Genomic DNA, 46,662 nt, shown 5'->3' on the forward strand with positions numbered 1-46,662 from the left:
GCGTTACCACCGAATAACACAACCCCGCGCAGGCCGCAGCCGCACGCCGGCGGGTGGAATCCGGTTGTGGCGCAGCCCCCGCGATCGAATGCAGCCGCACCCCGAGCGCGAAGATCGCCGGCAGTCCCGCCCCGAAGAGCAAGGCGGCGGCGGTGACTCGCCACAGTTCGGTCAGATCGTCGATCAGGGTCTGCATCAGAAATTCCTTGCGGCGCGATGGGAGGCGCGGGAGTCGTCGGTCCGTCCGGGCTTTCCGGGCTCGGGCGGTGCCGAGGTCGTGGCGGCGTCCTCGGGGTCGGCGGGTGCCGAACCGGCGGTCCGGGTTTCGACGGCCGGTCCGGTGCCGTCGGCGCCCGGCAGACTCGTCCACTGCTCGTTGACGTTCGCGGCGTGCACCGGGGTCCGGCGCGAGCGCAGATAGATCAGGCCGGCCATCGCGACGAGGATGGCGAAGACCACCAGCACGCCGGCCAGGCCGCCGATCAGATGCGCCAGCGCCCAGCAGATCGCGCCCGCCAGCCCGGCCAGCGGGAGGGTGAAGACCCAGGCCACCACCATGCGCCCGAGCACCGACCAGCGCACCTCGGCGCCCGGACGGCCCATACCCGTGCCCAGGATGGCGCCCGTCACCGTCTGCGTGGTCGACAGCGGCAAGCCGAAATGCGCCGAGGTGAGAATGATCGCGGCGCTGGTGGATTCGGCCGCCAGCCCCTGCGGCGGGGTGATGTCGACCAGACCCTTGCCGAGGGTCCGGATGATGCGCCAGCCGCCCAGCGAGGTGCCCGCGGCGATGGCCACCGCACAGGCCACGATCACCCACAGCGGCAACGGGTCGCTGGGTTGTTTCGATCCGTAGGCGATGAGCGCCAGGAAGATGATGCCCATGGTCTTCTGCGCGTCGTTGGTGCCGTGGGCCAGCGACACCAGCGAGGCCGAACCGATCTGGCCCCATCGGAAACTCCGGTTCACCACTCGCTGATCGCTGCTGCGGGTGATCCGGTACACCAGCCAGGTGCCGATCGAGGCGACCAGTGCGGCGACCACGGGCGCCAGCACCGCGGGCACGATGATCTTGGTGAGCACGCCCTTCTGCCCGGCCGACCAGATCACCCCGCTCCAGCCGAGCGCGGCGATGGTGGCCCCGATGAGCCCGCCGAACAGGGCGTGGGAGGAACTCGACGGCAGCCCGAACAGCCAGGTGAGCAGATTCCACAGGATGCCGCCGACCAGTCCGGCGAAGACGATGGCGAGCAGATCGGCGCCGCCCACCTCGTCCAGGCGCACGATGCCTTCGGCGACGGTGGCGGCCACCTCGACACTGAGGAAGGCGCCGATCAGATTCAGCCCGCCCGACAGCAGCACCGCGGCGCGCGGGCGCAGGGCGCCGGTGGCGATCGAGGTCGCCATGGCGTTGGCGGTGTCGTGGAAGCCGTTGGTGAAGTCGAAAACGAGAGCCGTGACGACGACGATGAGCAGAACGAACAGTTCGGCGGTCACGCCTCCAGTGTGCGTTATCGATCCGTTAACGCGTTGGCCAGGTTCCCGACATGTCGGACGAACCGGGATGGTAAGGCGGGGTCATTCCGGGGGCTTGCGGGTGTCGCGCCGGATCGGATGGTCGGCGGGCACCTCCACCAGCACGATCGGAACGCCGTCCGGATCGCGCAGCCACATCTCGATCAGACCCCAGGGTTCCTGCACGGGCGGACGATCGAGCGCGACTCCCCGGGTCGCCAATTCCGTGGCCGCGATATTCGCGTTGCGCACCTGCAACCAGACGGCGCCCGCGAAACCGGCCGGCGCCGTCTCGTCGCGTCCGTGCGCGGCCACCTCGATCAGCGATTGCCCGGCGAAGAACACCGTGCCACCCGGGTACTCCCGTGCGATCGCCAACTCGAGCCCGTCCCGGTAGAACGCCAGCGTGCGTTCGTAATCGCTCGGCCGCAGGATGATTCGACTGCTGAGGATGTCCACGAATCGAGCCTAGAGGGACGACCTCGGGCCGAGTGGCCGCTTCGCGAGGTCCGGCGGGAAGCCCGGCTCAGAAGTGGTACGGGTAGGGACTCCAGTCCGGCTCGCGCTTCTCCAGGAACGCGTCGCGGCCCTCGACCGCCTCGTCGGTCATGTAGGCGAGGCGGGTCGCCTCACCGGCGAAGAGCTGCTGGCCCACCAGGCCGTCGTCGGTCAGGTTGAACGCGTATTTGAGCATGCGCTGGGCCTGCGGCGACTTCGCGAGGATGTCGGCGGTCCACTCCAGCGCCTCGTCCTCGAGCCGGTCGTGGTCGACGACCGCGTTCACCGCACCCATGTGGTGCATCTGCTCGGCGGTGTAGGGGCGGCCCAGGAAGAAGATCTCCCGGGCGAACTTCTGCCCGACCATCTTCGCCAGGTAGGCGCTGCCGTAGCCGCCGTCGAAGCTGCCCACATCGGCGTCGGTCTGCTTGAACCGGGCGTGCTCACGGCTGGCCAGAGTGAGGTCGCAGACCACGTGCAGGCTGTGCCCGCCACCGGCCGCCCAGCCGTTGACCAGCGCGATGACCACCTTCGGCATGAACCGGATCAGCCGCTGCACCTCGAGGATGTGCAGGCGTCCGGCGCGGGCCTTGTCCACGGTGTCGGCGGTCTCACCGTCGGCGTACTGATATCCGCTGCGCCCGCGGATGCGCTGATCGCCGCCGGAGCAGAACGCCCATCCGTCGTCCTTGGGACTGGGGCCGTTCCCGGTGAGCAGGACCGCACCCACATCCGGCGTCATCCGCGCGTGGTCGAGCGCGCGGTACAGCTCGTCGACGGTGTGCGGCCGGAAGGCATTGCGCACCTCCGGGCGATCGAAGGCCACGCGGACGGTGCCCTGCTCGATGTGCCGGTGATAGGTGATGTCGGTCAGGTCCTCGAAACCCGCGACGGGCTCCCAGAGTTTCGGATTGAACGTCACCTGAGCCATCATGCACCCCACCCGTCACCGGCTGTTCGCCCGCGCCGGGGCCGGCCGCCGCAAATGTGATGTTCGTCCGGTACGTCGCAGAACCGGCGAGCTACCGACGGGTTGGGTTGGACGGTGTAAGAACTGGCGTTACCGTGCAGGTATGAGTGAGCGCGCGGAACCGGCGATCGACACCAGTGCGGTCGATGCCGATCGGTACGAGAAGCACGGCGGATTTCCCAAGGTGGAGGAGGCCGAACTCGGTGCGAACTACGCGCCGTTCCTGGAGGCGATGCGCACGCTCCAGGACCTCACCGTCTCCGTCGACTGTCCCGACGAGGTGTTCGGGCAGGCTCTAGCGCAGGCGAACGCCTTGGCCGAACTGCTCGAGCCCTATCGCGCACCGGAACTTCAGGGCCCGTCGGGACGGGTGCCGGCGCTGCCGGGGCGCGGCAGTCTGCTGCTGCCGCCGTGGGTGATGACCGAGGCCGGTCCCACGGGTGTCCGGATGCGCGGCGAATTCCGCCGGTATCACCTCGGCGGCAACAACGCCGTGCACGGCGGCGTGCTGCCGCTGCTGTTCGACGATCTGTTCGGCTCGCTGGTGCACTACGCCGGTCGGCCGATCAGCCGCACCGCGTTTCTGCACGTCAACTACCGCAAGGTGACGCCGCTGGAGACGCCGCTGACGGTCGAGGGAACCGTCGATCGGGTGGACGGGCGCAAGACTTTCGTCTCCGCGCGACTGCGCGACGAATCCGAAACGTTGCTCGCCGATTGTGAAGGGCTCATGGTGCAGTTGCTGCCCTGGCAGCCGTAGTCGGCCGGAGGACGGTGTGTCCGGTGCGTCCGATGCGTATAGTTACCCGCGCTCGCTCATCGAAAAACTATCCGGAGGAACCTGAAAGTGGTTGCAGCACTGTCTGAATCCCTGCTCGATGACGCCAAACGCCCGGCCTTCCTGGCCGACGCCCAGGAGGTTCTGGATGCGGAGGTGTCGGATAAGGGGGGTGCATCGGGCCTGGCCGTGAAGGGCGGCTACGCCGCGGTGAAGAAGGTCAGCCCGACCATCGTCTCGGACGCGCTGGAGTCGTTCGCACCCAAGTTCGTCGAGCGGCTGGAACCGTACTGGGCCCAGTACCAGGCGTCGGGTAGCGGCTCGTTTGCCGATCTGCTGGTCGCCAACTCCGACGAGGTTGCCGAGTCGCTGCTCGCGGTGACCGACGCGCGTGCCGAGGCCTCGTCGCGGCCGGCGCTGAAGAAGGCGTACTCGTCGCTGCGTTCGTCGGCGAAAAAGCATGTGGTCGAGGCGCTCCCGCGCGTCGGCGACCTGGTCCAGCGGCACGCCGGCTGAGTTGCGGTTTTGCGACCTCGTCGTTCGGCATCCGGACGGAGTGTGATCCCCGGATGCCGGACGGCGGGGGGCCGCGGCGGCACGAGGTGAGCGCCGCGGGTCCCGTCGGAATCCACCCGCGCCGCGCGGTGCCGATCAGCCCGGCGCCGACTTCCCGAACCGCCAGTAGCCGGTGAAAGTGATGTCCGCCTTGGCGATTCCGCGCTCGTTCGCGAGATGTCGCCGCAGGCCGGAGGCCAGTTTCTGTTCTCCCGCCACGAAGGCGTAGACCCCGCTCGCCGCGATGTCTCCCGCTCGCGCGGCTGCCAATGCGAGACTGCCGATCTCGGCGTCCGGATCGCCGCGGACCAGCCAATTCACCACGACCCCTTCGGGTTCGCCCAGATCCTGCGCATCGTCGGGGTGGGTGATCTCCAGATACGCCGCACCTCGCAGATCCCGCGGCGCCGACCGCAGAATTCCGGCGATCGCCGGCAGGGCGCTCTCGTCGCCCGCCAGCAGCGACCACGAACAGTGGTGCGGCGGTTGGTACATGATGCCCTCGTCGAGCAGTCCTACCGCGGTGCCCGGGGTGGTGTTCGCCGCCCACCCGCAGGCGGGGGTGTGCTCGCCGTGCATGGCGAAATCGATGTCCAGCTCGGCTGTTTCGCCGAATTCTCCCCGGCCGGCCGGCCGGAACTCGCGCACGGTGTAGTTGCGCACCACCGGGCGGTGCTCCTTGCTCATCATCAGCCACTGCGCGTACCAGAGATTGCTCGCCGCCGAGGGCAGCCGCAGTTCACCGTCGCGCGGCAGGAAGAGCCGGAACCACTGGTCGAATCCCATCGGGGTGAACTCGGCGAGACCGGCGCCGCCGAGCGTCACCCGCACGAAATTCGGACTGATCCGCTTGTTCGCCAGCACCTCGGCGGTGAGGATCCGCCGCTCCTCGGGCTTGACGTACTTGGTCCGCTTGGCCATGAATATTAGGTTAGCAAAACCTAACTCGATGAACACGGTGTGAGCGGGTCGACGTCCCCTACGGCCGGAAGGTCTGACAGTCTGGGGAGGTGAATCCATCGACAGCACAGGCCCAGGTCGTGGTGGACGAGCTGGTGCGCGGGGGTGTGCGCGATGTCGTGCTGTGCCCGGGCTCACGCAACGCGCCGCTGGCCTTCGCGCTGCAGGCGGCCGATGCGGCGGGGCGGCTGCGACTGCATATGCGCATCGACGAGCGGACCGCCGGATTTCTCGCGGTCGGCATGGCGGTGTCCACCGGGGCGCCGGTGCCGGTGGTGATGACCTCGGGAACCGCCGTGGCCAACCTCGGGCCCGCGGTGCTGGAGGCCAACTACGCCCGGCAGCCGCTGATCGTGCTCAGCGCCAACCGGCCCTACGAGATGCTGGGCAGCGGCGCCAACCAGACCGTCGAGCAGTTCGGCCTGTTCGGCAGTCAGGTGCGGGCCGCGATCAGCCTGGGCCTGGCCGAAGCGGAACCGGATTACCGCAGTCAGAACAGTGTGTGGCGGGCCGCGGTCTGCCGCGTCCTGGCCGCCGCGCGCGGTACCCGGTCCGGCAACGCCGGGCCCGTGCACTTCGACATTCCGCTGCGCGAGCCGCTGGTCCCCGATGCCGTTGCCGGCGAGCCGATTCCGGCTGGACGCGCCGGTGACGCGCCGTGGACCGAAACCCAGTACGCGACCCTGGACGTACCGCTCGAGATCGACCTGACGCTCGATACCGTCGTCATCTCCGGCCACGGCGCGGGCTATCGCGCCGAGCTGGCGCAGCTGCCCACGGTCGCCGAACCCACCGCCGCGATGCCCGGCCCCGCCCTGCATCCGCTGGCGCTGCCCCTGTTGAAGCCGCGCCAGGCCGTCATCACCGGCCGGCCGACGCTGCATCGGCAGGTGTCGAAGGTGCTGGCCGATCCGGATGTCACCGTCTTCGCGCTGACCACCGGGCCGCGCTGGCCCGATGTGTCCGGCAATGTCGTCGGCACCGGCACCCGCGCGGTCACCTCGGGGGCACCGCGCCCGGAGTGGCTCGAGCAGTGCCGCGAACTCGACGCGATGGCGTGCCGCGCGATCCGCACCGAACTCGCCCGCCATCCCAAACCGACCGGCCTGCATGTGGCCTCGGTGGTGATGGACGCCCTGCGCGAGGGCGACCAGCTACTGCTCGGCGCCTCGAATCCGGTGCGCGACGCGGCGCTGGTGTCGCATCCGCGTCCCGGTGTGAAGGTGCTGTCCAACCGCGGTGTGGCCGGTATCGACGGCACGGTGTCCACCGCGGTCGGCGCGGCCCTGAGCCATCCCGGCCGGACCTTCGCGCTGATCGGCGACCTGACCTTCCTGCACGACGCCTCCGGCTTGCTGATCGGCCCGGGGGAGCCGCGCCCGGCGGATCTGACCATCGTGGTCGCCAACGACGACGGCGGCGGCATCTTCGAACTGCTCGAACAGGGTGATCCGCAGTACGCCGGCGTCTTCGAGCGCATCTTCGGCACCCCGCACGGGATGGATCTGGCCGCGCTGTGCGCCGCCTACCGGATTCCGCATCGGCAGGTCGACCCCGCCGAACTGGCGGTGGAAATGACCGGGCACGCCCACGGCATTCGCGTGCTGGAGGTTGCGACCGAGCGATCCAGCCTGCGCGAGTTGCATGCCGCGGTGCGTGCCGGCATCGAATGATCGGTACCGAATAGACCGGCGACCGGTCAGCTCAGTAACCGGCCTCGGGTTCGTCGTATTCGTCGTCGAGCGGCACGGGAATCGACTGCTCGATGAGGTCGGCCTCGGCGGCTTCGCGGTCGACGGCCGGTGTGTCGAACTCGGGTTCGTCCGGCGCCACCTCGAGATTCTGGTCCAGCTGGTCGGCCTCCGGAACCATATCGACGGAGGTGGTGTCGATGGTGGGATCGGTCATCGGTTGCTCCCTTCCGCTCGGGGGTCCGATTCGCCGGATACCGCGATCCGGCACTGTCGAGGATGCCCTCACCGCGTGCGGCTGGCAACCGTTCGTTCGCGGCCGCCGATGAATTCGGGTGGTCCGCCTCGTCCTCTCTATGAGTGCCTGTGCCGGTACAGGCCGTATTCGGAGGAGGACCACATGGCGACACCCCACTTCGATCTGGAGAGCGCCACCGATGCGATGACAGAGATCATCAGCGGCATCGGCGCGGACGATCTGTGCGCCGCGACCCCGAGCCCGGGGGTCAGCGTGCGGGATCTGCTGTTCCACACCCTCGGATTCACCGAGGGATTCCGCCAGGGTGCCACCAAGGAAGGCGTCGGCCGCTCCGCGCCGCCGGAGCAGGCGCCGGATGCGGATCTGCCCGAGGGGTGGGGCGAGCTGATCACGACCCAGTTGAAGGCGCTCACCGAGGCGTGGCGCGATCCGGCCGCCTGGGAGGGCGATACCGAGGTGGGCGGTGTCACCGCCCCCGCGCCCGCGATGGCCGGGTTCGCCCTGAACGAGGTGGTGATGCACAGCTGGGACCTGGCGTGTGCCACGGGTCGCCGCTTCGAGCCGGCCGACAAGGATGTGGCGGTGCTGCTCGAGCAGTTCCGGGAGACGCCGCGCGAAGGCGTTCCGGGGCTGTTCGGCCCGGTGGTGGAGGTACCCGCCGACGCGTCGGATTGGGAGCGCCTGCTCGGTCTGACGGGCCGCGACCCGTACCGGCAGGTGTGAGCGTTCCGTTCGCTCACCGGGTGAACAGGCCTGCGGTGGCGGCTGTCGTCGCGGCTTCCGCGGCGGTCACCGCGACCGCATCGTCGATCGGGTCGCCGGAGATCAGGAAGCGGTAGTACAGCGGGGCCGAGACGGCGGAAACCACGGCGCGGGCATCGGTTCCGGGGGCGAGTTCGCCGCGTTCGACCGCGGCCGTGACGCACGGCTCCCATTCGGTGATCCGCACGTCGTAGAACCGGTGCAGGGCAGCGGTGGTTTCCGCATCGCAGACGGCCGCGGCGACAAGGGCTTTGAACAGCGGACCCTGGCGGGGATCGGTCAGGGTGCGCGCGACGAGGCGGGCGTTGGCGGTGAGGTCGCCGCGCAGCGATCCGGTATCGGCGTGCGGCAGTGAGGTTTCCGCCATATCGGTGAGCATGTCCGCCATCAGCCCGGCCGGGGTGCGCCAGCGGCGGTAGACGGTCGTCTTGCCGACCTCCGCGCGGGCCGCGACCTCGGCGAGGTCGAGTTCGGCGAAGCCGCGTTCGGCCAGTAGATCCCCGGCCGCACGCAGGACGGATTCGCGGACGCGTGCCGTGCGACCGCCCGGGCGTACCGAACCGGGTGCGGCGGTGTCCGAGCCCATAACGGTCCTCCAGTTTCATTAGCGTCGAATCGAGTGTATCGTCTCTCGTGTTAATGAAACTTCAGTTCCGTTAGGGGTTGGTCATGGACTATCGTCGATTGGGTGCCTCGGGCCTGCTCGTCCCCGCTCTCAGCTTCGGAGCGGGCACCTTCGGGGGCCGGGGCGAACTGTTCGGCGCGTGGGGCGATACCGACGCCCAGCAGGCGCGCCGGATGGTCGATGTGGCGCTCGAGGCCGGCGTCACGATGTTCGACACCGCGGACGTCTACTCCGACGGCGCCTCGGAAGAGATTCTGGGCCGCGCGATTCGCGGCCGCCGGGACCGAGTTCTGTTGTCCACCAAGGCGGGCCTGCCCACCGGGCCAGGAGCCGCCGAGGCCGGATCGGGCCGTTCCCGGCTGATCGCGGCCGTCGATGCCGCGCTGCGCCGGCTCGACACCGACTACATCGATCTGTTCCAGCTGCACGCCTTCGACGCCGCGACCCCGGTCGAGGAGGTGCTGGACACCCTCGCGGATCTGGTGCGCGCCGGGAAGATCCGCTATCTGGGCGCCTCCAACTTCGCGGGCTGGCAGCTCATGAAATCTCTCGCTGCCGCCGACCGCGGCGGTCATCCGCGGTATGTCGCCCATCAGGTCTACTACTCGCTGGTAGGCCGCGACTACGAATGGGAACTGATGCCGCTCGGCCGCGACCAAGGCGTCGGCGCGATGGTCTGGAGCCCGCTGGGCTGGGGCCGGTTGACCGGCAAGATCCGGCGCGGACAACCACTTCCGGCGGGCAGCCGCCTGCATCGCACCGCCGAGGCCGGCCCGCCGGTCGACGATGAACTGCTCTACGACGTCGTGGACGTGCTCGACGAACTCGCGGCCGAAACCGGGAAGTCCGTACCGCAGATCGCGCTGAACTGGCTGCTCTCGCGCCCGACCGTCGCGACGGTCATCGTCGGCGCCCGCAACGAGGAACAGCTGCGTCAGAACCTCGGTGCGGTCGGCTGGCAGCTCGAGCCCGAGCAACTGGCCCGGCTGAACAAGGTCAGCGCCGTGACTCCGCCGTATCCGTACTACCCCTACTACCGGCTGCCGGACTTCGCGCGGGTCAACCCGCCCATCGGGATCGCATAGCGGGCGGCTCAGTACACATCGCGCACATACCGTTTCTCCGCGGTCAGCTGCTTCTTGAACGCCAGCGCCGCATTCTCGTCGAGGTTGCCGTGGATGCGGGCGATCTTCAGCAGGGCGTCGTCGACGTCGCGGGCCATGCGCGCGGCGTCACCGCAGACGTACAGGTGAGCGCCGTCGCGCAGCCACGACCACAACTCGGCGCCGTGTTCGATCATGCGGTGCTGCACGTAGATCCGCTCGCGCTGATCCCGCGAGAAGGCGAGGTCGAGCCGGGTGAGAAACCCGGAGCGGAACATGTCCTCGAGTTCGGTGCGGTAGTAGAAGTGGTCCTGAGCGTGCTGATCGCCGAAGAACAACCAGTTGCGCCCTCGGCATCCCAGCGCGCGGCGTTCGTGCAGGAAGCCGCGGAACGGCGCGATGCCGGTGCCCGGGCCGACCATGATCATCGGCGCGGTCGGATCCAGCGGCGGCCGGAAATGCGGTGCGCGCTGCAGGAATACGGGCACGCCACCGGTCTCGTCCCGGTCGGCGAGGAAGGTGGAACACACCCCGCCGCGTGGGTCGTCGGCGGCGCCGTAGCGCACCACACCGACGGTGAGCTGCACCTCGCGCGGACTCACCAGCGGGCTCGACGAAATCGAATACTGCCGCGGTTGCAGCTTTTTCAGCACCGCGAGCCACTCCACCAGATCGGCCCGCACGGGAAAGTCGCGCAGAACGTCGACGGCATGGCGATCCCACAGATAGCGGTCCAGTTCGTTGCGGTTGTCGCGGCGCAGCAGCTTCGCCAACTGCTGACTGGGATTGTGGGCGGCGACGAAGGACAGCAGATCACCACTGATCTTGGTGATGTCGAAATGCGCGCGCAGTGCCGATTCCAGTGGCACGTCGCGGCCGTCGATCTCGACCTGCCGGGCACCGTCGAGTCCGGTCGCCGCCAGCCAATTCCGCACGGCGGCAGTGCTGTTCGCGGGCCACACGCCCAGGCTGTCGCCGACCTCGTAGCCGGCCTCCAGACCGCTCAGGTCGAATCCGAACTGCCGCACCTCCTTACCGGATCCGGGCCGTGACAGCAGGTCGTTGCGGATCAGGGGTGCCAGCACCGGGGCGTTGCGGGTGAACGGCGCGGGAACCGATCGGGTGGTGCGCGCGGGCGCGGCGGTGCGGGCCTCGACGCGATCGAGTACTCGGACGCCGAGCCCCGCGGGCGCGCCGGCACGACCGGCGTCGGTGGTCGTACCGACACCCTCGCCACCGCTCAGCGCGGCGGCCACATCGCTACCGCTGGGCGCGCCGGTGCCCTTGTCGCCGACGGCCGCATTCCCGTGACCGTCGCCCAGGGCGGCGAGGACCGCGGTGATCCACTTCTGCGACGCATCCTCGTGATCCGGTTCGCTGTCGACGCGATCCAGCAGCCGGACACCACCGCGTTCGGACAGCAGCCGATCCACCTTGCGGCCGTAGCCACAGAAATCGTCGTAGGAGGAGTCGCCGAGGGCGAAGATTCCATATCGGAGCCCTGGGAAGCGAGTGCCGCTGTCCTGCAATCGATCCCAGAAGTCGGCGGCGTTGTCCGGTGGGCCGCCGTCACCGAAGGTGCTGGTGACGAACAGGACGTCGCCGGTCAGTTCCGGCAGTTCACACGCGTTCATCTCGACCAGCCGGGGCGCGTGCCCGTGTTCGGCGAGGGCCGCCGCGACCGTCGCCGCCAATTCTTCGGCGGTACCGGTCTGGGAAGCCCACAGCACGGTCACCGGCCGTCGCTGTGGGCCGGCCGGAGCCGCCGAGGGGGCTGCCGCTGTGGCGCCGGGCGGGGAGTCGGCGCCGGGCGGGGAGTCGGCGCCGGGCGGGGAGTCCGGGGCCCGCGAGTACATCCCCGCCAGCAGCCCGTCGATCCACCAGCGGCTGCGGTCGGACAGCGGCGCCGATTCCGGGAGGACGGGCTGCCCCTGGACCGGAAGCGATTGCAGCGCGGCCAGATATCCGCCCAGATAAATCCGCTCCGCCTCGCTGAGCATGGGCGCGGGCGCGGAATCGAGCCCCAGCATGGCGGCGAGTGGATGCGACGCGGGTGCGCCGCCGGATACCAACGGGCTGCCGGCCGCGGCGTCGACCCGATGGTCCGGTTCGATGCCTCCCGGGTTGTCCTCGTCGATGACGTCGCGAGTGTCCCGGGCGGGCCCGACGCGCCGCAGCGTCACCGCGCACGCCTTGAATTCCGGTTGCAGCGAATCCGGATCCACAGCGTCGTTGGTCACGGCATTGATGGTCAGATATTCCCCCTGTTCGTCGTTCCAGTGGAACGGTGCGAAACACGCGCCCGGCCGCACCCGATCGGTGATCTGCACGGGCAGCACCGCTCGCCCACGGCGAGAAGCGATTTCGATCTGATCGCCGGGGCGCACACCGAGCGCGCGCGCATCGTCGGGATGCACATCGAGAAACGGCGCCGGATTCAATCTGTTCAGCTTCGCGACCCGCCCGGTTTTGGTCATCGTGTGCCATTGGTGTTGGACGCGACCGGTATTCAGGACGAAGGGATAGTCGTCGTCGGGCATTTCGGCGGCCGCCATATGCGGCCGGGGCCAGAACACGGCCCGGCCGCTCGCGGTGGGGAAGACCAGCGCGCCCGCATCGCCGGTGCGATAGCGAATCGGGTTGCGGCGCTGCGCGGCATCGGCGCAGGGCCACTGCATCGGTCCCTCGCGCAGTGCGGTGTAACTCATTCCGCTCAGGTCGTATCCGGTCGCCGAATTCGCGAAACCGCGGATCTCGTCGAAGATCTCGGCGCTGGAAGCGTAGTCGAATCCCTCGAATCCCATCGCCGTCGCGATCCGCGCGATCCACTCCCAATCCGGCAGCGCCGCGCCGAGCGGCTCCACCGAATGCCGCAACAACGTGACATTGCGTTCGGAATTGACCATCACGCCGTCGGCTTCGGCCCACAGCGCCGCCGGCAGCAGCAGATCGGCATAGGCATTGGTCGCGGTATCGAGATAGGCGTCCTGGGTGATCACCAGTTCCGCCGCCTCCAGACCGGCGATGACGGTTTTGCGATTCGCCACCGAGGCCACCGGATTACTGCAGATGATCCAGCACGCCTTGATCCGGCCGTCGGCCAATTCCCGGAACATGTCGATCGTGCCGCGTCCGGATTCGGCGCGAATGGTGCCTGCCGGAAGCTGCCATGCGGTTTCGGCGAAGCGGCGATCGGCGTCGACGAGCGCGCTGCGCTGCCCGGGCAAACCGGGACCCATATAGCCCATTTCGCGCCCGCCCATGGCATTCGGCTGCCCGGTCAGCGAGAACGGACCGCTCCCGGGCCGGCAGATGGCGCCCGTGGCCAGATGCAGATTGCAGATGGCATTGGTGTTCCACGTGCCGTGGGTGGACTGATTGAGCCCCATCGTCCACAGCGTCATCCATTCGCCGGCCGCGCCGATCCACGCGGCGGCGGTGCGAATATCGTCCTCGGCCAATCCGGTGATCTCGGCGACGCGGGCCGGTGGATAGTCGGCGAGGAATTGTGGCATCGCCTCCCAGCCCTCGGTGTGGGCGGCGATGAATTCGGCGTCGATATCACCGTTGCCGACCAGCAGGTGCAGCAATCCGTTCAGCAACGCCAGATCGGTGCCGGGTCTGATCTGCAGAAAAAGGTCGGCCCGGGCGGCGGTGTCGGTGCGCCGCGGATCCACCACGATCAGTTTGGCACCGGCCTTGAGCCGATCGGCCATGCGCAGGAACAGAATCGGATGACAGTCGGCCATATTCGAGCCGATCACGAAGAACAGGTCGGCGCGGTCCAGGTCGTCGTAGGAACCCGGCGGGCCGTCGGCGCCCAGCGATTGTTTGTATCCGGTGCCGGCACTCGCCATGCACAGCCGCGAATTGGATTCGATATTCACCGTGCGCAGATAGCCCTTGGCCAGTTTGTTCGCCAGATACTGCGCTTCGAGTGTCATCTGCCCGGAGACGTAGAGCGCGACGGCATCGGGGCCGTATTCGTCGACGATGGCGCGCAACCGCTGCGCCGCCTGCCGCACGGCCTCCTCGACCGCGAGTTCAACCGGTTCCTGCCCGCGCCGGGGCCGGTGCAGGGCCGTGGTCATGCGTCCGGGGGCGCGCATCAATTCCAGGTGGGTGGCGCCCTTGGTGCACAGTCGTCCGGCATTGACCGGATGCAGTTTGTCGCCACTCACCTTCGCGATGACGGGGGCGCCGGCCGCGTCGCGCTCGGTCCGCACCGTGATGCCGCAGCCCACGCCGCAGTAGGAGCACGCGGTCCGGACGGTGCTCGTGGAGTTCTCGGCGCTCGACACACCCCCGATGATGGCGAGCTGCCGTTGCGACGGATTTACCGAACGTTATCGACAGATGACGAAAATTCTCACCTCAGCGGTGCGGTCGCGGTGAGATTTCCGGTTCGCACCCGGTCGGGCCCCGTTTCCGCCGGCGGTCCGGCCGGGCGCGGTGAGCTACTTCACCCCAGTTTGTAACCGCGATGCAGCGCGACGATGCCGCCGGTCAGATTCCGCCACTGCACCGACGACCAGCCGGCGTCGGAGATCCGCATCGCCAGTTGTCGCTGATTGGGCCAGGCCCGGATCGATTCGGCCAGGTAGACGTAGGCGTCCGGATTACTGCTGACGGCCTCGGCGACCTTCGGCAGCACCTTCATCAGGTATTCCATGTAGATCGTGCGGAACGGCCCGAAGACCGGGGTGGAGAATTCCGCCACGACCAGGCGTCCGCCCGGTTTGGTGACGCGCAGCATTTCGCGCAGGGCCGCGTCCGGTTCGGAGACGTTGCGCAGGCCGTAGGAGATGGCGACAGCGTCGAAGGAATCGTCGGCGAACGGCAGGGCGGTGGCGTCACCGTTCACCATCGGAACCCGGCGGAACCGCCCCGCCTCCAACATGCCCTTGGAGAAGTCCAGGGCCAGGCACCAGGCTCCCGACTTCGCGAATTCCGCGGTGGAGACGCCGGTTCCGGCCGCCAGATCCAGCACCCGCTCCCCGGGTCGCAGGGCCAGCGCGCGGCGGGTGGCCCAGCGCCAATAGCGGTCCTGTCCGCCGGTGAGCACCGTGTTGGTCAGGTCGTACCGCTTCGCGACCCCGTCGAACATGGATGCGACCTCATGCGGTTGCTTGTCCAACGAGGCCCGAAACGACTCTGTCTTCGCCACGGAAGTGACCCTAGCGCCCGGCGCCCGGGGCAGGGACGCGGGCCGGTGCGCGATCACGGGGAGGATTGGGCGCCTGCGCTATTCGCTCCTCCGGCTCGACAGTGCGTAGGCCAGATGTTTGACCATCTCGGTCGCCAGCACCGCCTGACCGGAGGTCGAGAAGTGGATGCGATCCGCACTGAGCAGGTTGTCGCGAGCGTTGACCGGGTGCTCCCACATGTCGACCACGACCGCCCCGTAGCCGGCGGCGACTCGGCGCGTGATGTCGTTCATGCTGCGAATTCGCTCGGGCCAGTCGGGCACAGCCGGTACGACATAGGCGCTCCCGAGGGTGAACGTCGTCAGCAGGGCACCCGTGCTCGCCGCGACGTCGTACATGCGCCGCATCGTCGTTTCGATCTCGTCGAAATCGGGATCGCGCCGCGTGATGTCGTTCGGGCCGCACGGCAGATGCAGCAGGTCCGGACCGAACGCCGCGATGCGGTCGAGTTGGTGGGCCGTTGTCTGTGCCGTGGTGGCCCCGATCTTCGCGGTAGCGAGATATCGCATGTCCGGGCGCACGCGCCGCAGTATCCGCACGAGCCGCTCGGACCAGCCCGCGTTCCGGTAGCCGGGGGTGGGGTCGCCGACTCCGGCCGACAAGCTGTCGCCGGCCACGCCGAAGCGGCGCCACGGGGCGTCGAACAGCAATGCGGCCGCGGTGGTCTCGGACAGGCAGAGCGGATCGGCCTCCTCGGCCGTCGCCTTTGTCGTGGGTGTCGACATGGTCACTCGCTTCGCTTCGATCGACGGGTACGGGGTGTGATACCGAAGGCCGTCGCCGCGCCGGCGAGGGCGACGATCGCGACGAACAGCCAGCCGTGCCGGAAAGCGGTCACCATCCGGTCGGTGGTGCCGAACGATCCGAGCAGCGCGATCAGTACCGCGACGCCCACGACGTAGCCGAGCTGGCGGGCGGTGTTGACCACGGCGCTGCCGGTCGCCGAGCGGTCCGGCGGCAGATCGACGGCGGCCGAGGCGATCATGGTGGGCAGTGCGAGGCCGATGCCGATACCGGAGATCACCCAGCCCGGCAGCACCGCGGTGGTGTACCGCACGGGTGTGTCGGCGGTGAACAGCACGAGCAGGACACCGGCCGCGAACAGCGTATTGCCCAGGGCCACAACGACACCCGCCGGAAACCGGCGGATCAGTCGCTGGCTGACGGCGGCGAAGATCGGCACCATGATCGGGCCGGGGACGATGGCGAGCCCGGTTCGGATCGTGCTGAAGTGGGCCGCGTTCTCGAGCCACAGCGTGATGCTCAGGAACCAGGCCCCGAAGGCCGTGCAGAACGCCAGCACGGTGGCGTTGGCCCAGGCGAACGTCGGCACCCGGAACAGATCCGGCGGCACCACCGGGTCCGGATGCCGCCGCATCCGCACGACGAATCCGGCGATGCCGAGCGCCGCCACGGCCGCGGCCGCCCAGGTCGCGCCGCCGGGCCACGCATCGCTTTCGACCAGGGCCAGCGACAGCGCGCCGATCGCCACGATCAGCACCGCCACCCCCAGTAGGTCGGGCATCCGGGCGGAGGTTCGCTGCGGCGGATTCGGCACCAGCCATGCGGCCGCGAGCCCGGTCACCACGCCGACCGGCAGGTTGATCAAGAAGACCCAGCGCCAGGAGATTTCCACCAGCGCTCCGCCGACCACCGGGCCGCAGGCCGCGGCGAACGAACTCGTCGTGGCCCAGATCTTCACCGCGCCCGGCACCCGGGCCGCCGGCAGCACGGTGAGCAGCAATCCCAGACCGGCCGGCGTCAGGGCCGCGGCGCCGACCGCCTGCACGAGCCGGAACGCCACCAGGGCCCACAGCGCCGGAGCCGCGGCACAGGCCACGCTCGCCGCCGTGAACAGGGCGAGGCCCGCGAGGAATCCGGTCTTGCGGCCGCATCGATCCGAGAATCGGCCCGCCGGAATCAACAGGGCCGCATAGACGATCGCGTAGCCGTTGAGCACCCAGCTCACATCGGCCGGCGACGATCCCCGGTAGGACTCGCCGATCTTCGTGAAGGCCACGTTGACCACGAAGACGTCGAGCATCGCCACGAATGCGGCCGAGCACAGGATCCACACGATCGCCGTCGACCGGTCGCGGACCGGCCGCACCGGCGTGGGTTCGTCCGCGGTCACGGACTGTTCGGCTGTTGCGCCATCCATCAGGCATCCCCTCTCGTCACCACCGGCGGTGCCGTCGCTCGCCGATGTGTTCGAAAGAATACGGTCGACCGTATGTTTACCGCAACAGTCGATTCCCTGTGTACGAGTGACATACGATCGACCGTATGGTCGTACCCGAGCAGCAGGCGGCAGCGGAAAGTGCCGATCAGCGGCTCCGTCGCGGCGCGCGTTCGCGTCACGCGGTGACTCGCCGCTCGATCGAGATCGCGTCGGTGGACGGACTCGACGGGTTGAGCTTCGGGCGGCTGGCCGATGATCTCGGCGTCAGCAAGGCCGGGATTCAGACGCTGTTCCGGACCAAGGAGAAGCTGCAACTCGCGACCGTGGAGGCGGCGCGGGAACTGTTCCTGGACACCGTCGTCCGACCGGCCCGGGACGCCCCGGCGGGGGTCGCGCGGCTTCGCGCCCTCGTCGACGAGTGGATCGACTACGTCCAGCGCCCGATGTTTCCCGGCGGGTGCTTCCTGGGCGCGAATCTGCCGATCTTCGACAGCCGGCCAGGACCCGTCCGCGATGCGCTACGAGAGCAACAGCGTGCCTGGGTCGCCCTCCTGACAGCGCAATTCCGGCGAGCCGTCGCCGCCGGCGAGATCGCCGACGTGGATCCCGAAGTGGCGGGCTTCGAGGTCGCCGCGGTGCTGAACGCCGTCAACGTGGCGCTGCGCCTCGGCGACGACGCCGCCGTGGGCATGGCCCGGCAGGTCGTCGACCGTCTGCTCGGTGAGGCTGCCTGAACCGCAGCCGGACCGCCTGCGACAGCGCGGTTTTCAGGCGCTGCGGTGCAGTTCTTCCCGGCCGCCGATCACCTCGTGATAATGCCCCATCAGCTCGGTGCAGATGGCGGGCCAGGTGCGGTGCAGCACCGATTTGCGTGCGGCGCCGGCGAATCGAGCTCGAAGAGCCGGATCACGCAGCGCCGCAACCGCACTCGGCAGCAGTTCGGCGAACCGGTCGACGGGCAGCAGATATCCGTTGCGGCAGTGGGCGATCAGATCGCGGGGGCCGCCGGCGTCGGGGCCGATCACCGGAGTGCCGCAGGCCAGCGCCTCCTGCACGCCCTGGCAGAAGGTTTCGTGCTCGCCCGGGTGGACCATCAGATCCAGGCTCGCATAGGCCTGCGCCAGCTCGGCGCCGCCGAGTTCACCGGTGAAGACGGCCGTCGGCAGCAGGCGCTGCAGCTGCGCCCGTTCCGGTCCGTCGCCGACCACGACCAGGCGGATATCGGGATCGCCGGCCAGCGCGGCGAGACGTTCGACGTGTTTCTCCGGCGCCAGCCGGCCGACGAAGCCGACCACCAGCCGGTCGCCGTCCGCCCACCGCGCGTGCAGGCCGGCGTCGCGCGCACCGGGTGTGAACCGCACCGCGTCCACGCCCCGCGCCCAGCGATGCACCCGGGTGATGCCGTGGCGCTCGAGATCCGCCATCGCCGCCGACGAGGGCGCCAGGGTGCGCGCCGCGCGATTGTGGATGCGCCGCGTCCAGGCCCACGCCGCCCGCTGCGCGGCCGCCAGCCCGTAACTGGCCGCGAATCCGGCCACATCGGTCTGATACACCGCCACGGCGGGCAGATCCAGCCGCAATGCCGCCGCCGCCCCGCCGGCGCCGAGCAGGAACGGCGAGGCCAGATGCACCACATCGGCATCGAAATCCTCGATCGCCGAGGTCAGCAATGGTTGCGGCAGGCCGACCGGCAGCGAGCTGATCCGCGGCACCATGACCGCCGGCACCCGGATCACCGGAAAGCGGCCGTAGGAGCGCGGCGCCGCGGCCTGGCCGCGAGGAGTGTCCGGGGCGATGACGAGCGCATCGTGTCCGCCGCGGTCCAGGTGGGCCAGGACCTGCAGCACGGAGTTCACGACACCGTTCATATTCGGCAGAAACGATTCGGAGACGATCGCTACACGCACACCTGCAGTGTGCGATGCGCGGCACGCCAGGACACCACACCCATGTGACGGATGTGCGAAGTTCGGGCGAACAGCTACCCGGAGGCGCGCACCGAACGGCGCTCCAAGCGGCGCACCACCCACAGCACCGGCAGCGCCGCCACCCACACCACCACGATCACCGAGAGTGCGGGAATGACCGCGACCCGGGCGTCGCGCCCGGCGACCCGGACCAATTCCGGATCGCTGCGGCTGTATTCGACATTGATCCGCTCGCCGGCGGTGAGTTTGGTGGGATACAGGACGCCCACCTTCGGATTGTGCGTGACACCGTCCGGCGTCACATAGGTGACCGCGGACCGCAACCGGCCCGCCGACAACACCTCCGCGCTGGTCACGCCCTTGTCGGAGCTGATCAGCAGATCGTCGCGCCAGGCCGCCAGCACCAGCAGCACGGCCAGCACGCTGACCGCGGCGGCGACCACCGCGATGGTGATCCGGGTCCGGCGAAGGCGAGGGGAACCGGCTTCGGCTCGGTGCTCGCGCGCAGCAGACTCGGTGGTTTCCGACACCGCACCAGGCTATTGCATGGTTCCGATAGCGTGTGCGCTCATGTCCCGAAACTTCCGCTTCACCGTGTCATACACCGTCCCGGTCGAGGAATTGCACCGGGCGCTCACGAGCGACGAATTCTGGCACGCCCGCTTCGAGGGCGCCGAGACCGCGACCATCGAACTGGCCCACCCGAACGGGCCCGGCACCATCCATCTGCGCATGACCGAGACGGCGCGCCAGGACAAGATCCCGGCCATCGTCCGCAAGGTTCTCAAAGCCGAGCTCGTGCTCGAACGCACCGACGACTGGGGCCCGCTGGAGGGGAACTCCGCCGCTGGCACGTTCTCCGCGACCTCCTCGGGCATCTCCTCCGAGATGACCGGCAAGTACCTGCTGCGGGCCGCGGGCACGGGCTCCGAACTCGAGGTCACCGGCAGCGTGAAGGTGAAGGTTCCGCTGGTCGGCGGGGCCATCGAGCCGCTCGCCGAACAGTTGCAGCACCGGGTGGTCAACAGCGAGCGAAAGTTCGTCGAGAAGTACTTCGCCACCGAATCCGGGGCATAGCCGACAGTGGTGGGTGCGAGCAGCGCGGGCTCGCACCCGTCCCGCGCTCGGCTACTGCGCCCCCGGACCGAACGCGCCACCGTCGAATTCGCGCTGTTCGACCAGGACGAGCCAATTGCCGGAGTTGTCGCGCATCACCGCCTCGACGCCGTACGGGCGTTCCGCGGGCGGCTGCACGAATTCGACACCCTTCGCGGTGAGCTCCTCGTAGGCCTTCTGGCAGTCCCCCGTGCGCAATCCCAGCGCGCCCATGGTGCCCTTGCCGAGGGAGCGGCGGATCGCCTCGGCCATCGTCTCGTCGAGCGGCGGACCCGGAACCATCAGCGTCACCTCGAGTTCGGGATGATCCGGTTGAGCAACGGTGACCCAGCGGAAACCGTTGTCGCCCATCGAGATATCGGCGGTTTCCACGAAACCCAGCTTGTCGATGTACCACTGCTTGGCGGCGGACTGATCGGTCACATATACCGTGACCAGCGATACGTTGGTGATCGTCGTCATGAGCTCAGGCTATGAGCCCTCGGTGCCCGCCGGCTTCTCCGAAATTGCGCCACCGGGATCGGGCGCCGCCTGCGGCGGTTTCCGGTCGGAGAGGCCGTGCATGAACACGTAACACCCTGGAATGCGCGGAACTCCGTCCGCCGCGAATTTCGCCTGATACGCCGACGGCGTCATCCCCACCAGTTCGGTGAACTTGCGGCTGAACGAGCCCAGGCTCGTGTACCCGACCAGCATGCACGCCTCGGTCACGGTGATGTTGGTGGCGCGCAACAGGTCCTGTGCGCGTTCGATGCGCCGCTCGGCCAGATACAGGGCGGGGGTGCGGCCGTAGGTGGCGGCGAAGCAGCGCAGGAAATGATATTTCGAGACTCCAGCGGTCGCGGCCAGTTCGTCCACGTCGAGCGGGCGGGCGTATTCACGATCGACCAGATCCCGTGCCCGGCGCAGGTGCGGAAGCAGATCCTCCGGCACCGAGGGTGTGCGATCGCGGCGCGGACGTGGCCCGCTGCGGTTGTCCACGCTGCCTCCTGTCCGGCCCTCGGCGCCCCGCATCGCTCAGCTGAACGGCGCCGGATCGTCGAAACGCAGCGATGCCCGGCCCGCCGCCCGCCAGGCCCGGGCGGTGAGGTCGGCATCCTCCTCGTCGACGAGATTGCCCATCACCCGCACGGCCGTGCGCTGTAGCAGCGCCGAACGCATCACCGGCGGCCCGCCGGTCGGGACCATCCGCGGATGGGTGGCCAGCGCCGCGATCCGGCGGGCCACCGAGAAGGTGCGCCCGTAGCGGGCCCGCAGCAGATCCGGCCACACCGTGGTCAGATCCGGTTCATCCAGCAGTCCGGACAGCAGGTGACCGCCCTCGAGCCCGTAGTCGATGCCCTCGCCGTTGAGCGGATTCACACATCCGGCGGCATCGCCCACCAGCACCCAGTTGCGGCCCGCGATATTCGACACCGCCCCGCCCATCGGCAGCAGCGCCGAGGCGACGGCCCGCACCTCGCCCTCGAACTGCCATTCCGGCCGGCGCTGCGAAACATAATGCTGCAGAAGGGGTTTCAATGCGATATGCGAGGGCCGGCGTTCGGTGGCCAGGGAGCCCACACCGATGTTGACCTCGCCGTTGCCCAGGGGGAACACCCAGCCGTAGCCGGGGACCAGACCGCCCTCGGCATCGCGCAATTCCAGATGCGAGGTGATCCATTCGTCGTCGCTGCGGGCGGAGCGGATGTAGGCGCGGGCGGCCACACCGTAGGCGAAGCGGCGATGCCAGACGCGGCCCAGCAACTTTCCGACCGGCGAACGCACCCCGTCGGCGACGATGAGGATGTCGCAGCGAATGTCCTGCGAGCCCGCTTCGGTCTGCACGGTGACCCCGGTGATCCGATCGTCCGCGCGCGCCACCGCGACCACCCGCACCCCGTCGACCATGCGCGCACCCCACTTGACCGCGGTCTCACGCAGCTTGTCGTCGAGTTCGGTTCGGGGAACAGCACTTCCGTAGGTGGGGAAGGACCCGCCCGGCCAGGGCAGCAGCGCCTCCCGGCCGAATCCGGCCATCCGCAGACCTCGGTTGACGGTATGCGCGCGCAGCCATTCGCCCAGCCCCAGCGCCTCCAGCTCCGCGGTGGCGCGCGGGGTCAATCCGTCGCCGCAGGTCTTGTCCCGGGGAAACACCGCGGCATCGGTGAGCAATACCTCGCGCCCCGCCCGCGCCGCCCAGGCCGCCGCCGCCGACCCGGCCGGGCCCGCGCCCACCACCAGCACCTCGACGTGCTCGGGCAAGACCGCGCCGCCCTCACGCTCCGGTGCCGTCGAACCGCCGTCCTGAGCTGAACCCATAAGCCCAATAGTGGCAGAGGTGCAGCTCCCGCTTCGCTCGGGCGGGTGTGCCGAGCCGCTCGGTACGCCGCCGAGCATGTTGCGCTACCCGAAACGATTCGGTCGGTAGTCACGCCGCACTCCGGGTATGCGTTTCGAGGATGGTGCTCGAAAAGCGGTTTCGGCCCGCCTCGATTTTGGACTGACGGAGCGGGGGAGCGAAGCGGAGGAGCGGAGGAGGGAAAAATCGAGGCCCAGGGGGCCGAAACCCCGCCGGAGCGAAGCGGAGGCCAATGACACAGCGAAGCGGAGGCCAATCACACACAGGTGTTCATGGGCGCTGGAGGGGCAACACGCTAGGTTCTTCGGTGTGGGGACGGACGCGGCATTGGGAGAAGACATGAGTGCATCGGCTGTGAGCGATGAAAGCACCGTGGTTGCCGGGGTCGATCTCGGCGATCCCGAGCTCGCGGCGACCGTGCGCAACGGGCTCGACGAGGTGGAGAAGCTGCTGGTCAGCGAGCTCTCCGACGGGGAGGACTTCCTGCTGGAAGCCGCGCTACACCTGGCGCGCGCCGGCGGTAAGCGGTTCCGGCCGCTGTTCACCATCCTCACCGGTCAGCTCGGTCCGCGCCCGACCGACCCCGATCTGATCACCGCCGGCACCGTGGTCGAACTGGTGCACCTGGCCACGCTTTACCACGACGACGTGATGGACGAGGCGTCGATGCGCCGCGGCGCCCCCAGCGTGAACTCCCGGTGGGGCAACAGCATCGCCATCCTCTCCGGCGATTATCTGTTCGCCCACGCCTCCCGGCTGGTGTCCACCCTGGGCCCGGACGCGGTGCGCATCATCGCCGAGACCTTCGCCGAACTGGTCACCGGTCAGATGCGGGAAACCTTGGGCGCCAAGAAATCTCAGGATCCGGTCGAACACTATCTGCGGGTGGTGTGGGAGAAGACCGGTTCGCTGATCGCCGCATCGGGGCGCTTCGGCGGTACCTTCTCCGGCGCGAGCCTCGACGACGTGGAACGGCTGGCTCGCCTGGGCGACGCGGTCGGCACCGCCTTCCAGATCTCCGACGACATCATCGACATCTCCTCGGTGTCCGAGCAGTCCGGTAAGACGCCCGGCACCGACCTGCGCGAGGGTGTGCACACCCTGCCGGTGCTGTACGCGCTGCGCGACGAGGGCGCCGAGGGGGACCGGCTGCGCACGTTGCTGGCCCGGCCGCTGGAATCCGACGAGGAGGTCGCCGAGGCGCTGGAGCTGCTGTCCCGCTCGCGCGGCATGGTGCTGGCCAAGCAGAAGTTGCAGGGCTACGCCGATATCGCGCATGCCGAACTCTCCGCCCTGCCGCAGGGCCCGGCCAACGACGCGCTGGAGCGCCTGGTCCGATACACCATCGAGCGAGTCGGCTGAGCCTGTCCGCCGCCGCACGGCGGACAGGCTCAGAGTTCGGTATTCGCGCTGCTGTGATCGATATCGCAGCGCTGTGATCGATGACGCAAACGCCGAGCGCCCGTATCCGAGCGGAACCCGAGTTCCCCGCCGATCGTTGATCCGACATGCATGGTTACGCGAACGGTTTGAAGACCTTCGGGCTGATGGTCGGCCTGTCGGCACTGATCGTGTTCGCAGGCGCGATGTTCCGCAGCCCCACGATTCTGATCATCGCCATCCTGCTGGCCGTGGGCATGAACGCCTACGCCTACTTCAGCAGCGACAAGCTGGCCCTGCGGGCCATGCACGCGCAGCCGGTATCCGAACTCGAAGCGCCCGTGATGTACAAGATCGTGCGTGAGCTGGCCACCGCCGCGCGCCAGCCCATGCCGCGGCTGTACATCAGCCCGACGAACGCGCCCAACGCGTTCGCCACCGGTCGCAACCCGCGTCACGCGGCGGTGTGCTGTACCAGCGGCATCCTGCAGATCCTGGACGAACGGGAGCTGCGCGCGGTGCTCGGCCACGAACTGTCGCACGTCTACAACCGCGACATCCTGATCTCCTCGGTCGCCGGCGCGCTCGCCGCGGTCATCTCGGGCCTGGCCAACCTGGCCTTCTTCGCGAGCATGTTCGGCGGCGGCAGCCGCGACGGCGAAGGCCCGAACATCCTCGGCGTGCTGCTGGTCTCCCTGCTCGGCCCGATCGCCGCCACCCTGATCAAACTCGCCGTCTCCCGCTCCCGCGAATACCAGGCCGATCAGGACGGCGCCGAACTCACCGGCGACCCGCTGGCCCTGGCCTCGGCGCTGCGCAAACTCGAACGCGGCACCCAGGCCGCGCCGCTGCCGCCCGAGCCGCAGCTGACCGCGCAGTCGCACCTGATGATCGCCAACCCCTTCCGGGCCGGCGACAAGATGGCGCGCTGGTTCTCCACCCACCCGCCGATGGGCGAGCGCATCCAGCGCCTCGAGCACATGGCGGGCGGGCCCCGCAGCTACTAGCGGTAGTTGACGAACTGCAGGGCCACGTCGAGGTCCGTGCCCTTCAGCAGCGCGATGACGGCCTGCAGGTCGTCGCGCTTCTTGCCGCTGACCCGCAGTTCGTCGCCCTGGATCTGCGCCTTCACGCCCTTGGGGCCTTCGTCGCGGATCTTCTTGGCGATCTTCTTCGCGTTCTCCGGGGAGATGCCCTGCACCAGGGTGCCGGTGATCTTGTAGGTCTTGCCCGAGGCGGCCGGCTCACCCGCGTCGAAGGCCTTCAGTGAGATGTCGCGGCGAATCAGCTTCTCCTTGAACACCTCCAGCGCGGCCTTCACCCGTTCCTCGGATTCGGCCGACAGCACGATCTCCTCCTCACCCGACCAGTCGATGCTCGCACCCGTGCCGCGGAAGTCGTAGCGGGTGTTGAGCTCCTTGGCCGCCTGGTTGAGGGCGTTGTCGACCTCCTGCCGGTCGACCTTGCTGACGACATCGAATGACGAATCGGCCACGCTGCGCTCCTGTCTGACGGCTCACATTTCACCCGGAACTCCGGTAGGGAACTTTCTACCCCGGCCGCCCCGCATCGGTCACGGCACCCCCGCTGGCCAGCCGGTTTGCATCCGAGCGCCCTGGTCGTTGTATTCTGCTCTGCGCGCTGGCAACAGTGCGAAAGGCGGATTGCCCGAGTGGCCAAAGGGAGCTGACTGTAAATCAGCCGCGCAAGCTTCGGAGGTTCGAATCCTTCATCCGCCACCCTCTCAGGGCCCTCCCTAAACGGGGAGGGCCCTCTTCTTGTTCGAGGGTGATCTGTGGGCGCCCGGCCCGCACACCCCCCGCCGGAGGGGCTTCGCCCCGGCCTCGACGAGATAGCTCTGAAATTCCTCTCTGAACTGCGGGTTTGGTAACTTCGCTGGGGAGTGTGTAACCTCGTTCAAGGCTTCAGCGCCCCGGGTTCGAGGATTCGAGTTCGGAGCGAACGAAGCCATGCCCCCTTAGCTCAGTCGGCAGAGCGTTTCCATGGTAAGGAAAAGGTCAACGGTTCGATTCCGTTAGGGGGCTCGCCGGATTGCCGGTGGTGACCGACGGCATGTCCGAGGCCGGGCGCCATGGCAAACCGACTTTATGGCGGTGTAGCTCAGTCGGTAGAGCAAACGACTCATAATCGTTGTGTCGCCGGTTCAAGTCCGGCCATCGCTACAAAACTGATACCCCGTCAGGTTGACCCGAAAGAAGGCATATCGTGGCCGCGAAGTCCACCGATGTCCGGCCAAAGATCACCTTGGCCTGCGAGCAGTGCAAGCATCGCAACTACATCACCAAGAAGAACCGGCGCAACGACCCGGATCGTCTGGAGCTGAAGAAGTTCTGCCCGAACTGCGGCACCCACCGGGCGCACCGCGAATCTCGCTAGATCTCATCGCGTGCACGCTGCCGCGCGCGAAGTCGGCGCCCGGATCCAGGGAGGTCTGTCGATGACCTTCCCGGATATTCGTGGACCGCGCCGACCCATGCAGCACCTCATGCCGGAGCAGGTTTCCCGACCCGCTCCGGCATTTGCTGTACTTGCGGTAGTTTCACGCTCCGCAGACTCCCGGTAGCGGAGTCAGATAGGGACTCAACTCTCCGTGACAATCAACACCGGAACCGATGCCGTGGCCGCGCAGAACGCCGACAGCGCACCGTTCGACCCGTCGGCCCACGCCGCCGCCATGGTGGGACACCACTACCGGGTCGACGACTACTACGAGGTCGGCCGCGAGAAGGTGCGCGAATACGCACGCGCGGTGCAGGACTATCACCCCGTGCACTGGGACGAGAGCGTTGCCCGCGACTACGGCCACGACGGACTGGTCGCACCGGTGACGTTCATCTCCCTGGTCGGCATCCTGGCCCAGCGCAAGCTGTTCGAACAGGTCGTCACGGGTTACGACCTGAGCCAGATCATGCAGACCGACCAAATCCTGGAATTCCACCGCCCGATCCGGGTCGGCGACCAGCTCACCTGCGACGTCTACCTGCACTCGTTCCGGCAGGCCTTCGGCGGCGACATCATCGTCACCAAGAACATCGTCACGGCGCAGAACGACGAACTGGTGCTCACCACGTACACCACCCTGGTCGGCCGCAGCGGCGGTGACGTCGATCCCAATATCGCCGACGCGGTCCGCAACATCCTCATGCACGGCATGGCGGAGGCGCCCGACCGCCCGACCGCCGAGCCGCCCATCACGGCGCCCCCGGTGCCGGTGACCACCGTTCCCGAGGTCACGGTCAGCAAGCACACGCGCTCGTTCGACAGCGTGGCCGTCGGCGACGAACTGCCGGCCCGCACCGTCCGGCTCACCCGCGGCGATCTGGTGAACTACGCGGGCGTCTCCGGTGACGCGAACCCGATCCACTGGAGCGACGAGGTCGTCGCGCTCGCCGGCCTGGACAACGTCGTCGCGCACGGCATGCTGACCATGGGCCTGGGCGGCGGATTCGTCACCTCCTGGCTCGGTGATCCGGGCGCGGTGAAGGAATACAACGTGCGCTTCACCAGCCCGGTCTACGTGGCCGGCGACCACCCGGCCGAGGTCGAATACACCGGCAAGGTGAAGTCGGTGGACCCGGAGAACCGCACCGCCGTGATCGCGATCGTCGCCAAATCCGGCGGCCGGAAAATCTTCGGACGTGCGACCGCGACGGTGCAGCTGGCATGATGGTCGGCGGGCCGGCAAGCCGCTTCGCGGTGGCCGACGGCCCGATTGGCTATCCGCCGGGGCGGTAACGTACACTCGGATTTCTGGGGTCGCCAGCCACTGCGCGCTGCTCTGAGGGGCTGGTTCCGGGCGGGTGACCGCCGGGGCCGGCACACCGGCGGAGCGGCGCGCGTGTTGTGTGGCCCCGGGTTGGCACAACTGAATAAGCACCGTGCTGGATGACATTGCGATTCCAGCCGAAGGGGCGTAGCTCAATTGGCAGAGCAGCGGTCTCCAAAACCGCAGGTTGCAGGTTCAAGTCCTGTCGCCCCTGCACTGGATGCCAGCGACGAGAGAGGGTTCACGTGAGCGACGAGCGGGACATTCGCCACGGCGCGCATGCCGCCGATGACGAAGACACCGCTGCGGTCAGCCGGCCGAGTGGTAAGCGGTCGACTCGCCGGGCTCGCACCGGATCCTCCTCGGACACCGGCTCCGTCGCCACGATCGACCGTGGTGGCAGCTCGGATTCGGCATCGCGCAAGGCGTCCAAGTCGGCGGGTAAGAAGACCGCCGAACGCGGTCGGGGCAATCCCTTCAAGCGCCTGGTGAAGTTCCTGCGGGAAGTCGTCGCGGAACTGCGCAAGGTGATCTGGCCCAACCGCAAGCAGATGGTCACCTATACGAGCGTTGTCCTGGTGTTCGTGATCTTCATGGTCGCGTTCATCAGCGGGTTGGACCTGGCGTTCATCAAGGGTGTCAACTGGCTGTTCGGCTAGCTGACCGGTGCGTCAGGAGCGGAGCCTGCGGAGCGACCCACGGGCGCTGCCAGCCGTCCGCCGAGCAGGACGGAAACCATAAGCCGGATTCACCTCCGGCGTAGTGGATGTACGTGACGACACAGGAAGCGAGTGCCCAGTGAGCACCCCGGAGAACGGCACAACCGACGAGTTCCCGGTCGACGACGAGGCGGCGGAGACGGCCGTCGACGAGGCGACCGTCTCGGACGGTACCGAGGCGTCCTCCGGCGAAGTCGAGGGTGACACCACCGACACCGACGAGACCGACGCAGCCGCGGAGCCCGCGGCACCGGAAGAGCCCGCCGACCCCGTCGCCGAGATGAGGGCCGCGCTGCGTCGCGCCCCCGGTGACTGGTACGTCATCCACTCCTACGCCGGTTACGAGAACAAGGTGAAGACCAACCTCGAGACCCGCGTGCAGAACCTGGGCCTCGAGGACTACATCTTCCAGGTCGAGGTGCCGACCGAGCAGGTCACCGAGATCAAGAACGGCCAGCGCAAGAACGTGCAGCGCAAGGTGCTGCCCGGCTACATCCTGGTCCGGATGGATCTCAACGACGAGTCGTGGGGCGCGGTCCGCAACACCCCCGGCGTCACCGGATTCGTCGGCGCCACCTCCCGTCCGTCGCCGCTGACGATCAACGACGTGGTGAAGTTCCTGGTCCCGGCCGAGCAGCAGCAGAAGAAGCCGGCTGCCGCCGCGGCGGGCACCGCCGCGTCCACGTCGGAGACCGTCACCGAGGCCGCGGCCAAGCCGGCCATCGAGGTCGACTTCGAGGTCGGCGAATCGGTCACCGTGATGGACGGCCCGTTCGCGACGCTGCCGGCCAGCATCTCCGAGGTCAACGCCGAACAGCAGAAGCTGAAGGTGCTGGTGTCGATCTTCGGTCGCGAGACCCCGGTCGAACTCGCGTTCACGCAGGTCGCGAAGATCTGAGATTTCCGGGGTTCGCGCCCCGGGACAGGCTTACGGAAGTCCGTAAGGAACCTAAACCAAGGAAAGAAAGATGCCCCCCAAGAAGAAGAAGGTCGCCGGGCTCATCAAGCTCCAGATCCAGGCTGGTGCGGCCAACCCGGCTCCGCCGGTCGGCCCCGCGCTGGGTCAGCACGGCGTCAACATCATGGAGTTCTGCAAGGCGTACAACGCGGCGACCGAGTCGCAGCGTGGCAACGTCATCCCGGTCGAGATCACGGTCTACGAAGACCGCTCGTTCGACTTCAAGCTGAAGACTCCGCCCGCCGCCAAGCTGCTGCTCAAGGCCGCCGGTGTGCAGAAGGGCTCCCCCGAGCCGCACCGCAACAAGGTCGCCACGGTCACCATGGATCAGGTCCGGGAGATCGCCAAGACCAAGCAGGAAGATCTGAACGCCAACGACATCGATCAGGCGGCCAAGATCATCGCGGGTACCGCTCGCTCGATGGGTATCACCGTCGCCGACTGACGGTCCCGTCTCCGCCGGTGAACGGCGTGATGTGCGTGGGAGGGACGGCCAGTCCCGACAACCACTTCTGACTTACGAACAGGACAGAGAATCATGGCAAAACGAAGCAAGGCTTATCTCGAGGCGGCCGCCAAGGTGGACCGCGACCAGCTCTACTCTCCGCTGTCGGCCACCCGGCTGGCGAAGGAGACCTCGACCACGAAGACCGACGCGACCGTCGAGGTCGCCGTTCGTCTGGGCGTCGACCCGCGCAAGGCCGACCAGATGGTCCGCGGCACCGTCAACCTGCCGCACGGCACCGGTAAGACCGCGCGCGTCATCGTGTTCGCGGCCGGCGAGAAGGCCGCCGAGGCCGAGGCCGCCGGTGCGGACGCTGTCGGCGCCGAGGATCTGATCGAGCGCATCCAGGGCGGCTGGCTGGACTTCGACGCCGCGATCGCCACCCCGGACCAGATGGCCAAGGTCGGTCGCATCGCGCGTGTGCTGGGCCCCCGCGGCCTGATGCCGAACCCGAAGACGGGCACGGTCACCACCGATGTGACCAAGGCAGTCAACGAGATCAAGGGCGGCAAGATCAACTTCCGCGTCGACAAGCAGGCCAACCTGCACTTCGTGATCGGCAAGGCCTCCTTCGACGAGAAGAAGCTGGTCGAGAACTACGGCGCCGCGCTGGAGGAGATCCTGCGTGTGAAGCCGTCGACCGCGAAGGGCCGCTACGTCAAGAAGGTGACGATTTCGACGAACACCGGACCGGGCATCCCGGTGGACCCGAACCGCACCCGCAACCTCACCGAAGAGGACGCGTAAGGCGTAGCTAGCTTTCGACGAGGGCCGGTAGGAGTTTCCTACCGGCCCTTGTTATTTGGCCTCCGCTTCGCTCCGGCGGGTTCTCGGCCCGCCTCGATTTTTCACTCCTCCGGTCAGTCGCTGCGCTCCCTCCCTCCGTCGCTCCACAATCGAGGCGGGCCGAGACCCACCAAGGTGAGCAATCTCGTAGATGTAGGCCTCGTTTTGGCTTCTAGCTGCTGGTCCGCTATTCTTTTAGACGGTTGCCGACCAGTTCGGTGATCACCCCCAATCGTTCTACCGAAGACCGTTGGTTGCTGCCGTCAGGCAGTCGAAGGTCCGGCGATATTGCCGGCGGCCCACGCAGGGAGAGCCGAGGTGAGGGACGACATGTGAGCCGCGTGCTCATGTCGAGTTTCTTGTGCGCCCCGGGACCACTCTGCGTCCGGGGCGTTTGCTTTGTCGCCGGGTCGACGTAGCCTCCCCGGGCCCAGCCTCCGCGAGTCGGTAGTTCATCGCAGAACCGACCATCCAGAGAGGAGGCGAAGTATGGCGAAACCAGAGAAGGTCACCGCGGTCGCGGAGATCACCGAGCAGTTCAAGAGCGCTACGGCCACTGTGATCACGGAATACCGTGGTCTGTCGGTCGGCAACCTCACCCAGCTGCGTCGTGCGCTGGGCAGCAATGCCACCTACTCCGTCGCCAAGAACACCCTGGTCAAGCGTGCGGCCGCCGAGGCGGGCGTCGAAGGCCTGGATGACTTGTTCGTCGGTCCGACCGCGATCACCTTCATCACCGGTGAGCCGGTCGACGCCGCCAAGGCCCTCAAGACCTTCGCCAAGGACAACAAGGCGCTGGTCATCAAGGGCGGCTACATGGACGGCGCCGCGCTGTCGGTCTCCGAGGTCGAGCGCATCGCCGACCTGGAGTCGCGCGAGGTGCTGCTGGCCAAGCTGGCCGGCGCCATGAAGGGCAACCTGACCAAGGCGGCCGGCCTGTTCGCCGCGCCGGCCGGCCAGGTGGTTCGCCTGTTCGCCGCGCTCGAGGACAAGCAGCGCGCCGCGGGCGGTGCCGAAGCGGCCCCGGCCGCCGACGCCGAATAAGCCGACCCGGACAAGTCGACAAACCCCCATACTCTTTTCCCGCCGATGCGGGATGAACCGAAAGGAAACACCATGGCCAACGTGGACGAGCTGCTCGAGACCATCGGCAACATGACCCTGCTGGAGCTCTCGGACTTCGTCAAGAAGTTCGAGGAGAAGTTCGAGGTCACCGCCGCCGCTCCGGTCGCCGTCGCCGCTGTCGGTGGCGCCGCTGCTCCGGCCGAGGCCGCCGAGGAGCAGGACGAGTTCGACGTCATCCTCGAGGGTGCCGGCGACAAGAAGATCCAGGTCATCAAGGTCGTGCGTGAGATCGTCTCCGGCCTGGGCCTGAAGGAAGCCAAGGACCTGGTCGAGGGTGCCCCGAAGCCGATCCTGGAGAAGGTCGCCAAGGACGCCGCCGACGCCGCCAAGGCCAAGCTGGAAGAGGCCGGCGCGAAGGTTTCCGTCAAGTAATTGCGGCAATCGAGTCCGGAAAAGGGCGGTCCCGTTGCGGGGCCGCCCTTTTCGCATATTCGTGGTGAATGTTGTGAACTGTCGCGACCGGCTCATTACCGCCGACATTTCTACCCACCAGTCAGGTAGGGTGTCCTGCACCAGCGGCATGCGATACAGTGGCCGCACCCCAGTGTGACGCGTCACACCGCGCTGAAATACGGTGACGCGGCCGTGGGCGCTCGTCAGAAGAAATATGGAGGTCGACGTGGGCGTCGAGGTCAGGACCGAAGGTGTTACGAAATCTTTCGGGTCCCAGCGGATTTGGCAGGATGTCACTCTGACCCTGCCCACGGGGGAAGTCAGCGCCTTGCTCGGCCCCTCCGGTACCGGTAAATCGGTGTTCTTGAAGTCGTTGATCGGTCTGCTGCGCCCCGAGCGTGGCTCGATCTACATCGACGGCACCGACATCACCACCTGCTCCAACAAGGAGCTCTACGAGATCCGCAAGTTGTTCGGCGTTCTGTTCCAGGACGGCGCGCTGTTCGGTTCGATGAACCTGTTCGACAACGTGGCCTTCCCGCTGCGCGAGCACACCAAGAAGAGCGAATCCGAGATCAAGCAGATCGTGATGGAGAAGCTCGAGCTGACGGGTCTGCTTGGCGCCGAAGGCAAACTGCCCGGCGAGATCTCCGGTGGTATGCGCAAGCGTGCCGGCCTGGCCCGCGCGCTGGTGCTGGACCCGCAGATCATCCTCGTCGACGAGCCCGACTCCGGTCTGGACCCGGTGCGTACGACCTATCTGTCGCAGCTGCTGATCGACATCAACGCGCAGATCGACGCCACGATTCTGATCGTTACCCACAACATCAACCTGGCTCGTAGCGTGCCCGACAACATCGGCATGCTGTTCCGCCGCCAGCTTGTCATGTTCGGCCCGCGCGAGGTCCTGCTGACCTCGGAGGAGCCGGTGGTCAAGCAGTTCCTCAACGGCCGCATGGTCGGCCCGATCGGTATGTCGGAGGAGAAGGACGAGGCCCAGATGGCGCGCGAGCAGGCGCTCGCCGACGCCGGCCACTACGACAACGGCACCGAGGACGTCGAGGGCATCATCCCGCAGATGAAGGCCACCCCGGGTATGCCCGTGCGCCAGGCCGTGGAACGTCGTCGCCGCCGCGTGCTCGAGATCATGCACACCCTGCCGCACCAGGCGCAGGTGGCGATCCGCGAGTCGATGGAAGAGAACGGCGATACACAAGTCCTTCCGGCGTATACGGGTAACGCTCCGCAATATCAGGGCGGCACGTACGACACCACCGTGCGACACGACACAACCAACGGGTAACATACGCAACCGTGAATCAACCCCTGGCACGGCTGCGCACTCCGGTCGAGTCGGGATTTGCGCAGGCCGGCAATATATTTGCACTGCTCATTTCCGTGGCACGCAACACCCTGCGCCGGCCTTTCCAATGGCGCGAGTTCATCGAGCAGTCGTGGTTCATCGCGAGCGTCTCGATCCTGCCCGCCGCACTGGTGGCAATCCCGTTCGGCGCCGTTGTGGCATTGCAGACCGGTTCACTTATCAAGCAGCTCGGTGCTGAATCGTTCACCGGCGCAACCAGTGTGCTGGCAACTGTGCAGCAGGCCGCTCCCGTCGTCACCGCGCTGATCATCGCCGGTGCCGCGGGTTCGGCCGTGGCTGCCGACCTCGGCTCCCGCACCATCCGCGAAGAGATCGACGCGATGGAGGTGCTCGGCATCGATCCGGTGCAGCGTCTCGTCGTGCCGCGCGTCCTCGGCATGATGCTGGTGGCGCTGTTGCTCAACGGCCTGGTTTCGGTGGTCGGCATCTGCGGTGGATATTTCTTCAATGTGTTGCTGCAGGGCGGAACTCCCGGCGCCTACCTGGCGTCGTTCTCCGCGCTGGCGCAACTCCCGGACCTCTGGATCGGTGAATTCAAGGCTCTGATCTTCGGATTGCTCGCGGGCGTGATCGCCGCATACAAAGGTTTGAATCCCAAGGGGGGACCGAAAGGTGTTGGTGACGCGGTGAATCAATCCGTGGTGATCACCTTCCTGGTGCTCTTCTTCGTCAATCTGCTTCTGACGTTGGTGTACCTGCAGGTCGTCCCGGCCAAGGGTTCGTGACGATGGTTGTTTCCCAGCGTTCTCCGATCTTTTCGAGGCGGATGCGCCGAGTAGGTGCTGCGCTCAAGTCGCCGGTGAATGTCATCGATCGCGCCGGCGATCAGATGTCGTTCTATTCCAAGGCGATCGCCTGGATTCCGCGCACCGTCGTGCATTACCGCAAGGAGGTCATGCGGCTGCTGGCCGAGGTGACCTTCGGTTCGGGTGCACTCGCGGTCATCGGCGGCACCATCGGCGTCGTGGTGATGATGTCGGCCTCGGTCGGTGTCGTCGTCGGCCTGCAGGGTTTCAAAGCTCTCGACGCCCTCGGCAGTTCGGTGCTCACCGGCTTTCTGACCGGCTACATCAATACTCGCGAATTGGCGCCGCTGGTCGCGGCATTGGCATTGTCGGCGACGGTCGGCTGTGGTTTCACCGCGCAATTGGGTGCGATGCGAATTTCCGAGGAAATCGACGCGCTCGAGGTGATGGCGGTACCCGGCGTGCCGTTCCTGGTGACCACGCGTGTCATCGCGGGATTCGTGGCGGTGATTCCGCTCTACATCGTCGGCCTGCTCGGCACGTTCATCGCGTCCAGGCAGATCAGCGTGTGGTTCAACGGGCAATCCACGGGATCGTACGACCATTATTTCGGTCTGTTCCTGCCACCCGAGGACGTGCTGTATTCGTTCGTGAAGGTGCTGGTGTTCGCCTTCGTGATCATCCTGATCCATTGCTATTACGGCTTCAACGCCACCGGCGGTCCGGCCGGCGTCGGTGTGGCCGTGGGACGCGCGGTGCGTGCGTCGATCGTGCTGGTGAACATCCTCGACTTCTTCCTCAGCCTGGCGATCTGGGGTACGACGACGACAGTGCGAGTCGCGGGATGAGCGGACCAGGCGCGGCGGTAGCCCGAAAGGTGGGAGCATGAGCGCGCGCAGTGTGCAATTCTGGCGCTCTACCGAGAAACTCCGGATCCGCACGTTGGGCATCGTGTTCTTCGTGGTGATGGCGCTGTTTCTCGGCACGACGATCGCGGCCTACAACAAGGTGTGGGTCAAGGTGGTCAAGGTCGATCTGATCACCGATACGGTCGGAAACGCGTTGACCCGCAATGCGGATGTGAAAGTTCGCGGCGTCAATGTCGGCGAGGTGCGTTCCAGTGAATCCGCCAACGGCAAGGTGAAACTGCATCTGGCGATCGATCCGGACAAGGCTTCGAAGATTCCGTCCAATGTGACGGCCCGGCTGCTGCCGAAAACCCTGTTCGGCGAGCGTTATGTCGATCTGGTCTGGCCCGAGCAGCCCAGCCCGAAGCATCTGCAGGCGGGAATGACGCTGTATCAGGACGCCAGCGGCAATGCTGTCGAGGTGAGCCAGCTGCTGGATTCGATCATGCCGCTGCTGCAGGCGATTCCGCCGCAGTACCTGGCCTCGACGCTGGGCGCGCTGTCGCAGGCGCTGGGTGGCCAGGGTGAGGAACTGGGCCACACCATCGATCGGCTCGACGACATCTTCCGCGATATCAACGGCGTGATGCCGCAGTTGCAGGACGATATCCACACCTTCGCGACGGTCGCCGACACCTATTCGGACGCGCTGCCGCAGCTGGTCGACGCCTTCGACAATCTGCGCACGCTGAATGCGACCATCGTGCAGAAGCGTTCGCAGTTGGACACGCTGTATTCGGTCCTGACCCCGACCTCGTCGAAGACCGCCGATTTCCTGACGGCCAACCACGACAACATCATCGATGTCGCGGCCGATTCGCGTGAGGCGCTGGAACTGCTGGCGACCTATTCGCCCTCGTTCCCGTGCACGATGAAGAATTTCGCGCAGCTGAAGCCGCGCATCGACAACCTCTTCGGCAAGGGCACCGATACTCCGGGTTCGCGGGTGACGATCGAGATCACCAATCCGCGCGGCCGCTATCTGCCCAACCAGGACGAGCCGCGCTGGCTGGATACGAACCGGCCGCCGGCGTGCTTCCCCGAATATCCGCTCGGGGTGGATCCCGGTCAGTATCCGACCGGGTCGGCCAACGACGGTTCCTATCAGCCGCCGACCCGGAATCCGGGTGACCAGAACATCGGTCAACTGCCGGCGGCACAGTTCTCGGTCTACGGCGCAGCGGGCGCCACGACCATGGGTTCGCCCGCCGAACAGCGCACCCTGGGTGCGATCTACGGTGCGGCGAACGGGGTTTCGCCCGATCAGGTGCCCAGCTGGGTGAGCCGGATCGGCGCCCCCGCGATGCGTGGAAGTGAGGTGAGTGTGCGATGAAGGCCAAGTTGCGTGGTCTGGGCGGGCCCCTGACCAAACTGGGCATCTTCGTGCTCGTGACAGTGCTCGCGACCGCGTTCCTGGCGCTCACCATCGCCAACTATTCCGGCGGCGGCACCGAGTTCAAGGCGCGGTTCAGCGATGTGACATCGCTGAACAAGGGCGACGAGGTGCGCATCGCCGGTGTGCGGGTCGGCAAGGTGACCAAGGTGTCGGTCGTCGACCGCAACATGGCCGAGGTGCACTTCCAGCTCACCGATCGGGACTGGCTGCCCGCCTCCACCACCGCGACCATCCGCTACCGCAACCTGGTGGGGCAGCGCTACATCGCGCTGGAGCAGGGCGCCGGACAGCAGGGCCGCAAGATCACGAAGGGCGCCACGATTCCGCTGGAGCGGACCAAGCCCGCGCTGAACCTCACCACCCTGTTCAACGGTTTCCGACCGCTGTTCCAGACGTTGTCGGCCGAGGACGTGAACAAGCTGTCCTACGAGATCATCCAGGTCTTCCAGGGGGAATCGGGCACGATCACCGATCTGGTGCGCAACACTGCGAGCCTGACGAACAAGATCGCCGACAAGGACGCGGTGATCGGCGAGATCGTCAAGAACCTCAACCAGGTGCTGGACGCGGTGAACGCGCGCGACGGACAGCTCAACGATCTGATCGTCAACACCGAGGCGCTGGTGAGCGGGCTCAACGCCGAACGCGGCACGATCGGCTCGGCGGTGCAGTCGCTGGGCAATCTCGCCTCGGCGACCGCGGATCTGCTGGTTCCCACCCGGCCGACCCTGCAGGGGTCGATCGCCGGCCTGAACCAGCTGACCGGAACCCTGAACGATCGCTCCGGCGAGGTGAATCAGGCCCTGACGAATCTGCCGATCAAGATGGAGAAGCTTGGTCGCGCGGCGAGCTACGGCTCGTGGTTCCAGTTCTATCTCTGCGGTATCGATATCGTCGCCGGTCCCGGGGTGCAGGATGCGCCGCAATTGAACCTGCCGGCTCAGATGCCGACGGTGAATCAGCCGGTCTACACCAACCCGGCGCCGCGCTGTCACGGGAAGGGTGGCCGCTGATGGAAGACCGGGTTCTCCTCGGCAAGCGCAGCCCGGCGTTCATGGGCGGGCTCGGCTTGTTCATGGTGCTGCTGATCGCGTTGTCGGCGTTCTTCTTGGACAAGCTGCCGATCATCGGCGCGAGCACCAGTTACACCGCGGAATTCTCCGAGGCCGCGGGCTTGAAGAAGGGTAACGAGGTACGCATCGCGGGCGTGAAGGTCGGCGATGTGTCCGATGTGCGCCTCGACGGCGACCGCGTGCTGGTCGACTTCCGGACCAAGGACGCGTGGATCGGCGACGCCACCACCGCGTCGATCCAGATCAAGACCCTGCTCGGGCAGAAGTACCTGGCGCTGGATCCCAAGGGTTCCCACCCGGCGGATCCGGACAAGCGAATTCCATTGTCGCGCACGGTTTCTCCGTACGACGTGGTCGAGGCCTTCAGTGATGCCGCCTCGGATATCGAGAAGACCGACACCGCGCAGCTGGCCACCAGCTTCCGGGTGCTCTCCGACGCGTTCTCCGGCACCCCGCCGGAGATCCGCGGCTCGATCGACGGCGTCGCCCGGCTGTCGGAGACGCTGGCCAAGCGCGACGAGGAGCTCAAGCACCTGTTCAACGCGACCAACAAGACCACCAAGGTGCTCGCCGACCGCAACGAGCAGTTCGAGCGGTTGCTGGCCAACGGCGGTGAGCTGCTGGCCGAGTTGAACGTCCGCCAGCAGGCCATCTCGCAGCTGCTCAACGGCGCGAAAACCGTTGCCGCCGAATTGAGTGCGCTGGTGCACGACAACGAGCAGCAGATCGGTCCGGCGCTGACCAATCTGAAGAAGTCCATCGACATGCTCAACGACAATCAGCAGAACATCTCCAAGACGCTGACGCTGGCGGCGCCGTTCTACGGCCTGTACGCCAACGTGCTGGGCAACGGGCGCTGGTTCGACGCGGTGATCGTCAACCTGATCCCGCCGGCGCTGCCGGAGATTCCGGGTAACCGCCCGCCGATCCGCACTCTGGGAGGCAACTGATGCAGGCTGCTCTCGGTAGGGGATCGCGCCGGGATCCGCTGACGGTGATCCGCGAATCCGGCCGCGGCACCAAGATCGCCCTGGCCCTCGGCACGGTTGCCGTGGTGGTCGTCGCCGGTGTGCTGTGGTGGCTGTTCAGCAGCTACAACACCACCAAGATCACCGCCTACTTCGACAAGTCGATCGGTATCTACGAGGGCTCCGAGGTGCGCATCCTCGGCGTCCCGGTGGGCAAGGTCGATTCGGTCACGCCGCAGGGTGATCAGGTGAAGGTCACCATGCACGTCGACCGGAAGTACGACATTCCGGCCGACGCCAAGGCCGCTCAGATCACGCCCTCGGTGGTGTCGGACCGCTACATCCAGCTCACGCCCGTCTACAAGGGCGGGCCGAAGATGCCGCGCAACGCCACCATCCCGCGCGACCGCACGGCCACCCCGGTCGAGGTCGACCGGCTGTACAGGAGCATCCAGGAACTGTCGGATGCGCTGGGGCCCAACGGCGCCAACAAGGACGGCGCGGTGAACGAGCTGGTCCGCACCGGTGCCGCGAATCTGTCCGGGAACGGGGACGCGCTGGCCAACAGCCTGACCCAGCTCTCGCACGCGGCCCGGTATCTGTCGGACGCGCGCGGCGACATCTTCGACACGATCAAGAATCTGCAGATCTTCGTGCACACCCTGGCGGTCAACGACCAGCAGGTGCGCCAATTCAACACGCAGCTGGCGGATCTGGCCGGATTCCTCTCCGGTGAGCGGGAGAACCTCGGGCAGGCACTGAATCTGCTGTCGATCGCGCTCGGCGACGTCGCCCGGTTCATCGACGACAACCGGGACCTGGTCGCCGAGAACGCCGATGCGCTGACCAAGCTGACCCAGACCCTGGCCGATCAGCGCCAGGATGTGGCGAACGCGCTGCCGGTGCTGCCGGTGGCGCTGAGCAACCTGATCAACATCCACAACGGTGAATCCGGCACGCTCGACATGCGCGCCAACTTCACCGATCTGCAGAATCCGTTCGGCGCCGTCTGCAAGATGCTCGACCTCGGCCAATTGCGGCCGGGCGACCCGAAATTCGATGCGATCAGCCGGCAGATGCGCCCGATCCTGGATCAGTGCAAGGTGATCACCGACCAGATCAAGGACGGTGTGCAGACGCCGTCGCTGGTGTTGCCGTTCGGCATCCTCAGCGGCGACAACATCCAGAAGACCCCGGCTCCCGGCAGCGTGCCGGGCACCCCGTCGGACCGGCAGCCGCCGTCGCAGCAGGAAGGTGGCCAGCGATGACGCCCTTCGCATTCCGCAGGACGGCCCGCGGACTGGGGGCCGTCGCGGTGGTCGGCGTGACCGCGATGCTGGTGGGTTCGTGTTCCTCGGACGGTATCTACAGCGTGCCGCTGCCCGGCGGCGCCGATGTGGGTGACCATCCGATGCATATCGACGTGCGTTTCGACGACGTCCTGGATCTGGTGCCGCAGTCGGCGGTCAAGGTCGAGGGTGTGCCGGTCGGCCGGGTGGAGTCCATCGACGTCGCCCCCGACGGCTGGACCGCGAGCGTGCACACGGTGGTCAACTCTTCGGTGAAGCTGCCCGCCAACGCGCACGCCGAGGTGCGGCAGTCGAATCTGCTCGGTGAGAAGTTCGTCGAGCTCTCGGCGCCGAAGGAGGAGGTCTCGCCCGACCGGTTGAAGGACGGCGCGGTCATCCCTGTCGACCGGACCCGGCACGCGGTCGAGATCGAACAGGTCCTCGGCGCGCTGTCGCTGCTGCTCAACGGCGGTGGCGTGGCGCAGTTGCAGCCCATCGTGGTGGAACTGAACAAGGCGCTGGCCGGCCGGGAGAACCGGGTGCGGTCGCTGCTGGATCAGGCCGACACGCTCATCGACGGCCTCAACCAGCAGGTCGCCGATATCCAGCACGCGCTCGACAGCCTGGGCACGTTGTCCAGCCGGGTCGGGCAGCAGTCCGAGCAGATCGGCAAGATCCTCGACGAACTGCCGGCCGGTATCAAGATCCTCGACGAGCAGCGGCCACAGCTGATCGGCTTGCTGAAGCAACTCGACCGGGTCGGCCAGGCCGGTGTCGATGTGCTGGACAAGTCCAAGGACAACCTGATCCGCGATCTGCAGGCACTGCGGCCGACGCTGCAGGAACTGGGCCGTTCGGCGCCCGATCTGGTGACCGCGTTCCCGCTGGTCCTGACCTATCCGTTCCCGGACGAGGCGATCAAATCGACCTTCGGTGGTTCGGTGAACACCTGGCTGTCGGTGGACACCCAGATCGGTGTCCTGATGTCGAATCTCGGTGTGGGCAAACCGGATCCGGTGTACATCCCGCCGAAGTACGGGCCGCCGGTGCCGGTGGATCCGACCAATCCGTATTACAACGGCAACGGCCCGCGGCCGGGCTGGCCGACGGTGTCGCTGGTACCGCTGCCGCCCACCGTGGTGGCTCCGGCCCCCGCCAAGCCGGGTGACCCGATCGGGTCGATTCTCGATCAGTTGGGAGTGCAGCCGCGATGAGTAGATTGGTGCGCTACCAGCTGATCGCCTTCGCGGTGATCGCCGTGCTCGGCGTGGTCTTCGTCGGCGCGAAGTACATTCACCTCGACCACATGCTCGGCTTCGGCCAGTATCAGGTGAAGGTGAAGGCCAAGACGACGGCCAACCTGTCCAAGGGCGCCGAGGTCACCTATCGCGGTGTGCCGGTCGGACGGGTGGACTCCCTCGATATCACCCCCGACGGCGTGATGATCTATCTGGAACTGGATTCCGGGAAGCCGAAGGTCCCCGCCAGTGCCAAGGCCATGATCGCCAACCGTTCGGCGATCGGTGAGCAGTACCTGGATCTGGTGCCGGAGACGTCGAAGGGGCCCTACCTGCGCGACGGTTCGGTCATCGACGGCGCCGAGACCCCGATCCCGGTCGAGGATCTGCTCGCCAGCGTCAATCACTTCTCGAGTACGACGGATCTGGCGGCGTTGAGCACGACCGTCACCGAACTCGGTAAGGCCTTCGACGGGCAGGGCGACAACCTGCGCATCCTCGTCGATTCGCTGAACAAGTTCTCCCAGACCGGCGTCGAGGCGCTGCCGCAGACCGTGCAGCTGATCCGGGACGCCCAGACCGTGCTCGGCACTCAGGCCGACCAGTCGCCGGCGATCCGGACCTTCAGTGACGGCCTCGATCGGCTCGCCGTGCAGTTGCGCGCCAACGATCCCGATATCCGGCGGTTGATCGGCACCGGCGCCGACGCCGGCGAGCAGATCGGCAAGCTGCTCGATCAGAGCGGGCAGCCGCTGACCACGGATCTGTCGAATCTGCGGCTGTTGCTGCAGGCGGTGTCGCCGCAGACCTACACACTGAAGCCGCTGCTGCAGATGCTGCCGCTGCTCTCGGTCGGTGGTTCGGCGACCGCGCCCGGCGACGGCACGACCCACTTCGGCCTGGTGCTGGAAACCAACAATCCGCCGGCCTGTACCGTCGGATACGAGGGAACTCAGCGCATTCTCGACCAGATGAAGGCGCAGAATCCCAATTTCGACGACACCCGCGACGATTTCCCGTTCAACACGGATGCGAAATGCACGGTGCCGTTCGGAAGTCCGACCGATGTCCGCGGCGGCGCGCGTGCGCAGTACGCCGATCCGAATGTCCCGCAGCCGTGGGATTCCAAGCCCAAGACCGATCCGGACAAGCTCAACCTGAGCCCCGTCGCCATCCAGTTGGCCACTCTCATCGGAGTGACCCCGAAGCGGTGAGGCGGGTACGGGAGGCAAGTCCGGAAAACCGACGACGCTAGGGTGTCGCTGTGAGTTCTGATCTGCCCAACCCCTCCTCGCAACCTGCGGTGGAGCCGCCGGACGATGCCGAAAAGGCGGTAGCTGAGGCATCGCCCGAGGAGACCGCGCGCCGGTCCGCCGGTGAGCAGCCGGCCGCCCGGCCGGGTTCGTCGACACTGCGCACGGTCGTGACCTCGGTCGCGGCGGTGTGGCTGGTGGCGGCCCTGGTCCTGGCGGCGTTGTTCGGCACCGGCTGGGTCCGCGCGATGTGGTTCACCGACGGTCCGCGCGCCGATGCGCGCGATACCGCGCTGGATGCGGCCCGGCAGGCGGCGATCAACCTCACCTCGATGAATCCCGGCGATGTCGAGGGGTCGATCACCACCATGCGGTCTTCGATGACCGGCGACATGCTGACCCAGCTCAACGAGAACCACGACCGCATCAAGGATGCCGCCGAGAAGTCGAAGACCAAGATCGACAGCAAGGTGCTGGGAGCGGCGCTGAGCTCGCTGGACAGTGAGCGCGACAAGGCCTCGGCGATCGTCGTGCTGAAACTCACGCAGACCGCGCCCAACGTTCCGGTGCAGTCCTTCAGGGCCACATGGACGCTGGATATGAAGAAGGACGGCGACACCTGGAAGGCCGAGCAGGCCAATTCGCTCGGCCAGCTGGTGTCGCTGGACACCCCCGGTCCCGCCGGGGCGGCCCAACCGCCCGCGAACGGAAACGCCGCGCCCGCGCCGAGCGCGCCCGCGAATCCGTCCGAGGCGCCCGCCCCCCAGCCGGGATCGTAGGAGAGGTACACCGATGGCATCCCGCCCGCCGATCAACAAGGTTTCCCCGCGGCTCAAGCCCGGCGACCGCTCGTCCGAATCCGCCGAGCGCACGATCCGCCGCCGCGGCGGCGCCGATCGCACCGCGTCCGGTGCGAAGTCCGCCAAGCCCGCCGGTAAGTCGACGAACACCAAATCCCGCACCAGGACCGTGCGCGCGGGTGCGGCGACCACGCGTCCGGCGCCGCCCGTGGCATCGCGCGCGTCCCGGAGGCTGCCGCGTCCCGGTCGGCTGCCGCGGCCCGCGCCGGCCGCCTGGGGTCTGGCCGCCGGTCTGATCGTGGCGAGTGTGCTGTTGACCGCGTTCGCGGCGTTCGCGGCATTCAAGCCCGGGGTGGACAACGGCAACAAGGCCTTCGTCGACACCAAGGCCACCCAGGAGGTGACCGCGGCGGCCGACAACGCGCTCAAGACGGTCTATTCCTACGACGTGAAGACCGTCGGCGGCTACAAGGATGCCGTGCACAAGGTCGTCACCGGCAAGATGCGCGGCGATTTCGACAAGTTCGCCGACACCACGGTGTCCGCGATCCAGCAGGCGCAGTCGACCGCACAGGCCACTCCTGACCCCATCGGTGTGACTTTGCTCACTGACGACCGGGCGGAGTTGCTGGTGAATCTCACCGTGAGCGCGACCAAGAACGGTGCTCCGCAGGAGAGCGCCTCGGGTCCGATCGTGTTGCACATGCAGAAGGTGGACGGTCACTGGCTGGCGAGCGAGATCGCCGACCGTTGAGTGGGCCAGACGGGTTCGGAAGTATGTTCGAGCCCGTCACCTGCGGAATCTTCCCAGCTCAGCGGCGGATATTCCCCCGCGTGGCGGTGTGATTCGCCAGCGCCACAGGGGATCTCGCGGTTATCGAGGTGGTCTCGCCACTTGACGACTTACGTCCGAACCGTCACGCTATTCACAACAGCGGCAGCTGTGGCAGGGTCGAGTACCCAGGTCGAGGCGCCGCCGGAGACTCGAACGCAGCCAGCGGAAGCGGGTCCGGCGCGCCGAACATCCGGAACTCGGTTCGGATGGTACTTTGACACCCCTTCTTCGTGGGTGTAGGTTTGGACTTTGCGCTGGCTGCCTCCTGTCCATTCCTTGATCGCATCACGAAAGTTCCACCGTTGAGGTGTTACTTCCGTTGTTTGCTGTTCGGGTTTTGTCCGGGTCGTAACCAGCAGAACTCGTAGCAGACAAGCGACGGTCGTTTGGTGTCTTGTACGTACAGGCACCGGGCGACGCGCGTGAGGTGCTGGAAGGACGCATCTTGGCAGTCTCCACCCAGACCAAGGCCGGTATTCCCGGAGCCCCGAAGCGGGTGTCTTTCGCGAAGATTCGTGAGCCCTTGGAGGTTCCGGACCTTCTCGATCTACAAACCGAATCGTTCGCGTGGCTGGTCGGTGCCCCCGATTGGCGTGAGCGGGCCATCGCCCGGGGCGACGCCAGCCCGGTCGGTGGGCTGGAGGAGGTGCTCGAGGAGCTCTCGCCGATCGAGGACTTCTCCGGTTCGATGTCCCTGTCCTTCTCCGATCCGCGCTTCGAAGAGGTCAAGGCCTCTATCGATGAGTGCAAGGACAAGGACATGACCTACGCGGCACCGCTGTTCGTGACCGCGGAGTTCATCAACAACAACACCGGTGAGATCAAGTCGCAGACGGTCTTCATGGGTGATTTCCCGATGATGACCGACAAGGGCACATTCATCATCAACGGCACCGAGCGCGTGGTCGTCTCGCAGCTGGTGCGCTCGCCGGGTGTGTACTTCGACGAGTCCATCGACAAGGGCACCGAGAAGACGCTGCACAGCGTGCGCGTCATCCCGTCGCGGGGTGCGTGGCTGGAATTCGATGTCGACAAGCGCGACACCGTGGGTGTGCGTATCGATCGCAAGCGTCGTCAGCCGGTCACCGTGCTGCTGAAGGCGCTGGGCATGACCACCGAGGAGATCACCGAGCGGTTCGGTTTCTCCGAGATCATGCTGTCGACCCTGGAGAAGGACAACACCGCCGGCCAGGACGAGGCGCTGCTCGACATCTACCGCAAGCTGCGTCCGGGCGAGCCGCCGACCAAGGAATCCGCGCAGACCCTGCTGGAGAACCTGTTCTTCAAGGAGAAGCGCTACGACCTGGCCCGCGTCGGCCGCTACAAGGTCAACAAGAAGCTGGGCGTCAACACCGGTGAGCCGGTGGTCGGCTCGACGCTGAACCGCGAGGACATCGTCGCCACCATCGAGTACCTGGTGCGCCTGCACCAGGGCGACAAGCTGATGACCGTCCCCGGCGGCGTCGAGGTTCCGGTCGAGGTCGACGACATCGACCACTTCGGCAACCGTCGCCTGCGCACCGTCGGCGAGCTGATCCAGAACCAGCTGCGCGTCGGCCTCTCGCGGATGGAACGTGTCGTGCGTGAGCGCATGACCACCCAGGACGTCGAGGCCATCACCCCGCAGACCCTGATCAACATCCGCCCGATCACGGCGGCGATCCGGGAGTTCTTCGGCACCTCGCAGCTGTCGCAATTCATGGACCAGAACAACCCGCTCTCGGGTCTGACCCACAAGCGTCGTCTGTCGGCGCTGGGCCCGGGTGGTCTGTCCCGTGAGCGCGCCGGCCTGGAAGTGCGCGACGTGCACCCCTCGCACTACGGCCGCATGTGCCCGATCGAGACCCCGGAAGGCCCGAACATCGGCCTGATCGGTTCGCTGTCGGTGTACGCGCGGGTCAACCCATTCGGTTTCATCGAGACCCCTTACCGCAAGGTGGAGAACGGCCGGGTCACCGACGAGGTCAAGTACCTGACCGCCGACGAAGAGGACCGGCACGTCCGGGCCCAGGCGAATTCGCCCGTCGACGCCGACGGCAACTTCCTCGACGAGCGCGTGCTCGCCCGCCGCGGTAACGAGGAGATGGAATACGTCTCCCCGGCCGAGGTCGACTACATGGATGTCTCGCCGCGCCAGATGGTGTCGGTGGCGACCGCCATGATTCCGTTCCTCGAGCACGACGACGCCAACCGCGCCCTGATGGGTGCGAACATGCAGCGTCAGGCGGTGCCGCTGATCCGTTCCGAGTCGCCGCTGGTCGGCACCGGTATGGAGCTGCGTGCCGCGGTGGACGCCGGCGATGTGGTCGTCAACGAGAAGCCGGGTGTGGTGGAGGAGGTTTCGGCCGACTACATCACCGTCATGCACGACGACGGCACTCGTAAGAGCTACCGGATGCGGAAGTTCGCCCGCTCCAACCAGGGCACCTGCGCCAACCAGCGTCCCATCGTGGACGAGGGCCAGCGGGTCGAGCACGGCCAGGTTCTGGCCGACGGCCCGTGCACCGAGAACGGTGAGATGGCGTTGGGTAAGAACCTGCTGGTGGCGATCATGCCGTGGGAGGGTCACAACTACGAGGACGCGATCATCCTGTCGCAGCGTCTCGTGGAGGAGGATGTGCTGACCTCG

General features: G+C 67.1%; 46 protein-coding genes and 4 tRNA genes (1 of these 50 only partly in view). 33 read left to right on the plus strand and 17 right to left on the minus strand.

Annotation, left to right across the window (positions count from 1 at the left end; genetic code table 11):
- The 4 genes from C8258_RS22565 to C8258_RS22580 all read right to left on the minus strand — a co-directional run.
- Positions 1-196, minus strand: partial view of a hypothetical protein gene (locus C8258_RS22565; protein ID WP_036505940.1) — the 5' portion only. It extends 83 nt beyond the left edge of the window; 196 of the gene's 279 nt are visible here — the first part of the coding sequence; the start codon lies at positions 194-196; the stop codon falls past the left edge of the window.
- Entirely contained in the window at positions 196-1,497 is a 1,302-nt protein-coding gene (locus C8258_RS22570) for an inorganic phosphate transporter (RefSeq protein WP_106956897.1), read from the minus strand. The genes C8258_RS22565 and C8258_RS22570 overlap by 1 nt, the downstream gene beginning before the upstream one ends.
- An 81-nt stretch (positions 1,498-1,578) precedes the next feature.
- Positions 1,579-1,974, minus strand: a complete 396-nt coding sequence (locus C8258_RS22575; protein ID WP_106956898.1) for a VOC family protein — start codon at positions 1,972-1,974, stop codon at positions 1,579-1,581.
- A gap of 67 nt (positions 1,975-2,041) precedes the next feature.
- On the minus strand, positions 2,042-2,944 hold the full coding sequence (locus C8258_RS22580) for a 1,4-dihydroxy-2-naphthoyl-CoA synthase (protein ID WP_199195818.1): 903 nt from the start codon (positions 2,942-2,944) through the stop codon (positions 2,042-2,044).
- A gap of 142 nt (positions 2,945-3,086) precedes the next feature.
- Between C8258_RS22580 and C8258_RS22585 the strand changes: the two genes are divergently transcribed.
- Complete coding sequence (locus C8258_RS22585; RefSeq protein WP_106956899.1) at positions 3,087-3,743, plus strand: PaaI family thioesterase; 657 nt, start codon at positions 3,087-3,089, stop codon at positions 3,741-3,743.
- A gap of 87 nt (positions 3,744-3,830) precedes the next feature.
- Complete coding sequence (locus C8258_RS22590) at positions 3,831-4,277, plus strand: hypothetical protein (protein ID WP_036505933.1); 447 nt, start codon at positions 3,831-3,833, stop codon at positions 4,275-4,277.
- A gap of 135 nt (positions 4,278-4,412) precedes the next feature.
- On the opposite strand, the gene C8258_RS22595 is transcribed toward C8258_RS22590, so the two are convergent.
- Positions 4,413-5,237, minus strand: coding sequence for a siderophore-interacting protein (locus tag C8258_RS22595; protein WP_106956900.1), 825 nt, complete (start codon positions 5,235-5,237; stop codon positions 4,413-4,415).
- 89 nt (positions 5,238-5,326) lie between these two features.
- Here C8258_RS22595 and menD point away from each other — a divergent pair, with 89 nt between their 5' ends.
- Positions 5,327-6,949 carry a 2-succinyl-5-enolpyruvyl-6-hydroxy-3-cyclohexene-1-carboxylic-acid synthase gene (menD, locus tag C8258_RS22600; protein ID WP_063065445.1) on the plus strand — a complete coding sequence of 541 codons (1,623 nt, stop codon included), beginning with the start codon at positions 5,327-5,329 and terminating at the stop codon, positions 6,947-6,949.
- Positions 6,950-6,980: 31 nt separating this feature from the next.
- Here the strand turns inward: menD and C8258_RS22605 are convergent, their stop codons facing one another.
- The gene (locus C8258_RS22605) at positions 6,981-7,184 is read right to left on the minus strand and encodes a hypothetical protein (protein ID WP_036505907.1); all 204 of its coding nucleotides are present in this window, start codon (positions 7,182-7,184) and stop codon (positions 6,981-6,983) included.
- A gap of 183 nt (positions 7,185-7,367) precedes the next feature.
- Here C8258_RS22605 and C8258_RS22610 point away from each other — a divergent pair, with 183 nt between their 5' ends.
- Positions 7,368-7,949 (plus strand): TIGR03086 family metal-binding protein, encoded by a 582-nt coding sequence (locus C8258_RS22610; protein ID WP_106956901.1) that lies wholly within the window; start codon positions 7,368-7,370, stop codon positions 7,947-7,949.
- A 13-nt stretch (positions 7,950-7,962) separates the two neighbouring features.
- Here C8258_RS22610 and C8258_RS22615 read toward each other — a convergent pair whose 3' ends face one another.
- Positions 7,963-8,574, minus strand: coding sequence for a TetR/AcrR family transcriptional regulator (locus C8258_RS22615; RefSeq protein WP_106956902.1), 612 nt, complete (start codon positions 8,572-8,574; stop codon positions 7,963-7,965).
- A gap of 83 nt (positions 8,575-8,657) precedes the next feature.
- On the opposite strand from C8258_RS22615, the gene C8258_RS22620 reads away from it, so the two are divergent.
- Positions 8,658-9,698 (plus strand): aldo/keto reductase, encoded by a 1,041-nt coding sequence (locus C8258_RS22620; RefSeq protein WP_106956903.1) that lies wholly within the window; start codon positions 8,658-8,660, stop codon positions 9,696-9,698.
- An 8-nt stretch (positions 9,699-9,706) separates the two neighbouring features.
- On the opposite strand, the gene C8258_RS22625 is transcribed toward C8258_RS22620, so the two are convergent.
- The 4 genes from C8258_RS22625 to C8258_RS22640 all read right to left on the minus strand — a co-directional run bounded on the left by C8258_RS22625 (position 9,707) and on the right by C8258_RS22640 (position 17,084).
- A complete protein-coding gene (locus C8258_RS22625; protein WP_233225264.1) occupies positions 9,707-14,017 on the minus strand; it encodes a bifunctional nitrate reductase/sulfite reductase flavoprotein subunit alpha in 4,311 nt (1,436 codons plus the stop codon).
- Positions 14,018-14,178: 161 nt separating this feature from the next.
- Positions 14,179-14,883, minus strand: a complete 705-nt coding sequence (locus C8258_RS22630; RefSeq protein WP_036505900.1) for a demethylmenaquinone methyltransferase — start codon at positions 14,881-14,883, stop codon at positions 14,179-14,181.
- A gap of 78 nt (positions 14,884-14,961) precedes the next feature.
- Positions 14,962-15,648 carry an SGNH/GDSL hydrolase family protein gene (locus C8258_RS22635; protein ID WP_106956905.1) on the minus strand — a complete coding sequence of 229 codons (687 nt, stop codon included), beginning with the start codon at positions 15,646-15,648 and terminating at the stop codon, positions 14,962-14,964.
- 2 nt (positions 15,649-15,650) lie between these two features.
- Entirely contained in the window at positions 15,651-17,084 is a 1,434-nt protein-coding gene (locus C8258_RS22640; protein ID WP_106956906.1) for an MFS transporter, read from the minus strand.
- A gap of 125 nt (positions 17,085-17,209) precedes the next feature.
- On the opposite strand from C8258_RS22640, the gene C8258_RS22645 reads away from it, so the two are divergent.
- Positions 17,210-17,839: a TetR/AcrR family transcriptional regulator gene (locus C8258_RS22645; RefSeq protein WP_106956907.1), complete on the plus strand. Its 630-nt coding sequence runs from the start codon at positions 17,210-17,212 to the stop codon at positions 17,837-17,839.
- A 33-nt stretch (positions 17,840-17,872) separates the two neighbouring features.
- On the opposite strand, the gene C8258_RS22650 is transcribed toward C8258_RS22645, so the two are convergent.
- Positions 17,873-19,012 (minus strand): glycosyltransferase family 1 protein, encoded by a 1,140-nt coding sequence (locus tag C8258_RS22650; RefSeq protein ID WP_199195813.1) that lies wholly within the window; start codon positions 19,010-19,012, stop codon positions 17,873-17,875.
- Positions 19,013-19,086: 74 nt separating this feature from the next.
- Complete coding sequence (locus C8258_RS22655) at positions 19,087-19,563, minus strand: DUF3592 domain-containing protein (RefSeq protein WP_233225265.1); 477 nt, start codon at positions 19,561-19,563, stop codon at positions 19,087-19,089.
- A 40-nt stretch (positions 19,564-19,603) separates the two neighbouring features.
- Between C8258_RS22655 and C8258_RS22660 the strand changes: the two genes are divergently transcribed.
- Positions 19,604-20,110, plus strand: coding sequence for a DUF2505 domain-containing protein (locus C8258_RS22660; protein WP_106956908.1), 507 nt, complete (start codon positions 19,604-19,606; stop codon positions 20,108-20,110).
- A gap of 51 nt (positions 20,111-20,161) precedes the next feature.
- On the opposite strand, the gene C8258_RS22665 is transcribed toward C8258_RS22660, so the two are convergent.
- The 3 genes from C8258_RS22665 to C8258_RS22675 all read right to left on the minus strand — a co-directional run bounded on the left by C8258_RS22665 (position 20,162) and on the right by C8258_RS22675 (position 22,450).
- Positions 20,162-20,611 (minus strand): VOC family protein, encoded by a 450-nt coding sequence (locus C8258_RS22665; RefSeq protein ID WP_106956909.1) that lies wholly within the window; start codon positions 20,609-20,611, stop codon positions 20,162-20,164.
- A 9-nt stretch (positions 20,612-20,620) separates the two neighbouring features.
- On the minus strand, positions 20,621-21,082 hold the full coding sequence (locus C8258_RS22670) for a helix-turn-helix transcriptional regulator (protein WP_106956942.1): 462 nt from the start codon (positions 21,080-21,082) through the stop codon (positions 20,621-20,623).
- A gap of 84 nt (positions 21,083-21,166) precedes the next feature.
- Positions 21,167-22,450 carry a geranylgeranyl reductase family protein gene (locus tag C8258_RS22675; RefSeq protein ID WP_106956910.1) on the minus strand — a complete coding sequence of 428 codons (1,284 nt, stop codon included), beginning with the start codon at positions 22,448-22,450 and terminating at the stop codon, positions 21,167-21,169.
- Between the two features lie 379 nt (positions 22,451-22,829).
- Between C8258_RS22675 and C8258_RS22680 the strand changes: the two genes are divergently transcribed.
- Together C8258_RS22680 and htpX are read left to right on the plus strand one after the other, a co-directional pair.
- Positions 22,830-23,852, plus strand: coding sequence for a polyprenyl synthetase family protein (locus C8258_RS22680; protein WP_106956911.1), 1,023 nt, complete (start codon positions 22,830-22,832; stop codon positions 23,850-23,852).
- A gap of 146 nt (positions 23,853-23,998) precedes the next feature.
- Positions 23,999-24,877 (plus strand): zinc metalloprotease HtpX, encoded by an 879-nt coding sequence (gene htpX, locus C8258_RS22685; RefSeq protein WP_106956912.1) that lies wholly within the window; start codon positions 23,999-24,001, stop codon positions 24,875-24,877.
- Here the strand turns inward: htpX and C8258_RS22690 are convergent.
- Positions 24,874-25,365 (minus strand): YajQ family cyclic di-GMP-binding protein, encoded by a 492-nt coding sequence (locus tag C8258_RS22690; RefSeq protein ID WP_106956913.1) that lies wholly within the window; start codon positions 25,363-25,365, stop codon positions 24,874-24,876. The two genes, htpX and C8258_RS22690, sit on opposite strands and share 4 nt — an antisense overlap.
- Positions 25,366-25,528: 163 nt before the next feature.
- Between C8258_RS22690 and C8258_RS22695 the strand changes: the two genes are divergently transcribed.
- The 24 genes from C8258_RS22695 to rpoB form a co-directional block, all read left to right on the plus strand.
- Positions 25,529-25,609 (plus strand) — tRNA-Tyr (locus C8258_RS22695).
- Positions 25,610-25,842: 233 nt separating this feature from the next.
- Positions 25,843-25,915 (plus strand) — tRNA-Thr (locus C8258_RS22700).
- 65 nt (positions 25,916-25,980) lie between these two features.
- Positions 25,981-26,053, plus strand: a tRNA-Met gene (locus C8258_RS22705).
- A 43-nt stretch (positions 26,054-26,096) separates the two neighbouring features.
- Positions 26,097-26,267: a 50S ribosomal protein L33 gene (gene rpmG / locus C8258_RS22710; RefSeq protein WP_011211653.1), complete on the plus strand. Its 171-nt coding sequence runs from the start codon at positions 26,097-26,099 to the stop codon at positions 26,265-26,267.
- 220 nt (positions 26,268-26,487) lie between these two features.
- Positions 26,488-27,558, plus strand: coding sequence for a fused (3R)-hydroxyacyl-ACP dehydratase subunits HadA/HadB (locus C8258_RS22715; protein ID WP_106956943.1), 1,071 nt, complete (start codon positions 26,488-26,490; stop codon positions 27,556-27,558).
- A 240-nt stretch (positions 27,559-27,798) separates the two neighbouring features.
- A tRNA-Trp gene (locus tag C8258_RS22720) sits at positions 27,799-27,871 on the plus strand.
- 31 nt (positions 27,872-27,902) lie between these two features.
- Entirely contained in the window at positions 27,903-28,316 is a 414-nt protein-coding gene (secE, locus tag C8258_RS22725; RefSeq protein WP_106956914.1) for a preprotein translocase subunit SecE, read from the plus strand.
- Positions 28,317-28,455: 139 nt separating this feature from the next.
- Positions 28,456-29,274 (plus strand): transcription termination/antitermination protein NusG, encoded by an 819-nt coding sequence (gene nusG / locus C8258_RS22730; protein ID WP_106956915.1) that lies wholly within the window; start codon positions 28,456-28,458, stop codon positions 29,272-29,274.
- Between the two features lie 70 nt (positions 29,275-29,344).
- Positions 29,345-29,779 carry a 50S ribosomal protein L11 gene (gene rplK / locus C8258_RS22735; RefSeq protein WP_106956916.1) on the plus strand — a complete coding sequence of 145 codons (435 nt, stop codon included), beginning with the start codon at positions 29,345-29,347 and terminating at the stop codon, positions 29,777-29,779.
- A 93-nt stretch (positions 29,780-29,872) separates the two neighbouring features.
- Positions 29,873-30,586: a 50S ribosomal protein L1 gene (gene rplA, locus C8258_RS22740; RefSeq protein WP_036505880.1), complete on the plus strand. Its 714-nt coding sequence runs from the start codon at positions 29,873-29,875 to the stop codon at positions 30,584-30,586.
- A gap of 528 nt (positions 30,587-31,114) precedes the next feature.
- Complete coding sequence (gene rplJ / locus C8258_RS22745) at positions 31,115-31,669, plus strand: 50S ribosomal protein L10 (RefSeq protein ID WP_063002261.1); 555 nt, start codon at positions 31,115-31,117, stop codon at positions 31,667-31,669.
- A 72-nt stretch (positions 31,670-31,741) separates the two neighbouring features.
- Positions 31,742-32,122 carry a 50S ribosomal protein L7/L12 gene (gene rplL / locus C8258_RS22750; protein ID WP_036505922.1) on the plus strand — a complete coding sequence of 127 codons (381 nt, stop codon included), beginning with the start codon at positions 31,742-31,744 and terminating at the stop codon, positions 32,120-32,122.
- Positions 32,123-32,357: 235 nt separating this feature from the next.
- The gene (locus tag C8258_RS22755) at positions 32,358-33,446 is read left to right on the plus strand and encodes an ABC transporter ATP-binding protein (RefSeq protein WP_051025194.1); all 1,089 of its coding nucleotides are present in this window, start codon (positions 32,358-32,360) and stop codon (positions 33,444-33,446) included.
- An 11-nt stretch (positions 33,447-33,457) separates the two neighbouring features.
- Positions 33,458-34,252, plus strand: coding sequence for an ABC transporter permease (locus C8258_RS22760; RefSeq protein WP_051025193.1), 795 nt, complete (start codon positions 33,458-33,460; stop codon positions 34,250-34,252).
- 41 nt (positions 34,253-34,293) lie between these two features.
- Positions 34,294-35,121 carry an ABC transporter permease gene (locus C8258_RS22765; RefSeq protein ID WP_086006975.1) on the plus strand — a complete coding sequence of 276 codons (828 nt, stop codon included), beginning with the start codon at positions 34,294-34,296 and terminating at the stop codon, positions 35,119-35,121.
- A gap of 37 nt (positions 35,122-35,158) precedes the next feature.
- Positions 35,159-36,514 carry an MCE family protein gene (locus C8258_RS22770; protein WP_106956917.1) on the plus strand — a complete coding sequence of 452 codons (1,356 nt, stop codon included), beginning with the start codon at positions 35,159-35,161 and terminating at the stop codon, positions 36,512-36,514.
- A complete protein-coding gene (locus C8258_RS22775) occupies positions 36,511-37,590 on the plus strand; it encodes an MCE family protein (protein WP_199195814.1) in 1,080 nt (359 codons plus the stop codon). Before C8258_RS22770 ends, C8258_RS22775 begins: the two co-directional genes overlap by 4 nt.
- On the plus strand, positions 37,590-38,600 hold the full coding sequence (locus tag C8258_RS22780; protein WP_106956918.1) for an MCE family protein: 1,011 nt from the start codon (positions 37,590-37,592) through the stop codon (positions 38,598-38,600). The genes C8258_RS22775 and C8258_RS22780 overlap by 1 nt, the downstream gene beginning before the upstream one ends.
- Complete coding sequence (locus C8258_RS22785; protein ID WP_106956919.1) at positions 38,600-39,886, plus strand: MCE family protein; 1,287 nt, start codon at positions 38,600-38,602, stop codon at positions 39,884-39,886. Before C8258_RS22780 ends, C8258_RS22785 begins: the two co-directional genes overlap by 1 nt.
- Entirely contained in the window at positions 39,883-41,121 is a 1,239-nt protein-coding gene (locus C8258_RS22790; RefSeq protein ID WP_106956920.1) for an MCE family protein, read from the plus strand. Before C8258_RS22785 ends, C8258_RS22790 begins: the two co-directional genes overlap by 4 nt.
- On the plus strand, positions 41,118-42,359 hold the full coding sequence (locus C8258_RS22795) for an MCE family protein (RefSeq protein ID WP_063065453.1): 1,242 nt from the start codon (positions 41,118-41,120) through the stop codon (positions 42,357-42,359). Before C8258_RS22790 ends, C8258_RS22795 begins: the two co-directional genes overlap by 4 nt.
- Positions 42,360-42,409: 50 nt before the next feature.
- Positions 42,410-43,177, plus strand: coding sequence for a hypothetical protein (locus C8258_RS22800; RefSeq protein WP_146161307.1), 768 nt, complete (start codon positions 42,410-42,412; stop codon positions 43,175-43,177).
- Between the two features lie 13 nt (positions 43,178-43,190).
- Entirely contained in the window at positions 43,191-43,952 is a 762-nt protein-coding gene (locus C8258_RS22805) for a hypothetical protein (protein WP_106956921.1), read from the plus strand.
- 508 nt (positions 43,953-44,460) lie between these two features.
- Positions 44,461-46,662: DNA-directed RNA polymerase subunit beta (gene rpoB, locus C8258_RS22810; protein ID WP_106956945.1), on the plus strand; the 2,202-nt coding region annotated here is incomplete at its 3' end.

Origin of the sequence: Nocardia sp. MDA0666 (assembly GCF_003023875.1) — a bacterium.
Taxonomy (GTDB): domain Bacteria; phylum Actinomycetota; class Actinomycetes; order Mycobacteriales; family Mycobacteriaceae; genus Nocardia; species Nocardia aobensis.

What these genes read in the sequence shown, in the direction of transcription:
- C8258_RS22580 (WP_199195818.1), bottom strand. Translation starts at nt 2,944, where the DNA reads ATGGCTCAGGTGACGTTCAATCCGAAACTCTGGGAGCCCGTCGCGGGT.
- C8258_RS22585 (WP_106956899.1), top strand. Translation starts at nt 3,087, where the DNA reads ATGAGTGAGCGCGCGGAACCGGCGATCGACACCAGTGCGGTCGATGCC.
- C8258_RS22595 (WP_106956900.1), bottom strand. Translation starts at nt 5,237, where the DNA reads ATGGCCAAGCGGACCAAGTACGTCAAGCCCGAGGAGCGGCGGATCCTC.
- C8258_RS22605 (WP_036505907.1), bottom strand. Translation starts at nt 7,184, where the DNA reads ATGACCGATCCCACCATCGACACCACCTCCGTCGATATGGTTCCGGAG.
- C8258_RS22610 (WP_106956901.1), top strand. Translation starts at nt 7,368, where the DNA reads ATGGCGACACCCCACTTCGATCTGGAGAGCGCCACCGATGCGATGACA.
- C8258_RS22615 (WP_106956902.1), bottom strand. Translation starts at nt 8,574, where the DNA reads ATGGGCTCGGACACCGCCGCACCCGGTTCGGTACGCCCGGGCGGTCGC.
- C8258_RS22620 (WP_106956903.1), top strand. Translation starts at nt 8,658, where the DNA reads ATGGACTATCGTCGATTGGGTGCCTCGGGCCTGCTCGTCCCCGCTCTC.
- C8258_RS22635 (WP_106956905.1), bottom strand. Translation starts at nt 15,648, where the DNA reads ATGTCGACACCCACGACAAAGGCGACGGCCGAGGAGGCCGATCCGCTC.
- C8258_RS22640 (WP_106956906.1), bottom strand. Translation starts at nt 17,084, where the DNA reads ATGGATGGCGCAACAGCCGAACAGTCCGTGACCGCGGACGAACCCACG.
- C8258_RS22645 (WP_106956907.1), top strand. Translation starts at nt 17,210, where the DNA reads ATGGTCGTACCCGAGCAGCAGGCGGCAGCGGAAAGTGCCGATCAGCGG.
- C8258_RS22660 (WP_106956908.1), top strand. Translation starts at nt 19,604, where the DNA reads ATGTCCCGAAACTTCCGCTTCACCGTGTCATACACCGTCCCGGTCGAG.
- C8258_RS22665 (WP_106956909.1), bottom strand. Translation starts at nt 20,611, where the DNA reads ATGACGACGATCACCAACGTATCGCTGGTCACGGTATATGTGACCGAT.
- C8258_RS22675 (WP_106956910.1), bottom strand. Translation starts at nt 22,450, where the DNA reads ATGGGTTCAGCTCAGGACGGCGGTTCGACGGCACCGGAGCGTGAGGGC.
- C8258_RS22680 (WP_106956911.1), top strand. Translation starts at nt 22,830, where the DNA reads ATGAGTGCATCGGCTGTGAGCGATGAAAGCACCGTGGTTGCCGGGGTC.
- htpX (WP_106956912.1), top strand. Translation starts at nt 23,999, where the DNA reads ATGCATGGTTACGCGAACGGTTTGAAGACCTTCGGGCTGATGGTCGGC.
- rplK (WP_106956916.1), top strand. Translation starts at nt 29,345, where the DNA reads ATGCCCCCCAAGAAGAAGAAGGTCGCCGGGCTCATCAAGCTCCAGATC.
- rplA (WP_036505880.1), top strand. Translation starts at nt 29,873, where the DNA reads ATGGCAAAACGAAGCAAGGCTTATCTCGAGGCGGCCGCCAAGGTGGAC.
- rplJ (WP_063002261.1), top strand. Translation starts at nt 31,115, where the DNA reads ATGGCGAAACCAGAGAAGGTCACCGCGGTCGCGGAGATCACCGAGCAG.
- rplL (WP_036505922.1), top strand. Translation starts at nt 31,742, where the DNA reads ATGGCCAACGTGGACGAGCTGCTCGAGACCATCGGCAACATGACCCTG.
- C8258_RS22755 (WP_051025194.1), top strand. Translation starts at nt 32,358, where the DNA reads ATGGAGGTCGACGTGGGCGTCGAGGTCAGGACCGAAGGTGTTACGAAA.
- C8258_RS22765 (WP_086006975.1), top strand. Translation starts at nt 34,294, where the DNA reads ATGCGCCGAGTAGGTGCTGCGCTCAAGTCGCCGGTGAATGTCATCGAT.
- C8258_RS22770 (WP_106956917.1), top strand. Translation starts at nt 35,159, where the DNA reads ATGAGCGCGCGCAGTGTGCAATTCTGGCGCTCTACCGAGAAACTCCGG.
- C8258_RS22775 (WP_199195814.1), top strand. Translation starts at nt 36,511, where the DNA reads ATGAAGGCCAAGTTGCGTGGTCTGGGCGGGCCCCTGACCAAACTGGGC.
- C8258_RS22780 (WP_106956918.1), top strand. Translation starts at nt 37,590, where the DNA reads ATGGAAGACCGGGTTCTCCTCGGCAAGCGCAGCCCGGCGTTCATGGGC.
- C8258_RS22785 (WP_106956919.1), top strand. Translation starts at nt 38,600, where the DNA reads ATGCAGGCTGCTCTCGGTAGGGGATCGCGCCGGGATCCGCTGACGGTG.
- C8258_RS22790 (WP_106956920.1), top strand. Translation starts at nt 39,883, where the DNA reads ATGACGCCCTTCGCATTCCGCAGGACGGCCCGCGGACTGGGGGCCGTC.
- C8258_RS22795 (WP_063065453.1), top strand. Translation starts at nt 41,118, where the DNA reads ATGAGTAGATTGGTGCGCTACCAGCTGATCGCCTTCGCGGTGATCGCC.
- C8258_RS22805 (WP_106956921.1), top strand. Translation starts at nt 43,191, where the DNA reads ATGGCATCCCGCCCGCCGATCAACAAGGTTTCCCCGCGGCTCAAGCCC.